Origin of the sequence: Trinickia dabaoshanensis (assembly GCF_002879885.1) — a bacterium.
GTDB classification, from domain to species: domain Bacteria; phylum Pseudomonadota; class Gammaproteobacteria; order Burkholderiales; family Burkholderiaceae; genus Trinickia; species Trinickia dabaoshanensis.
On sequence record NZ_PNYA01000036.1, the window covers coordinates 1 to 57,671 of the forward strand.

The following is a 57,671-nucleotide window of genomic DNA, read 5'->3' on the forward strand; positions in this document are numbered from 1 at the left end:
CTACAGCGGCTCATTGCCGAGTTCGCGGGCTTGCTCGCCCAAATCGCACCGCACCGTACCCACAGCGCTACCGCCCAAAAAACAAACCCCATGCTCCGAAAAACATGGGGTTCGTCAGCAGTCTGAGCCGGCTTTATGCCGGCTTTTTTCATGCTCGCCGCCCGTCGGCTATGTCGGTGCGATAACGACGCCCGCGACTCATCAGCCAATCGAGCCCGAGGCAATAACTTCCACAATCCTCCGATTAAACGCCTTTCGAGGCGCCATAAACGCCCTACGCACCGCCTTGCAAACATCGTGCGGGCTCGTGCCAGGCGGCACTTCGCATGCGAGCGCTTGAAACGCGTTTTTTGTTTCAATATCGCCGCAATGGCCTTTTCCGGCCTCGTTTTTATTCCGTCGCCGTTTGTTTGAATCGAGCTTTTTAGATGGCTTTGTCAATTGACAGCGAAAAAATGCGCGACGAAATTACTCAGCATAACTAGATGGATCAGGGAGACGGACGGCACGCTCGAGGCCGTCCCAAGCGAGCGCGGACGGACAACCGCCGACGCTCGATCGCGCACCGCGCATCGGCTCGAGCGCCGTGCGCCGGCTCGCCGTCAAGCTCATCCCCGACCCGCTATGCCCGTTCGCCCCCCATCAGGTGCGAGGCGAGTAAGCATCGCAGCGACGCATATCGAGCACACGGCAAACGCAACACGGCGAAAGGAGGTGCCTCGGATCGATTAGGAGGACGAACTAAACGAAGCGGCAGCCGACAGGGAGCCGGCCGCCCGATAACGATAAAGCCAATGGAGGAACGTCATGACCCGGAACGCCCTTTTTATGCTGGCGCTCGTCGCGCCTTTCTTGTCCGCCTGCGGCGGCGGCGGTGGCGGCGGTAGCGGCCCCGGTGGCGCGGCCGGCACGTCGGCCGCGGCGGCCGATCGGCTGTGTCCCGCCTCGCTCGATTACGGTACCGTCTTCACGGGCGGCGGCGGCGACGGCGAACTCGTCAAAATGCAGATCGACACGACGAAGATGACGTGGCAGGTGACCTACGTCGAATCGGCCATCCCGGCGACCACCGGCACCGTGACACCCTCGCGCGCGGGCACGACGCAAAGCGGCACACTCGCACCCGAAACGCTGCTGCCGACTCAAAAACAGAACGAATGCGCGTTTTACCTGCAAGGCGCGAGTCTCGATCCGAACAAGCCCGCCCGCATCTTCGTCGGCGAGGGCGTGCTCGGCGGCACCATTCCCGGCAAGGAGATCCAATACAACGGGATCGTCGGCTTCGGCGCCGTCGCCGATAACAAGTTTCCGTACTTCCCGTTCATCGGCTTTTCCTCGCTCGAGACGAATCTCGCCAATGTCGCCGGAAGCTACAACCAGATCGGCTATCACATCATCCCTTCGCAAAACTACGCGACGGTGCCCGTCGATGCCACCCTCACCATCCATGCCGACGGAACGTGGAGCGAAACGGATAACGTCGGTGTGAACGCGGGCAAGACCCAGCAAGCGGGCACCAACTGGGTCCAGTCGAGCGACGGCAGCGGCGCGTTCGAATCGGACTCGTTCCGAAGCCAGGCCAAACCGACGAACGCCGTTACGCCGGCGGGCAAGGGATTCATGATCGTCGGCAAGCTGCGCAATCAATTGGTGCCGATCCTGATTCGCACCGGTTATGCGAACCCATCGACGTTCCAAGCCGACGACGAATCGGGCATTTCGATTCTCGGGCCGCAAACGCCGATCGCCGTCGACACGCAAAACGGCCAGTACATCGGCGTGGATAGTCAGTTCGCCTACCGGGCGACGGCGCTCGAAGGGACCGAAGCGACGATGCTCGACCCGTATCAGCCGTCGAACGCCTCGCTCGCGACGCCGCTGGATCTGAGCTTCGCGAACCTCGTACCGGGCGTGGTGACCTCGGCGGTGCACGGCGCGTCGTCGACCGCGGCCACCGGCAAGCTCGTCTTCACGGGCGGCGTGTTCGGCTATCTCTACAACGAGAATTCGTCGCCCTACTTCACGATCAACGCGTTCGTCCAATAACGCGCGAGTTTTCGCATCGACCGTCGCGTGTCGCCTCGTCCCGCCAGGCGAGGCATCGCGCGCGGCCGCACAAAAAAAGGCAGACAGGGAGGAAACATGGATAAGCACATTCGCGCCGCCGCGTGCGCGGCATCGCTCTGCGCGTTCGCGGGCAGCGCCTGCGCGCAGCATGCGGGCGATAACGTCGTCTCACTCGGCTGGTTTCACATCATGCCGCAGGACTCGAGCACGCCGATGACGACGTACGTCACGCCTCAGCCGATCGACACGCCGCTGCGGCTGCCGAGTTCGTTCACCTCGCAAGGCACGGGACTATCGACGACGAGCGCGGACACGCTCGGCCTCGTCATCAGTCACTTCGTGACCGACCACATCGCGCTCACGACCGTTGCCGGAGTGCCGCCGACGTTCAAGCTCAAGGGCCGCGGCTCGATCGTGCCGCCGGGCCCGGCCGGCGCGCTCGGCACCGAAAACCTCGACGATCCGGCCAACGAGCCGATCGTCAAAAGCGTGCGCCAGTGGAGCCCGGCGATGATGATCCAGTATTACTTCAATGCGCCGACGTCGAAATTCCGGCCGTTCGTCGGCGTGGGCGTGTCGTACAACTTCTTCACCAACATCGAGCTCAATCCGAACTTCGTCACTTCGACGCAGAACAACCTCGGCTCGGTGCTCGCCGCCGGCGCCGCGAGGCCCGGTGTGACGAGCGTCTCGGCGAAGGCGTCGCCGTCGTGGGCGCCGGTGTTCAATGCGGGCGCATCGTACGACTTCACGGATCATTGGGGCGTGAGCGCCTCGCTCACCTACATTCCGCTCAAGACGCGATCGACGGTGTACGTGCGGGCCGCCGACGGCACGCTGCTCGGGACCACGCAGGCGCAACTGACGGCCGACCCGCTCATCACTTACGTGGCGGTGTCGTATAAGTTTTAAGTCGATGCGAGGCGCGATCGATTGACAAAGCCGAGGCTTCACCTCTCCCGGCGCGCCGCGGCATAGGGGGTTGCATCGGCGAAGGACAACGAGATGCGGGTCGCCAGCACCGCATCTCATTTCTAAGCTCGACATCGATGACAGGCGGTGCACGATAAGCCCACCTCGTGAGACCAAGATGGGGCGGGACTGCCAGCCCCTTTTGGCCGAGCAGCCCATTGCACGCGCCAGGCGAAGAGCGCTTGCGTCGGTAGGCGTCTATAGAATACTCGCGCACAGTAAACCACGCGCTCGATGCCCGCCTTTGAGATATCCCTTTGCGAGACCCCGGCCGAGTTCGGCCAGAGATTCGGCCCGTTGAACTATCGTGGGGAACCCTGGGATCTGAGCCACCTCGATCCTTTTGCCTTTCGATGCGATCTGGGTTTCGGCCGAGAGCACACGGTACTCGTCCTCTTTTCATGCCACTGCTTCACCCGCAGCTTTGCGTGGGACGTCCGCCCACGCCACCACATCGCGAACGACGAAATATTCAGCGACGGCCGAGAGGAAAGGGTCCTTTGCCCTGATCGGTATGAGCTCTCGCGGCGATTGTTGGGAGAGCTCGTCATAGGCCTGCCCGTCAGGCGGATCACTATTGCGGACGAGCGTCGCGCCAACTTCCTGACCGTCGAAACAACGACAGGCTCGGGCGAGCATGCTGTCTATGCGGTGTTTTTTATGGTCGAAAAGGACAAATCACGGAAACATCGGCTACTGCTCCGCGTGCAATCGGCTTATACACTCAGCCACGGATTAACCAAGCGGCAGAAGGCGGCGAAGAAGGCTTCGTTGCGGAGCATACTGCGAGCGACAGTCGAGGGCCGTACGATTCGGGCCTAACCCAGAATGACCAACGGCTGCCTCTCGGCAGCCGTCGCATGCGGGATTCTCTATCCGCCTCTAGGCGAAATTCCCACTCCAGGTGGGACCCGGTTTCCCGGGCGGCGCTACGCTTTTTGCACCCGCTCGTACGTAGTTTTCGCAACAAAGTATAGGGGACGCGGGCAGGGACGGTCAAGGCGGCGACCCATGACGCGGATGTCCTAAAAAAAAGCCCGCCTAACCGGCGGGCTGAATCCATATCAGAGGAGACATGGAGGAGACACTTTCACTCTAGCAAACCGTTTGATGCGTTGCAACAGAGCCTGTTGACGCCCCGCTCGCGCGTTGCTCGCACGCAACACAAGACGCCGAAAAACATCCTGTCATACCAGCGTCAATGACAGCAAGAAGCCCAACTGATCGACACCCACGGGCTTCACCAAGTGGACGTCGAAGCCGGCCGCCAGCGCCATGTCGCGGTACTGCGGCTGCCCCCAACCCGTGAGCGCAATCAGCAACAATGCGGATTGCCCCGCCAGCTCCCGCATATGCCGTGCCGCGGACAAGCCGTCGAGCATCGGCGCCCCGATGTCGATCAAGGCGGCCTCGGGCATCAAAGCGCGCGCCAACTCGAGCGCCTCCTCGACGCCCCGTGCCGCCACGGCTTCGTAGCCCAGGCTCTCGACCAAATTGACCAACATCCGGCGAGCCGTATCGTCGGGGTCCGCAACGAGCACCCTTTTCCCGTGCCGGGCGGCTGCAGCCGGCTCGTATGCGCCGCACCCGGCAAGTTGCCGATCGAGATGGCTCGTTTCGCCGCCTTGTTCCGTTTCGTTCGCGACCGCTCCTTGCGCGCCGTACCCATCGGATTTCATTGCTTCATCCTCATTGCACAGTGCCTATCGACCCCATCGGGTACGAACCCCGTTCGGGCTATCTATGATGTTTCGCGTTGACACGGATATCGTCACGTCCATTCAAACGAGCGTTTGGAGAACAACTTCAGCACTCGGTTAAAAATAAGGGTTTGCGCTGACATAAGCAAAAATTTTTTCGACCACGCGGCAACGAGCCGCGTCGTTCGTCCGATTCAAACGCGTTCGAACGGCTGAATCACCGTGCCGCCCTTCTCCCAAGCGGCGCTCGTTCCCTCATTGAAACGCCGCCCCCTTTCTCTCATTCAGGCGCCGGCCGCCTGCGCGGCCTATTGCCCTCGTCCGAACGGCACCGCCCAGGCCTAAAGTTCGGCGCCGCGCATCCGTTCAATGCACTAGTTACGGTTTCGATCGCGCGCTGCGAACGTGCCGGACAGCCCCGCCCCCGATGCCGAGCGCACCCGGGGGCACGCAACAAGCGGCGTCGTACCGCCGTGCAGGTGCATCTTGAACGAAGGAAACGCAGTGAAATCGCATTCATATCCGGGCGCAATCGCTGTCGCGCTCGCCGCGGCCAGCTTCATCGCCGCACCCGGCGCCCAGGCCACCCTCGGCCAGCGCGTCGAAAGCGTCGCCACCGATGCCACGCGTCTTACCGCCGTAGCCCACGCAAGCATCGTGCAAGGCCCCTACACCGTCCACACCATCGCACTGCCCTCGGGCACGGTCGTACGCGAATACGCAGGAGCGGACGGCATCGTCTTCGGCGTCGCCTGGGAAGGCCCGACGCTTCCCGATCTGAAAACCACGCTCGGCACAGCGTTCGATCGCTTCGCCGGCGCCAGCCCCACCCGCGGCGGCAGTCCGCTCGCGGTATCGGCCGACGACCTCGTCGTCTATTCCGGCGGGCATCTGCGTGCGTTCTCGGGACGCGCCTACTTGCCTCATGCGCTGCCCGCCGGTGTCGATGCCGGCGTCGTTCGCTAAGGAGTACGAACGATGCTCCGACTCCACACTTCGAAGCTCGCCGCGCTGGCGATCGCCTTGTTTGCCGCTTGCTTGCTCGCCGCCTGCGGCGGCGGTGGCGGCGGCTCGAATTCGGCCTCCGGTTCGATCACCAATACGTCGGCCACGCCGACCACCTCGCCCCCGGCTACCGCTCAAGCGGCCAACGTCGCGGCGATCACCGTCGATCGCGGCGTGGCCGGCGTGCCCAACATGCCGTTCGTGACCGTCACCGTCTGCGCGCCGGGCACGACGAACTGCCAATCGATCGACCACGTACTCGTCGATACCGGCTCGTGGGGCTTGCGCTTGTTTGCCTCGCAGATACCGGCGTCGATCGCGCTGCCGCAACAAACGAACGGCAACGGCGGTGCGCTCGCGGAATGCATGCAATTTTTCGATGGCTATACCTGGGGCTCGGTGCGCACCGCCGACATTCAAATCGGCGGGGAGCGCGCGTCGTCGCTGCCGATCCAGGTCATCGATCCGAACTATGCCGCCGTGCCGGGGACGTGCGCCAACGTCGGCGCCCCGCGCAATACGCCGAGCGCGCTCGCCGCCAACGGCATTCTGGGCATCGGCGTGTTCAAGCACGACTGCGGGGCCGCGTGCGCGAACCAAGCGATCGCCGGCACTTATTACACTTGCTCCGGCACGAACTGCACACCGAGCGCCGTCGCCGAATCGTTGCAGGTCGCCAACCCCGTGCCTTATTTCGGCGCCGACGGCAACGGTGTCGTCGTCAGCCTGCCGGCAGTCCCGAGCGGCAGTGCAGCGAGTGTCAGCGGACAATTGATTTTCGGCATCGGTACGCGAAGCAACAACGCGCTCGCATCGGCCCAAGTCATCGGCGTCGATCCCAACCGCGGCGTCTTCACGACGACGCAAAACGGCACGACCTACACGAGCGGTTTCATCGACAGCGGCTCGACGGGACTGTTCTTCGCGACTACGCTCATGTCGGCATGCGCCAGCCCGGATCAGGCCTACTACTGCCCGAGCAGCACCGAGCAATTGAGCGCCGTCAACACCGGAACGAACGGCACGACGAGCAACGTCACGTTCGACGTGGGCAATGCCGCGCAGATTTGGCAAGCCTCCGGCGGCGCGCCGGTGATGCCGTTGTTCGCCGGGCCGGCTTTCGTCGGCTCGAGCGATTTCGACTGGGGGTTGCCGTTCTTCTACGGCCGCAACGTCTACACGGCAATCGAACAACAGGCGACTCCGGCCGGAACAGGGCCGTACTTCGCGTATTGATCGAGCCGCGGCGATCGGCTCGCAGACCGATTCTCCGAACGAATCGGCGTACGCAAAAAAGGGGGCGACGCATCGGCTGCGTCGCCCCCTTTTTCATTTGCCCCGCCGATATCGGCGCTTAGTGCCGCACGAGCGCCATCATTGCGCCGAAGCCGACGAATACGCCACCCGTCAATCGATTGAATGCGCGCGCGACACGTCCGGTCTTCAACGTCGCCCCGATCCGAGCCCCGCCGATCGCGTAGACGAGGTACCAGCTCACCTCGATTACCGCGAAGGTCACGACGAGGATGCCGAATTGCGGCAGCGTCGCCTTGGTCGCATCGATGAACTGGGGCAGCAGCGCAGCGGCGAACAAGATCGCTTTGGGGTTGCTGCTCGCGACGAGAAAGCCGTTGCGGTAAAGCGCGGCAAGCGAGCGCGCCGGCTTCGCGGACGCAGCGGCCGGTGCCTGCGCCCCGGTGCTCGCCTCATCCTCGACCTTCGCGCGCCACGATTTCACGCCGAGGTAGATCAGGTAGGCGGCGCCGATGAACCGCAACGCGTCGAACATCGTCGGCCAAGCCTTCAGGAATACGCCCAGCCCCGCGGCGGAAATCGACAGCATCAACACGAGCGCCGACAAACAGCCGGCCATCGTTGCCGTCGCCCGGCGAATCGTATGCTGCGCGCTCGCCGTCATGACGACGAGCATATTCGGACCGGGAATCGCGCAGATGACGAAAACGGTAGCGACGAACAGCCACCACGTATGCAGACTCATGACACGAAGCCTCTGGGTAAAGAAGAGAATCGCCGATTATGCCTTCGATCGCCGGCTCACGTATGCCGGTGGCATTCCCGGCCACGCTACGAAGGCTCGTATTCGCATCGCGATGGACCGCGCGGGCGACGCACCGGTGGGCGACGCACCGGCATCAGCGCCCCGCGCGTCGCGCCGCCACTTCGCCGAGCACCGCGAAGTCCTTCTCGCCCTCGCCGCGCGCCATGACTTCGACGAGGTTGTCGCGCACGAGGCTCGCGAGCGGCATCGGCGTCGATGCCGCTTCCGCCGCCGCCATCGCCAAGCGCACATCCTTCAGACCGAGCCGCGCTTTGAACAGCGCGGGTTCGTAGCGCCGTTCGGCGATGAGCTTGCCGTAGCCCGAATAAACGGGGCCAGGGAAGGCGCTCGATGTGATGACGTCGAGATAGTCGGTCATCGCAACGCCGTAACCGGCCAAGAGCGATGCCGCCTCGCCCAGCGTTTCGATGGCCGAGGCGAGCGTGAAATTGGCCGCCAGTTTGATGACGTTCGCCTGCTGCGCAAGCGAGCCGATCCGGCAAGTCTTCTGCCCGATGACGTCGAAGATCGGCTGCACGCGGTCGATGGCTTCGGCGGGACCCGCTGCCATGATCGTAAGCTTGCCGGCCGCCGCGACGTCAGGCCGGCCCATGACGGGCGCGGCGACGTAATGAATGCCGCGCGCCGCGTGATCGCGCGCGAGCGTCTCGGCCAACGCCACCGAGATCGTCGCCATGTTGACGTGAACCAGATCGCGCGGGGCCGAGGCGAGCAGCGCGCCGTCGATGACCTCGCTCAGCGCGGCATCGTCGGCGAGCATCGAAAACACGGCATCGCCGGCGAACGCGTCCGCGGGCTCGTCGACGACGGTCGCCCCGAGCGCCGCGAGCGGTTGCGCGCGCGAGCGCGTGCGATTCCATACGCGCACCCCATGCCCCGCCTTCAGCATGTTTTCGACGATGGCGTGGCCCATGTTGCCTAGACCGATAAAGCCGATATCCATTGCTCGCTCCTTCGCTCAAAGACCGAAAGTAGAGCACGATTGAACGGAACGTGCCCGCCGGCCCGCGCGCGCCGGCGCCGACAGTGCCATACTCGTGCCATGCCGACCGTCACCGCCACGTTCCGGTTTTACGAAGAGCTGAACGATTTTCTCGCCCGGCCGCTGCGCGCTCGCGCCTTTAGCTGCGCCTGCGCGCAATGCGCGACGACCAAACATATGATCGAAGCGCTCGGCGTGCCGCATACGGAAGTGGAGCTTATCGTCGTCAACGGCGAATCGGTCGGCTTCGACCGCGTCCTGCAAGACGGCGATCGCGTGGCCGTCTATCCGAAGTTCGAAGCGCTGGACATCTCGCCGCTGCTGCGCGTGCGCGAGAGACCGCTGCGCACGGTGCGTTTCGTCGCCGACGCCCACTTGGGCGGCCTCGCGCAACTGCTGCGGCTGGCCGGTTTCGACACGCTGTACGACAACCATTTCGCCGACGACGAGATCGAGGCGCTCGCCACGGAGCAAGCGCGCGTCGTCCTCACGCGCGATCGCGAGTTGCTCAAGCGCCGCACGATCACGCACGGCTGTTACGTCAGGGCGCTCAAACCGCAAGCGCAATTACGCGAGATCGTCGATCGGCTGGATCTAGCCGGCAGCGTTCATCCGTTTCGGCTCTGCCTGTCGTGCAACGCGCCGCTGCGGCGCATCGACAAGACCCAGGCGCTCGGCCGGGCCCCCGAAGGCGTACTCGAGCGCCATTCGCAGTTCGTCACGTGCGATGTTTGCCGGCGTGTCTTCTGGGAAGGCTCGCATTGGCGCCGCATGCGCACGCTGATCGACTCGCTCGTGCCGGAACCGCGCCAAGCGCTTAGAACGTCACCACCGTCCTGATGCCGCCCACGGCTTCGTTGCCGATGCGCGCGCCGCTCGCGCCCGGATTCGGCACGCCGCCGCCCGGGCGGAAAAAGTACTGGAAATCGGCCTGGACGAGCCACCATGGCGCGACTTGGTACTGATAGGTCGCCTCCACCACCGTTTCGGCCGTCCTCACCGGGTAGCCCGGCGTCGGCCCGGCCGCCGAATCGCGATCGAACGCGCTGGCGTGCGAGCCCACGCCGGCATAACCGAGCGCGAGGCCGACGCTATCGTTGTCGCGGCCCGCGAACGGCGCTTTCAACACGACACCGGCATTTGCGCTGAAGTCCACGGCATTGCGGTCGCCGGGCGCGCCCATCACACGGGCGAACACGCCGACCGAGCGAGCCGAATCGGGGCTCGCGCGCCATACCATCTGATCGGCCACCGCGTACACGCTGAAATCGCCGTGCCGCATACGGGGTTGGCCATTCGAAGCCGGATCGGCAAGCGAGAGGCCGTCCGAGCCGTCGCGCTGATCGGCGAAACGCGCGCTGTCGTACCAAAAGCCAAGCTTGTACGTGCCAGGCAGCGTGCCGTAGGCGGGCGGCGCGCCGGCCGCGGGTGCTTGGCCGATCGTGTACTGCAACTCGCCGATAAAGAGCGCGCCGTCGTGCAGGTTGAATCGCGTGCCGCTGCCGTTCAGTCGCTGCGGATCGCCGATGCCGGGGGCCGGATTGCCGTCGAAGATGCCGCCGAGCACGGTCACGGCGTCGTTCACCTTATAGCGCGCGCGAACGCCCAAGGACGACAGCGGATAAGCCGGACCGCCCGCGGGCAAATCGGCGGCGGGCAACACGGGCCAACCGAAGGTCGCGTTCAGAAAGACGCTCGCGTATTGGCTGACGATGAATTCCTGGTCGAGGCTCTGCTGGCCAACCTTGACGTCCCACGCATCGCCGAACGACTGCTGGTACCAAAGCTCCCATAGGCGCGTGCCCGCCTCAGCCTCGACACCGCTCGCGCTTTGCAGCGTCGAAAGATGCGAGGCCGTGATCCCTCGCCCGTGAATTTGCAAGGCATCGACGAAGAATTGCCCGCCCTTGAGACCTAACGCTTTATCCGTATCGACGCTCACGCCCATTTGCGTCGCGCCATCGTAGGCGAGGCCGCGCCGCGTGCCGCCGGAGAAGTTGCCGAAGAACTCGCTCGTCTCCTGCAAGGTCAGCGTGACACCATGGTCGCCAAGCCATGGGCGCAAGCCGCCCATGCCGCCGAACAGCGCCGGACGATCCCACAGCCCAGCCGGCGTGGCAACGGCCGGCGCGGCAACGGCCGGCGCGGCATCGGCCGGCGCCGCTTTGGCAGAACCGCTCGCTTCGTCGACAGGAGCCGTTTGCGCGTGCGCTCGTGAACAGGCGCCGCCGGCTATTGCAAGCGTGACGAGCGCCGCCGCCGCAAAAGGCGCGAGGCGTGCGCGTGGGACGGAACCGATCGCAATGGCGGACCGGCTACCGATGGCGACCGAGCCTCGCATCACGCTCATCGCATGCGGTGGCCGCGCATCGGCCCGCGCGTCCAGGTATTCGCGCGAAACGCGCAAGAAACGTTCGACGTACATCAATCAATGCTCCCCATTCGTCCGGATGCTTACCGGACGATCAGCATGGACGATCCATCGGCAAAGCCCAAGCCAGGGCGGCCGAAGATCGTGACGATAGGAGCGTGCTACAGACGGAGCGTCATCGAGACGGTCCGATTGAAAGCGCGCTGACCCGGCAATGCGGGTCAGCGGCGCGGGAGACCCCGGCGTGGCTAACGCGCGATTGCGAATGCGTGGCCGGCACGGGCCGGCAAACGAGATCGACTACAAGAGCCTGCGTCCACGAGGGACTCTCCTCAGAACTGAAACAGGCCGGATTCTATGCGCACCTATTTTCGCGATGCAAGCGCAATCCGATTCGCGCCCCGGCTCGACGCGCGATCGAAGCGGTCGGCGTCCAACAAGATCGTGCCGATGATGCACGCCGGTTGTTGCGCGCATCTGACACGTCGTTCGACGGCGCCGAGGCGGCGCGTCAAGCGATGCGCGCGCAATCGCACGGACCGGCTCACATTTTTTTAGCTGGATCAAAATCGCCGGTTGACGCCCGCGGGACGCGACAACTAAAATTTCAACAATTCCACAAATGGGGCATATGCCTTGGACAGTTGCAGTAGTCGACCTTCGAACAGTGTTTCCGCCTGATCGGCACGACGTCCGCTGAATTCCCTTTAGCCGCCGTCCAGCCAACAGGCAGACGGTGCGCATCGCAGTCCTTCCTCAAGCTTTCTCGCGCATCGATTTCGAATGGCCACCGCGCCGTTCGGTTGCCGCTTTGCGTCCGTTCGCACAGCGCGTCGCCGGCGGCTCGTTGCCGCGCGCGGCTTTCGCTCGCGGTGTCTTACCGAAGCAGCGGCAGCGCGCATGTTTAAAGCCATGCGCGCACCGTGCCGATGAACACGTTCGTACGCAGCTTGCGTTCGGACCTTGCGAGAAAGGAGCCCTCGATGACCGACCCCGACCCTAGTCGATCTACGACACGGCTTGCGCCTATGCCGCACGCCGCCCGCACCGCCTGAACCGCGGCCGCATGCGTTCCTTCCCGTCCGACCCGCTCATCGCGGCGCAGGCGAGCAGAAACCGAAACGGCCTCACGATCAGGCCGCCTCGATCCGGTTTCAACGATGCAAAAAAAGGAAGGAATTCGCCATGCACTTCGCCCTTCTCGTCTCGCAACTGCCGCATCTGAACGATGCGCGCGGCCACTACCCCGACCTGCTTGCGCCGGCCACGCGCCCGCGCGGCGCAATGCGCTGGCTTGCCCGTTTGCGCGCGCTGCCGATCTTCACACGCGCACGCTGAAACAGCGCCTCGAGAGCGCCGGGCCGTCCGGCCGATTGCCGGCGGCCTGAGCCGAACGACGACTACAAGATAAAAGCATCGCTAAGGAATAACGACTCATGTCCACGCCAGCCAACGTCTCGTCCGCACGCAGCGCCGTGCTCGACGACGCCCACATCGGCGATATCAAAGGGGCTTTCGGCACGATCGCCCATCACGACACGGCACCTCGCCGCAACTGGTCCGCGCGCCTGCGCACGCTGCTCGCCATTCTCGGCCCGGGGCTCATCGTCATGGTCGGCGACAACGACGCCGGCGCCTTCGGCACCTACACGCAAGCCGGGCAAAACTACGGCACGACGCTGCTGTGGACGCTCGCCCTCTTGATTCCGGTGCTCTACGTGAACCAAGAGATGGTGCTGCGCTTGGGCGCGGTGACCGGAGTCGGCCATGCTCGGCTCATCTTCCAGCGCTTCGGCAAGTTCTGGGGCGCGTTCAGCGTCATCGACCTGTTCTTGCTCAACGCGCTGACGATCGTCACCGAATTCATCGGCATCACGTTCGCCCTCGACTTTCTGGGCGTATCGAAGGTGCTCGGCGTATGCATCGCGGCCGTGCTGACCATGGCCGCGGTCAGCACGGGCGACTTCCGGCGCTTCGAGCGCTTCGCCATCGTGCTGTGTCTCTTGAGCCTGCTGCTCGTGCCGGTGCTCGTCTCGGTGCACCCGCCGGTCGCGGTCATCGCCCGCGATTTCGCCGTGCCTAGCTGGCCGGCGCATTCGAAACTCTCCGACGTCATGCTGCTCGTCATCGGTATCGTCGGCACGACGGTCGCGCCGTGGCAGTTGTTCTTCCAGCAGAGCTACGTCATCGATAAGCGCATCACGCCGCGCTTCATGAAGTACGAAAAAATCGATCTGTGGCTGGGCATCGGTTTCGTCATCGTCGGCGCCGTGGCCATGATGGCGTTCACCGCCGCGCTCTTTCACGGCCGCCCCGAGTTCGGCCAGTTCACCGATGCGCGCGCCGTGATCACGGGTTTGCACCGCTATGTCGGCGAAACGTCGGCCACGATCTTCGCCGTCGCCCTGCTCGATGCCTCGATCATCGGCGCCGCCGCCGTCTCGCTGTCGACGGCCTATGCGATCGGCGACGTGTTCGGCATTCGTCATTCGCTGCACCGGAGCGTGCTCGACGCCAAAGGCTTTTACCTCGTTTATTTCGGGATCGTGGCGCTCGCCGCGGCCCTCGTGCTGATGCCGGGCAGCCCGCTCGGCCTGCTGACCGAGGCCGTGCAGACGCTTGCAGGCGTCTTGCTGCCGAGCGCCACGGTGTTCTTGCTGCTGCTGTGCAACGACAAGGCCGTGCTCGGCCCGTGGGTCAACTCCAAGCGGCTGAACCTGTTCACAGGCGCGGTCATCGCCGTACTCGTCGTGCTCTCGATCATCCTGACGGCCGCGACGGTGTTTCCCGACATTTCCGGCGCGGCCATCATCGAGATTCTCGTCGGCGGCATCGGATTTTTCGCGCTCGCGTATCTCGGCACGCAACTCGTGCGGCGCCGCGAGGGGGCTGCCTCGGCGGACGATGTGCGGGCCGGGGCCGGACGTGCGCTGCGCGATACCTGGCGCATGCCGCCACTGGATGAATTGCCGCCGCCCAAGCTCACGTTCGCGACGCGCCTGTGGATGGGTGCGCTGCGCGGCTACCTCGTGATCGCGGTGGGGCTCGTGATCGTCAAAGTCGTACAGCTCGCAATGCATTGAGCCGCAGGGGCGGCGTCGATTTCGCCGCCTTCATGGTCATCCGCGGTCATCCGCGGTGATCCACGGTCACGCGCTTCGCGCTTCCTCCTTCGCGTCATAGCATCCGCGCGCGGCCGCGCCGTTCAGCCGCGCACGTTCGAGCAACGCCTGCTGGGCGGCCTTCACGTTTTCCGGCTTGCCCCGCCACGCGGCAAGCGGCGGCTCCTGAAGCGCGCGCCCGTAAGAAAAACTGAGCGGCCATGGGCGCCGCCCGGTCCGATTGATCGCGTTGAGGTGAGCGCTCGCTTCTTGCGGTGTTTGCCCACCCGACAAGAAGTAGATCCCGGCCACCGCCGGCGGCACGGTTCTCCCGAGGATCGACACCGTGCGCGCGGCGACTTCCTCGACACCCGCTTGCCGCGCGTACGTCTTGCCGGGTAGCACCATGCTGGGCTTGAACAGCATATGCTCGAGCACGACCGCATGCCGGTGCAACGCATGAAAAACCTCGTGCAAAACCAACTCGGTCACTTGCGCGCAGCGGTCGATCGAATGGCCGCCGTCCATCAACACCTCCGGTTCGACGATCGGGACGATGCCCGCCTCCTGGCAGATGGCGGCGTACCGCGCGAGCGATTCGGCGTTCGCCTGCACCGCAAGCCGGCTCGGCAGCGTCTCGGACACGTTGTACACCGCGCGCCACTTTGCGAACCGCGCTCCCTGCGCCTTGTACTTCTCGAGGCGCGCGGCAAGGCCGTCGAGCCCTTGCGTGATTTCATCGCCGCTCGCATGCGCGAGCGCGATCTTGCCCGTATCCACCTTGATCCCCGGCACGATGCCTTGGCGCGCGGCCAAGCTCGGCAGGGGCTCGCCGTCGTCGGCATGCTGCCCCAGCGTTTCCTCGTACAGAATGACGCCGCTCACGTATTGGCCGAGTCCGGGCGTGGACAGCAGCAGCGTGCGCCAAGCGCGGCGGTTTTCCTCGGTGGATTCGACGTCGATCGTCTTGAACCGCTTGGCGATCGTGCCGCCGCTTTCGTCGGCGGCAAGCAGGCCCTTGCCATCCTGAACGATGGCGTCGATGGTGGATTGCAATGCGTTCTCGGTTTGCATCGTCTGGCTCCTCAGGCAAAAGGCTGCGCGCGAGTCGCGCTCGCGCCCGCAACGCTCGAGTTCAGTGTGCGCGGCAGCGCGCCGCGGCGCCAGCCGCCGATGTGCGTTCGACCGCGTAGGACGTCAGGCCGGGCGAGCAATCGGCATGCCGCACCTCGCCAGCGCGGCTCGGGCGCCGGGCGGCAGGCCGGTCAGGCATCGCTCGAGGTGCGGCCGATTCGTGCGCAAGCCTGCAAAAAGTGTTCGATTTGTTCCGCGTTGGCTTCAATGCCGCCGCCTTGCACTCGCCGCTGCAACTGTGCGCAGGCCACGCGCGCGCGCCGAGCCCCGACCACGGCGAGTGCGCCGTGCAAACGATGGAGCCGCTCGAGTAAAGCATGGGCGTCGCGCACGGCCGTCGCGGCGCGCAGCACGCGTTCGTCTTCGGCCCAACCGGCGGCGAACGCCTCTTGGAGCGAGCGTCGAGCGGCGCCGCTGCCAAGCCCCCCGCTCCGGCGCAACGGCGCGCCGCCGATATGCTCGCGCAGCAAGCCGCTCAATTGCCCCATCGAATACGGCTTTCGCAATACGGCGGCGAACCCGCACGGCGGCTCGGCCGCGATCGAGCCGCCGTCCGCCGGCTCGCGCCACGCCGTGCCCGCGATGACCGGCATACGCAAACCGCGCTCGCGCATGGCGGCAAGCAGGGCCTGCCCGCCCATCTGCGGCATGCGAAGGTCGGTGATGACGAGGTGGTATCGACGAGTCAGCGCGCAATCGAGCGCATGCACGCCGTCACATGCCGTATCGACGCGGCCGCAACCGAGCGCGTCCAGTTGGTCGGCAAGGATGAAACGCGCGAGCGCGTCGTCGTCGACGACGAGAATGCGTGCGGCGGCAAGCGCGCGGGTTTCGGTCGGATCTTGAATCTCGAGCATGAGCGGGCCTCCGTTGCGTGCGACGCGCCGTGCACCGGCACGCGCGCCGCGAAAGACCGGCGAAGGTAACGCTCGATGGCCTTCGTTACGGCAAGACCCGAAAAAAGAGGACCACGGACCGGCCGCCGAACGACGCGGGCCGATCCGCGGGCCGAACCGGAACTATCTGAGCGAGCGCTCGCGCGCGCGCCAATTCGGCAACTGCCGGAATACGTTGAAGGCGACCAGGTTGCCCAACACGACCAGCGCCAAGCCCACGCCGGCCGGCACGGACCACCGATACCCCTCGAAGACGGTCGATACCGCAAGCGCCACGAACGGGAACAAGACGGTGCAGTAGGCCGCGCGCTCGGGACCGATACGGCCTACGAGCAGCAGGTAGGTCGTGAAGCCGATCACGGAGCCGGGCACGGCCAGGTAAAGCAGCGCGCCCAAGTAGCGCGGGGTCCATTCGGGCTGGAACGAGAAACCCGCCGCGAGGCTGCCCACCGTCAGCACGCTGGCGCCGATCAGCATCGCCCAGCCGTTCGTGACGGTAGGATGCAGCCCCATCGATTGCATGCGGCTAGAGAGCAGATTGCCGACGGAAAAACACATCGTGCCGACTAGCGTGATGCCGAGCCCGAGCCACATGGTGCGGTCGCCGGCGTGCTCCGCCACTTGCGGCGCGAACAAGCACAAGATCCCGACGAGGCCGAGCACGGCACCGACGATCGCGCTCGGCTGCAGCGCGCGCCCCATGAAAATCCGCCCGTTGAGCGCATTGAACAGCGGCGCGGTGGAGAAAACGACGGCCACGAGCCCGCTCGGCACGATCTGCTCGGCGTAATAAAAACACAGGAAGTTGCAGCAAAAGAGGGCGAGACCTTGCCCGGCGAGCAGCGGCCAGGCGGCGCGCGGCGGGCGCATCGGGCGGCGCGTGAGCCGCACCAACGCGAGCATGACGATCGAGGCGAGGATGAAACGAAACGCGATCGACACGGGCGGCGCGACCACGCCCGTCTGCCATTTGATGGCGATCCAGGTGGTACCCCAAATGAGCACGGTGGTGAGATAGAGCAGCAGATTCATGAGGACACTCGAACGACGTTGAGCGAGCCGGCTCGGCCCGCCTTGTTCATCCACTATGCAACCGCGACCCACCCTTTGCGTTGTCTAACTTTGCGGTTTTATTCGGGCACGCCAGGCGTGCTCGCCCCACTTTCTCTATACTCGACCCGTCATGACCCGATCCGCATCGCCGCTGTGAACGCGAGCCCTTTCGTCCCTGCCGCCACCGACGCTTCCCGCGCCGACCCGCCGCCGTTCGGCATGCATTCGGTGGGGGTGACGCTCGCCAATGCCAATGCGACGCTCGAACGTTTCGCCTGGCTCGGCGACCGTCTGGCCGCCGCCGTTTGGCGGCGCGACATCGTCGAGGACGAAACGGCCTACGATAAGCCGGGCCATCACACGCTCTCGTGCTACTTGGACGGTGGCTATCGCACGGAGCGGCAAAAGCTGCCCGGTCAGTACGGCGCGCCCCAGCGGTTGTGCGCCCTACCGGGCGATCACGAATCGCGCTGGTGGGTGCGTGGCCACATGCACTTCTTGCACCTGTATTTCCTGCCGGAGCACTTCACCCGCCGCGCCGTGCACGAACTCGATCGCGAACCGCGCGAACTCACGCTCGCCGACCGCACGTATTTCGAGGACGCCCACATGGCCGCGCTGTGCCGCGCGCTCGCGGCGCTGCCGTGGGAGGGGCCCGACGATCGCTTGCGCGCGAACGAAGCGGCGCACGAGATTCTGAGCCTGCTGCTGCGCAGCCAGGCCGCGCGGCGCGAGGACGCCGCCTTGAAGGGCGGTTTGGCGCCGGCCGTGCGCCGGCGGCTGCGCGACTACATCGATGAACGCTTGGCCGATAAAGTCACGCTGGGCGATCTCTCCGATCTCGCCTGCCTCTCGGAATTTCACCTTTCGCGGATGTTCCGCGCCTCGTTCGGCATGCCGCCTCATGCATGGATCGCCGAAAGGCGCGTCGAACTCGCGCGCGCGTTGCTGCGCACGACGAGGCTACCGCTCGACGAAATCGCCGCTCGCACCGGCTACGCCGATGCGAGCCATTTCGGTCACCGCTTCCGCGCAACCGTCGGGGCGTCGCCGCTCGCTTACCGCCGCGCGCTGACCCGCGCTTGATCGGCCCGCGCCAAGTACGTGCGCAACGCATCGATAACGGCTGCGACCTTCGCCGACGGCTGACGCGACGAAGGAAACACCGCCTGAATGGCGGCCGGCTCGGCGGCCCATTGGGGAAGCAGCCGCACCAAGCGCCCCGCCGCCAAGTCCTCGCCGATCGAAAAATCCGTCATCAATCCGTACCCCGCGCCCGCCAATGTGGCGGCACGGCCGGCGCTCGCCGTGTTGGCGATGAATGCGCGCCGGCAGCGCACTGTCTCCCGCCGTCCGTCCTCATGGCGCAACGACAGCGTGTCGGGGTGCGCGAGCGTCGATAGCCCGACGAACGGCCACTCGCCGAGCTCGCTCGGCGAGCGCGGCGCTTGCCGCCCATCGAGGAACGCGGGGCTCGCGACGAGCCATCGCATGTACTGCCCGAGCCGCGCGGATCGATAGCTCGAGTCTTTCAAGTTGCCCAAGCGCACGGCAACGTCGATGCGCTCGGCGACGAGGTCCACATACCCTTCGCCGCAAATCAGCTCGACGCCGAGTTCCGGATGCGCACGACGCAACGCCGCGAGCGCGGGTGCGACGACCAGTTCGCCGTAATCGACAGGCGACGCCACGCGGACCACGCCGCGCAACCGTCCGGAGCTTGCGGAGATCGACTCGAGCGCGTCAGTTGCAGTGCGCACGCACTCGCGGCTCGCCTCGTACAGTGTGCGGCCCGCCTCCGTCAAACTCGAGCGGCGCGTCGTGCGCACGATCAGCGTGACACCCACTTCGGCCTCGAGCCGCTGAATGTGCGCACTGACCATCGTTTTGGCGAGGCCGAGCCGCTCGGCGGCCGCACTGAGCGACCCCGCCTCCACGACGGCGGCGAACACCACGAGCCGGTTCAAGTTCACGTCGCGCAGATCGGCCATGTTCGATTGTTCATTCTTGGTGGACTGTAATTGCACGATTATCCACCTTATGGCGCCAATCGTCCGGCGATAGACTTGGGTTCCACGGTGGCGGGATGGTCATTGCCGTTCACGCCGATCCAAAGCCCACGCTATAAGGAACGAGTCATGCCGCTTTCCCGCCCGGACCAACCGATTCGACTTCACGCGATGCGCCTGTCCGGCCACGCGCACCGCGCCGCGCTGTTTCTGAGCCTGCTCGGCCTGCCGTTCGAAACGATCGAGGTGAATCTTGCGGCCGGCGAGCAAAGGCACCCGGCATTCTTGGCGCTGAGCCCGTTCGGCCAGGTACCCGTGATCGAAGACGGCGAGACGGTCGTCTATGATTCGACGGCTATCCTCGTTTATCTGGCCAAGCGCTACGGCGACCCGTCGTGGCTGCCGGAAGACCCGCTCGGCGCGGCGCGCGTGCAGCAGTGGCTGTCGATGGCCTCCGGCCCGATCGCCTACGGCCCATGCGCCGCCCGCCTCGTGAAAGTGTTCGGCGCCCAGCGCGACCATGACGCGGCCGTCGCCATTTCGACGCGGCTCTTCGAAGTCATCGAACCCGAACTGGCCAAGACGCCGTTCGCCGCCGGCGCGCATCCAACCATCGCCGATATCGCCGCCTATACCTACATCGCCCACGCGCCGGAGGGCGGAATCTCGCTCGCGCCGTATCCGAACATTCGCGCTTGGCTCGCGCGCATCGAAGCGCTGCCCGGTTTCGTCGCCATGCCCGCGTCCGCCATCCACGCGACGACGGCTTAACGCTTTTGCCCAAGGAAGCCCGCCATGAGCACCGCGACGCCCCCCTCGCCCATTGCCGCCCCGATCGCCGGTTGGGATCTCGACGAAGCGCCGTTCCATAGCGGCGAGATCGCCGTGCAGGCCCGCGCCGGCGTTCAGGCGAAAGCCGAGGTTGGCGGACGACGCGGCATCCGGCGCTTCATGCCCGAGCAGCATCGGCTGTTCTTCGGGCAACTGCCGTTCATCGTGCTGGGCGGCATCGATACGGCCGGGCGGCCGTGGGCCACGCTGCGCACCGGCGAACCGGGATTCGTCTCCTCGCCCGATGCAAAGACGCTGCGCATTGCCGGCGAGACGCTGGCCGGCGATCCGCTCGCAGGCGCCTGGCAGGAAGGTTCGGCACTTGGCGGACTCGGCATCGAGTTGCCCACGCGCCGGCGCAATCGCGTGAACGGCAAGGTCGCGCGTATCGAACAGGGCGATGCGATGGTCGTGACCGTGCGCCAAAGTTTCGGCAACTGCGCCAAGTACATTCAAAGCCGTACGCCGACGCGCATCGACGCATCGGACGCGGGCGCTCGCCTCGCGCAGGAGCAGCCCATTGAACGAGCCACGGTGCTCTCGCCCGCCGACCGTGCGTTGATCGAGCGCAGCGATACCTACTTCATCGCCACGCGCAGCGGCTTGCTCGAGGACGGTGCGGCCGAAGGCGTGGACGTTTCGCACCGCGGCGGCTTGCCCGGGTTCGTTCGCGTCGAGAACGAGCGCACCTTCGTCGCCCCCGATTACCGGGGCAATCTGTTTTTCAACACGTTAGGCAACCTCGCGACGGATGCGCGCGCCGGCCTCGTCTTCATCGACTTCGAGCGCGGCGATGTGTTGTACGTCGCCGCGCAGGCCGAAATCGTCTGGGACGAAAGCGCGATCCAGGCGTTTCCCGGCGCCGAGCGGCTCGTCCGGTTCTCGGTCGACGAAATCCGCCGCAGCCCCGGCGCCTTGCCGTATCGCTGGTCGGAGGTCGAGTACGCGCCGCAGTGGCGCTCGGTGAGCGCGCCCTAGTACCGGACGCCGCACCGCGGTCCCGGCCACCGCATCGCATGGCATCGCGTCGATTTATAAAAACAATTGTTAAACGAGAATCAATAGCTTTTATCATGGGCACCAAGAGCAAGACGGACGAGGTGCGCCATGACGACTGCGCAGATGCAACTGGGTTTGAGCGAACGCACGACGCTCGCGATCGGCGATGCCCTCGCGGGTCGAGGCGAGCGCGGCCTCCTTTCGCGTGCGCGCTCGGCGCTGCTGTTCGCGGGGCCGGCGGTGATCGCCTCGATTGCCTACGTCGATCCCGGCAACTTCGCCACGAATTTGCAGGCCGGCGCCAAGTACGGCTACTCGCTGCTGTGGGTGGTCGTGGCCGCCAACGTCATCGCCATGTTGTTCCAAGGCCTCTCCGCCAAGCTCGGCATCGTCACGAACCGCAATCTCGCCGAGATCAGCCGCGCGCACTTCCCCTTGCCCGTCGTCTACGCGATGTGGGGCCTCAGCGAGGTCGCCGCGATGGCGACCGATCTTGCCGAATTCCTTGGCGGCGCGCTCGGCTTGTCGCTGTTGTTGCACGTGCCGCTCATCGTCGGCATGGGTTTGACCGGCATCGTCACCTACGCCATCCTCGCGGCCGAGCGTCGAGGATTCCGCCCGCTCGAGCTCATCGTCGGCGCGTTGATCGGCACCGTCGCGCTCGCCTATGTCGTGGAATTGATGCTCGTCGACGTCGATTGGTCCGCCGCGGTCCACGGCGCGCTCGTGCCGCAATTGCAAGGTCCCGGCGCGCTTTCGGTCGCCGTCGGGATTCTCGGTGCCACGGTCATGCCGCATGCGATCTATCTGCACTCCGGGCTTACGCAGAACCGTGCGCCGGCGAGCAACGATACCGCGCGCCGTAAGCTGCTGCGTTTCTCGAATCGGGAGGTCGTCGTCGCGCTTTCGATCGCGGGTCTCGTCAACGTGGCGATGGTCATCATGGCGAGCGGCGCGTTTCATGCCGGCCACGCCGACATCGCCGAAATCGAAACAGCCTATCGCAGCTTGACGCCGCTGCTCGGCGCGGGCGCCGCGGCCGTTTTTCTCGTGTCGCTGCTCGCCTCGGGCATCTCCAGCTCGGTCGTGGGCACGATGGCGGGACAAATGGTGATGCAAGGCTTCGTCGGTGTTCGGACTCCCGTGGGCGTGCGCCGGCTGCTGACGATGGTGCCGGCATTCGTCGTCGTCGCGCTCGGCGTGAATGCGACCGATGCGCTGCTCTACAGCCAAGTCGCGTTGAGCTTCGCCCTGCCCGTGCCGATGATCGCGCTCGTCATCGTGACGAGCCGGCGCGACATCATGGGCGCGTTCGTCAACAGCCGGCGCGTCACGATCGCCGCCGTGGCGGCGACGATCGTGATCCTCGCGTTGAACGTCGTACTCGTCGCGCAAAGCATGGGGCTCATGCGCTGACGCCTCTCGCTTCGCCTAGCGCGCCGATCCGACATGGTAGATCGTCGGATCGGCGCTACCCTGAACCTCGAGCACGCCCACGAGCCCTTTGCCGGCGCGTGTGAGCGCGTGATCGACGAGCATGTACTTGCCGGGGTATTGCATCTTCATCTCGACGATCGCGGCCGCCCCGGGCGGCACGAGCGTGGTTTGCACATCGTGCTTGGCCTCGCTCAGCGAACCTTCCTCGTAGACCGTATCGAATACGCCACCGATGACGTGGAACGACGAAACCTTGTTCGGTCCGCCCACGCCGAAGTAGATGCGCACGGTTTGCCCCACGTCCGCGGTTAGCTCGTGCGTCTTCGTGAGCGACCCCACCGCGCCGTTGAAAACGTAGTATTCGGGCCGTTCGGCCGATAGCTTCGCCATGTCGACTTGTTGATGAACGTGCGCGCCGAAGGGCTGGCTCGTATAGAGCTCGCCTTGCATCACGTAGTACTCCTTATCGACTTTCGGCAAGCCGCCGGCCGGCTCGATCAGAATCATGCCGTACATGCCCGCGGCAATGTGCTCCGGCACGAGCGGCGTGGCGCAGTGGTAGACGTACAAGCCCGGATGCAGCGCCTTGAACGTCACGGTCTTTTGCTGGCCCGGCGCCACTTGCGTATCGGCACCGCCGCCCATCGCACCCGTCACGGCGTGCAAATCGATCGAATGCGTCATCTTGCTCGTCGCGGCATTCGCCAGCGTCAACTCGACCGTGTCGCCCACCCGCGCGCGCAGCATCGGACCCGGCACCCGCTTATCGAACGTCCAATAGGTGAAGCTCGTGCCGTTGTCGAGCTTGCCGGTCACTTCGTCGGTCTCGATGCGGTACTTGATCGTCTCCGGTGCCCGGGCGCCGACCGGCGGCGGAACGGCGGCCGGATCTCCCGCGACGCTCACAGCATTGGGGTCGGCCGGCTGCGCCGCGGCCTCGGCCGGCGCATACACGGCCGGCATCGGCATCGCATGACCGTCCATGCCGCCCGCGGCCGCCGCCGGTTCGACGCCGCCCATACCGCTGCTCGCGTCACGGTGCGCCGCGATCGGCGATGCGGGCGCGCCGGTCACGATCAGTTTGCCCTCCATGCCCGCCTCGCGGTGGCCCGGCACACTGCAAAAGTAGTGAAACTCGCCGGCGCGCGACGCGACGAATTGGAGCGTCGTCGCACCCGTGGCGCCGCTGAAACGCTTCGATTCGACTTTCAAATCGGGAAACGTAATGTCGTGTTCGGCCCCTTCCTTACTGGCAATCGAAATTTCCACGGTATCGCCCAAACGGACTTTCAGATCGGGGTCGACATTGCCATGCTCGTCTTCATAAACGAGCCTACCGTCCGCGATATTCGTTCGCATGACGAAGTGACGAACGTTTCCTGTCGCGGCGCGTTGAACCGCCTGCGTGGAATCGGGGGATGCGTTCGCGGCGAAGCCGATGCTTGCGCCGCCGGCCGCCAGTAGCGCGACGGCGAGATAGATCGGGGCGGTGACACGGAACTTGCACATGCTGTGCTCCATAACCGAATTGGGTTTTTCGCGGCGAAAAACGATTCGCACCCCTAACTACATCGCATATTTAATCGAGTCGAGGAATACGAATCCATCGCACGCGCCGCACTCGATGCATTGCGATGTAGGCCTATACGCAATGGATCGTACGAGGCGGCTCGATTAATTAAATTGACCGCTATCAAGTAAAAAAACAGATGGCATTCGATCCCGATCCGCACAGCATTAAAAGCTGCCATTTCAGGTAGCGGAGCGTCGATACGGATGTGCCGCCGATATCGGCGGAGAACGCCGTGGCAGTGGAGCCTGGGGACGGCGAATCGATTTTTAGCGGATGCCGCTCATGCATGCCGCGCTTTTATCGCGCGCGGTTTTGCCGCACGCCTGGATTTCGCCAGTAGACGCACGAGACGCGCGTCCTCGCGGGGCATATCGGCCTCATTGGACGCCGGCACCGGCACGGGCGATTTTCCATTTGCACGCTTGCGCGTGCGTTCGGCTTGTTTCGCCACGGCCTCGCTACGCTTGGTCTCGCGCTTGACTCGTCTCGCTTCGCGGGCGAGCAGCGTCGCGAACGCCGCCTCGTCGGCTTTCAAACCGCGGCGCGATTCGATCTTCGGCAAGTCGCTGAGCGCGCCGGCTTCGAAAGCCTCGACGACGGCGGGATGGATGTAACAGCAGCGGCAGACGGCCGGCGTATTGCGCAGCGTGGAGGCTACGCTTTTGACCGTTTCCAGCAGGTGCTTGCGCCCCTCGGCGGCGCTGCGCGGCTCGATACGCCTGAGCGCCGCCAACGCGAAGACGCTGCCGGCCCATGTTCGATAGTCCTTGGCCGTGAAATCCGCGCCGCTCGCTTCACGTAAGTACTCGTTGATGTCGGACGAACCCACGGGCCGGCGCTCGCCCTGTTCGTCGATGTATTGAAAGAGTTCGCGCCCGGGCAAATCCATGCACTGGCGCACGATGCGAGCGATGCGCGGATCGTCGACGTCCACGTCGTGTTCGATCCCGCTCTTGCCGCGAAAGCGAAAGCGCAGATGCGCCCCGCGCACGGCGGCGTGCCGCTTGCGCAGCGTGGTGAGCCCGAACGAGCCGTTTTCGCGCGCGTATTCGGCGCTGCCGACCCGTACGAGCGTCAGGTCGAGCAAGCGCACCACCGTCGCCGCCACCTTCTCCCACGGCATACCCGGTGCGCGCAAATCGCGTGCGACGCGCGCGCGTATCTTCGGCAGCGCATCGCCGAACGCCGCCATGCGCTCGTACTTCGTCGCGTCGCGGATTTCGCGCCAACGCACGTGATAGCGATACTGCTTGCGCCGGCGCGCGTCCCGGCCGGTTGCCTGCAAATGGCCGAGCGGATCTGGGCAGATCCACACGTCGGTATAAGCAGGCGGAACCGCGAGCGCGCGGATGCGGGCCAACTCGTTCTCGTCGTCGATGCGCCGCCCGTTCGCATCGACGTAGACGAAGCGCCCGCGCACGAGCTTGCGCGTGATACCGGGTCCACGATCGTCGACGTAACGAAGATCCTTGGGCAGATCGACCGGCACGACGCGCGGCTCGTCCTTGCCGCCGGACGCGGCAGCCGCCGATTCCTTGCCCCGTGCTCCGGGCTTCGATGGTCGAGGGGTGGACATGTGAGAAACGGATACGAGCCGCCAAGGTGCAGTTCGCTGCAACGATGCAAGCGCTGTGCCACGATCCGTGCAAGCCGCCGCATCAGCCGTAAGAGGAATCGGCCCGCGACCGCGCGACCGGCCGCTTGGGGGCGGCCGTCGCAATCCACCATACGAGTGCCGCCGCGAGCGCGACGAGCGCGGCGGCGAAAAGCACCACCCGCATCGCGGCCGAAAACGGCATGTTCGAACCGATCACCGACCCGAATACGGCCACGCCGAGCGCCGAACCTGTCTGACGCGCGGAGTTGAGCACGCCCGCGGCTACGCCGGCATGCCGATGCTCGACCGTGGCAAGCGCGGGCGCGGTCGCGGCGGGCGTCACGTAGCCGGCGGCGAGCCCGATCGAAATGAGCGGCGCGACGGCCGCCCAACCGGGCGCCCCCGAAAGGAGCGCCAATAGCCCCAACGCGCCCGCTGCATAGAGGCCGAACGCGATGCACATCGAGGCGCGCGCACCTTTGAAGTTCGACAGGCGATTCGACAATATTCCGCCCACCGCGACCATCGCCGTCATCGGCAACAAAGCCAAGCCGGTCGCCAGCGGAGAATACGCGCGCACGCGCTGGTAATACAAGCTCGCCACGAACAGCAAACCGTAGAACACGATCGCGGAGCCCATCGACACGAGCGTGGAGCCGGAAAACACGCCGCTGCGAAAGAGCGACATGGGCAGCATCGCGTCCCGGCTGCGCGCCTCGATGACGATGAACGCGGCCCAGGCGAATATCGCGACGAGCGCCCCCGCGACGATCGCCGGGGAGCGCCATCCGAGCGGAGCGCCTTCGATCAGTACCCCGATCAGCGACGCGAGCGCCACGATTCCCGCGAATTGGCCGAGCGGGTCGAAGCGGCGCGCCCCTTGCACCGGAACGTCGCGCGCCACGCGGCTCGTGAGGACGATACCGGCGATGCCGACCGGTACGTTCACGAAGAAGATGCTGCGCCAGCCGATCAGGTGGATGAGCGCCCCGCCGAAGACGGGACCGGCCGCCATCGCCACGCCCCCGCACCCGACCCAGAGCCCGATCGCGCGGGCACGCGTCTCGGGGTTCGGGGAGGCCTGATTGATCAGCTTGAGCGAGCACGGCACGAGCATCGCCGCGCCGATGCCCTGCACCGCGCGCGCGCCGACGAGCATCGGCAAAGTCGTGGACAGCGCGCACAGCGTCGAGGCAAGCGTGAACAGAGCCAGGCCCGCCAGATAGACGTTGCGCGCGCCCACGCGATCGCCGAGCGTACCGCCCGTGAGCAACAACGCGGCAAATACGAGCGTGTAGGCGTTCGTCACCCATTGCAAACCGGAGATCTGCATCGAGAGCGCCGTCGCGATCCGCTCGAGCGCGACGTTGACGATCGACGTGTCGAGAATGACGATGAAGTAGCTGATGCTGGTCGCGGCCAGCACGCGCCGCCGCTGGAGAGCGAGGGGGGAAAGGTCGGCTGTCATGACGGGGAGTCTAGGCGCGCAACGTCCCCTCATGCTTCGATACGGATCGAATCATGCGGACGCCAATGCTGCTATCTTGCTTACGTCTTCGCCCGTATTCGATGGAGAGCGCCGCATGGCCTTGCAGCCGAACCTCACCTCCGCCGCTTTCTTGATCGCCGATCCCGCACGCTCCGCCATGTTGATGAGCTTGGTCGACGGGCGCGCGCGCCCCGCGGGCGAACTGGCCTACGCCGCGGGCGTCACGGCGCAGACGGCCAGTTCCCATCTGGCGAAGCTGCTGGCGGGCGGGCTGCTGACCGTCGAGACCGAAGGGCGGCACCGCTACTACCGATTGGCGGGTCCGCATGTCGCCCATGCCCTCGAAATCCTCGCCTCGATCGGCCCCGAGCAGCCGGTGCGGCGCCGGCCCATCGACGCCGGCTCCGAGCGGCTGCTATTCGCGCGCTGCTGCTACGACCATCTCGCCGGACGGCTGGGTGTAGCGGTCACGCAAGCGCTCGTCACGCGCGACTATCTTCGAAGCGAGGCCGACAAGCGATTCGAGGTGACGACCGCGGGCGCCGATTGGTTCACGCGGCTGGGGCTCGACCTCGCTTCGATGAAGCCGGGCCGCCGCGGCATCGCCCGGCAATGCCTCGACTGGACGGAGCGCGAGCATCATGTGGCCGGACCGCTCGGGACTCGCTTGCTCGGCGCGTTGTGCGAGCACGGCTGGCTGATCCGCTCGAACGCATCGCGCGCCGTGCAGGTCACCCCGAAGGGCGCGGCCTTGCTGCGCGAAACGCTCGGCATCGATGCCGCCGCGCTGATGCGTGCCGCGGCCGCCGGGCATCGCGACGACACCGGCAGCGCGGCCGAGTGCGCCTGCGCATCGTGACGCATTAGCGACGCGTCAATGGCGCGTTAGTGACGCGTTAGAGCGCCGCGCCGAAGTGGTCGTTGAACGCGTGGAATTGAGCCATGTACTTCTCGTACCCCTGCTCCGCGGCGAAGCGCAACGGATGCACGCGTTTGACGAGCACCTCGCGCGCGTCAGGCTGAGTCTCGAGAATCGTCATGACCTCGTCGATGAACTCGGCCAGCGGCATCGCTTGCGGATCGCTCGCTTGCTGCTCGCCCATGAGCTCCGTCTGCACATAGGGCGGTGCGATCTCGATCACATCGACGTTCGTGTCGCGCAATTGATATCGCAGCGCGTCGCTGAACGCGTGGATCGCCGCCTTCGTCGCGCTATAGGCCGGCGTGTGCGCGAGCGTCAAAAACGCGAGGCCCGAAGTCACCGTCACGATCGTCGAGCGCGCCTGGCGCTTCAGTTGCGGCAGCAAAGCCGCCGATAGACGTATCGGCGCGAGCAGGTTCGTCGTGATGGTCGCTTCGGCGGTCGTTAGATCGACATGCTCGGCGCGCCAGTTTTCGAGCTGCATGATCCCGGCGTTATTGATGACGACATTGAGCTTCGGGAATTGCTCGGCCATGCGCGCGGCGAAGCCTTCGATGCCGTTCGCATCCTGCACGTCGAGCACCGCGGTCTTCATACCCGGATTGGCCTCGGCCACCTTGCGCAGCGCGTCCTCGCGACGGCCCGCGATGATGACCTCGTTGCCCCGGCGATGAAAGGCCTCGGCCAACGCGCGTCCGATGCCGGAGCCCCCGCCCGTGATGAGAATGGTGTTTCCAGTCACTTGCATGCCGTTTCTCCTTCGGTTGACGATTGACTGCGGCAAGAATAGCCACAATACTCTCAATCAGGAAGTAGGCACCCGAATGTGCTATACAAACACATTGGTAAGTATTGGACCGCATCAAGGACAACGAGGCCATGCCCAAACGCAAGCCCCCCACCGCCGGACGCGCGGTCGTCTTCGAATCGCCGACGGGCGAACGCTCCACGCCCGAACTCGACACCGTCGTCATGGACGTCATCGGCCGAATTGCCGACAAATGGACGATGTGCGTGCTCGAAGTGCTCGCGCAAAACGGCGTGCTGCGCTTTACGCGCATCGGCGAACTGGTCGGCGGCATTAGCCAACGCATGCTGACCAAGACACTTCGTCAGTTGGAAGAAGACGGATTCGTCACGCGTACCGTCTATCCCGAAGTGCCGCCGCGCGTCGAATATCAATTGACCGATCTTGGGGCTAGCCTGTGCGCCGCGTTTTGCGGCGTCTGGCTATGGGCCGAAAAGCACTACGCGCAATTGCAGTCGCTGCCCAAACGGAACACGGCGGCATAACGGCGCGGCAATACGTCCTGCTTTTCGGAAACGTCGCGCCCGAGCCCCGGCGAGGGAAGAAGATCGATTCGCCCACCTTCGGTGGGCAAACGAAGTAGTCCGCATCGATCAACCCAAAAGGGGCACACCATGAATCGATCATTCACGACCGGGCCATCATCGCGAACATGCGTCGCGGCATCGGCACTGGCGCTGCTTTGCTCGCTCCCGGCCGCCGCCGCCACGGCGCCGGTCATGCCGTCGCCGCAGGTCCAACTCGCCGGGGGCGCGGTTGCCGGCGAGCGCGCGACGAGCGGCGCGCACCCATTGAACGTCTTTCGCGGCATCCCGTACGCCGCGCCGCCGGTAGGTCCGCAGCGCTGGCAAGCACCGCAGCCGCTCGCGCGCTGGAGCGGCGTGCGCGAGGCCACGCAGTTCGGGCCCCGCTGCATGCAAATGGACGGAGCCGGCATCACGTTCCGCTCGCAGCGGATGAGCGAAGACTGTCTGTATTTGAACGTCTGGGCGCCGGTCGAGGGGGCGGACGGGACGCTTCCCGTGCTCGTCTACTTTCACGGCGGCGGCTTCGCGTTCGGCGACGGGTCCGAGCCGCGCTACGACGGCGCGCAACTGGCGGTGCGCGGGATGCTCGTCGTCACGGTCAACTATCGGCTCGGCGCATTCGGTTTCATGATGCATCCCGATGAACCGCGCGAAGGCGGCGCCGGCGCCACGGGCAACTACGGCCTGCTCGATCAGCAAGCGGCGCTGCGCTGGGTGCGCGATAACATCGCCCGCTTCGGCGGCGACCCCAAACGCGTGACGATCGGCGGAGAAACGACGGGCGCGATGGCCGTCAGCGCACACATGGCCTCGCCGGGCTCGCGCGGGCTTTTCGCGGGAGCGATCGGAGAAAGCGGCGGCGCCTTCGCGCCGAACGCATTCTGGAAGCGCGAAAAAGCCGAACGCATGGCGCGAGGATTCGCCGCGCGGCTCGGAGCCGATTCGCTGACCGCGTTGCGATCGATACCGGCCGAGACACTGCAAAAAGCGATGGGGACCTACAAGGAACCCTCGCCGTTCTTTTGGCCCACCATCGACGGGCATTTTTTGACCGACAGGCCCGCGGCGATCTTCGAGGCGGGCGCTCAGGCTCCGGTGCCGCTGCTCGTCGGCTCGAACTCCGAGGAAAGCCACTTCGGAAGAGTGACCGGGCCGCTCGAGCCGACCCCGCAAAACTGGGCCGTCATTTTGCAAGCCGTCTTCGGCAACGAATCGTCCGAGGCGCGCAGGTTGTACCCGGGAAGCGACGCGGATGAAATCAGGACGTCCGCGTCCGCGCTGGCGAACGACCTGACGATGAGCCACAGCACCTGGCGCTGGATGAATCTGCATCGGCAAACCAGCCGCGCGCCGGTCTTCTTCTATTTGTTCGCGCATCGCCGTCCGCCTGCGCTCGCCAACGCCGCGACGAACGCCGAGGAGGAGCGCCCAAGGCCCGGCGCCGGTGCGCCGCACCGGTCGGAAATCGTCTATGCGTTGAGCAATCTCGATGAGGACCGGCACTATGCATGGACCGACGACGACCGCACCGTTTCGCGGATCTTCTCGAGCTACATCGAACGGTTCGTCAAAACGGGCAATCCGAACGGCCGTTACGACAGGCAATCGAACTTCATGAAGGCTCAGCGCGTACCGGACTTGCACGCGGCGCCGAACTGGCCCGCCGCGACGACCGGCCGTGATGGGATCATGCGGCAAGTGATTGCGCTGGACACCCGCACGATCGAGGATCCGAGCGCCGAACGTCAAGCGCTCGTGCAGCGGATCATGAGTGCACGAGACCGGAATTAACTAGAAGACTTCGATAGACGCGCGGGGCGGCGCACCGTTCTCACCTTCCCGCTCGTGCCGCCGCCGCAAAAGAAGCGATCGCCGCCATCCGATTCGAGCCCCGCCACGATCATCCCTTCGGGCATCGCAAGCGCTTCGATGACTTCGCCCGATTGCGGATCGACATGCCGGATTTCGCTGCGCTCGTCCTCCCACGTGCCGTGCCACAACTCATCGTCCACCCAGGTGACGCCCGTTACGAATCGGTTCGATTCGATCGTGCGCAGCACGGCCCCGGTGTCCGGATCCATCTGGTAGATCTTGCGCTCGCCATAGCGCGCGATCCAGAGCAAGCCTTCCGCCCACGCGAGTCCCGAGTAGCCCCCGCCGGGCGGCGTCGCGATCGTCGCCAACACCTGCCCGCTGGCGGCCTCGATCTTACGGATGACATCGCCGTCGATCTGAAACAAATGCTTGCCGTCGAAAGCGGTACCCGCCGACGCGGGTACGTCGAGCGTGCGCCGCAACTCGCCGCTCGCGGGGTCGAGCGCGCAGAGTTTGTCGCCTGCGGCAAACCATACGTTCTCGCCGTCATAGGTCACGCCCGCAACGTTATCGACACCGGGCAATGGCCCGAACTCTTGCTCGATTTGCGCATCCGATCGCTTCATGGCGGCCATCCTAGTCGTTTGTCCAAGGCGTGGGGAGTAACAATGTCGTCGCGAATCCGATCACGCTCGGAAGCATCCAACGGCGCGCACGCCCCGCGCCGACCGATTGAATCTTGCCGGCGCCCGCAAGCGCATCGAGGGCCCGCTGCACGGAACGCTGGCTCGAGCCCAGGGCAAGCGCCAACGCGGAACTGGACCACGACTCGCCGTCGCCCAGCAGCGCGAGCACGGCCGCGTGCTTCTCGTCGACGGGCCGCGCCAGCACCACGACTTCCGACGCAAGCGCCGGCATCAGCGCAAAGCCGCGCTTGGTCGCGGTGACGTCGGCGATCGGCCGCAGCAGCGCGCGCAAGCGTCCGATCTCGACGCGCAGGCGAGCCCGATGCGATTCGTCGATCGCTCTTGCACGGAACGCGCTCGCGATCAACGTCTGCCTGGGCACGTCGCCGGGCCAAGCCTCCCCCAGCAGCGATGCGAGCGAAAACAGCACGGGACGCGAGGCGAGCGAAACGCTCGTATCGGCGACGCGAACCGCGTAGAGGCACGCATCGACGATCAACCGGTGCGGCGACGACAGCGCCTGCGCTTGCTCCAACGTAACGGGCCGCGTTTCGCCTTGGGCAATCAAGCGAGCGGCGGGCGCCGCGAGCGAATGTGCCGCGCGCTCCACCTCGGCAATCAGCGCGGCGATGCCCGATTCGCGCGCGGCTTGCTCCGCCCGGCGCAGCGCATCGCGCGCCTGCGCGGCTTGCAGCCGCCGCAGGGCGATGCCCGCCGCGACCAGCGCGCGCGATGCCCGCAACGACGCGGGCAACGGGGCCGAGGCGTCCGCCGCGAGTGCCCGTTGCGCATCGTCGGGCTGGCCCATCAACAAGAGACAGCGCGCCTGCAAGTAACGCGCGTGGGCGGCGTTGATCCGATCGCCGTGCGCCTCGAGCGCCGCGCAGGCGGCATCGAGCGACTTGCGCGGACCGCTCAAATCACGCGCGGCCAGCGCCACTTCCGCTTCGGCCACGACGCAGCGCGCGCGAGCAAGCGGCTCGCCGCCCCCGAATGCGCGCGCGGCGTTGCGCAGTAACGTCTTCGCGCGAGCAAGCTCGCCGAGCTGGGCCATCGCGATGCCGCGCAACGCCAGCGCGGGCGGATCGTCACGCAGCGCGATGCGGTTCAGCGCACCCAGCGCGTCTCCGGTCGCCAGCGCGCGCCCGGCGGCGGCGATCAACGCGTCCATGCGAATCCCGCCATACTTGTCACTCCCCTTCGATGGGTGCCGGTCACTAATCTAGCACGTGCCATCTCGAGACACGCGGATGGCTCGCCGGCAGCAAGGCTGCATCGCCTCACACCGATGCTCGGCCGCGCTCGACACTCATTCGAAGGAGGAAACGATGACGAAGCATGCAATAGCAACACGCGAACAATGGCTAAGCGCGCGCCTTGAACTGTTGGAAGCCGAGAAGGCGCTGACCCGGCGCGGCGACGAACTCGCCCTGCGCCGTCAAGCTTTGCCTTGGGTGCGCGTGGACAAGGACTACCGCTTCGAGACGGAGCGCGGCGCCGCATCGCTTGCCGATCTGTTCGATGGGCGCTCGCAATTGATCGTTTATCACTTCATGTTCGGGCCGGACTACAAGGCGGGATGCCCGTCGTGTTCGTCGATTGCCGATTCGTTCAACGGCTTCGGCGTGCATCTCGCTCAGCACGACGTCACGTTGACGGCCGTGTCGCGCGCCTCGCTCGAGCAGTTGCAAGCGTATAAGCGGCGCATGGGGTGGACGTTTCCATGGGCCAGCTCAGGCGAGAACGACTTCAATTTCGATTTCAACGTGTCGTTCTCGGAGATGCAGCAGCGCGACGGCGATGTCGAATACAACTATCAGCGCGGCCGCCATGCGATGGACGCCGACCCCGCGCCCGCGCCCGTCGAACAATTCGCACGCAGTTGCGGCACCGATGCGAAGACGTACGCGAGAGACCGGCCCGGCATGAGCGCGTTCGTGCTCGAGGACGGCGTGGTCTACCACACGTATTCGACGTATGCCCGCGGACTCGACGCGCTGTGGGGCATGTATCAGTGGCTCGATCGCGCCCCGCTCGGCCGCAACGAGACCGGCGTCTGGTGGAAGCGGCACGACGAGTATGCGCAACGGTGAGGCCAGCCGCGATGGGCGAGATACCGATGCCGGGCGGGTGGTCGATGTCGGCGATGTGGATGCCGATGTGCGGACAGAGCTGGCTCGGCGCCGCGCTGACATTCGTCGGCATGTGGACGTGGATGATGGCGGCGATGATGCTGCCATTGTGGACACCTGCGTGGCGACGTTTTTTATCCCGGTATCGTTCGCCTACCGTCCATGCGTTCCTTGCCGCGCATCGCTCGCCCATTTCGTGCTGGGGCGCGGCCGCTCGAACCGCACTGTTGACCGGTGTGTGCTACTTGCTGTCATGGGCCGCCGCCGGCGCGATCGTATTTGCGCTCGGCAATGCACTGGCCGCCAACTTGCCGCACGTGCCCATGCTCGCCCGCTTTGTGCCGCTCCTTTCGGCCGGCCTAACCATCATCGCGGGTGCCGTTCAATTCACACCGTGGAAGATGACCCAAATCGCCTGTTGCCGATACGACCACGCCTGCGAATCGCCGAGTGTCGTCGCCCCGGTAGCCGCGTGCAAGCGCGGCGGGCGGGCGGCCCTTCGCGACGGCTATTGCTGTGGCAATTTGATGGCCGTCCTGCTTGTCGCCGGCGTCATGAACCTACCCGCGATGGCGGGCCTAACGGCCGCCATGAGCATCGAGCGGCTAGCGCCGGCAGACGGTCGCGCGGCTTACGGCATCGGCGCGATCGTATCGAGCATCGGCGTATATATGGCCGCCCGCGCGATACTCACGCTCTAGCCGGCTGCACGCGCAGCCGCGGCGCGTCGTACGGCCTGCTCCAGGTCGCCCCGCAACTCGCCGAGCGGCTCCGTCCAATCGCGATATACCCGCTGACGATAAAGCTTGATCGTCGGATACCAAGGACTATCGCGCCGCTCGGTCATCCAAACCCAATGCGGATTGACGTCGAGCAGCAAATACGTGGGCCGCCCCAATGCGGCGGCCAGGTGAGCGACCGATGTGCAAACCGTTACCACCAGATCGAGGCTGCAAATCAGCGCAGCCGTAGCGTCGAAGCTCGCGAGTTCGCTCGTGCGATCGATAAGCGGCAATCCCGCCGCCGCCATTCGAGCGACGTCCTCTTCGCCTCCCACCTGCAAGCTATACCAATCGATGCCCGCGATTCCCGAGAACGCTTCGGCATAACGTTCGGGCGCAATGGCACGCAGCGGGTTGCGCTGATGGTCACGGCTACCGGTCCAGACCAACCCGGCTTTGAGCGTCCCATCGCCGCGGCGATGCATATCGCGACGCCAACGCTCCACCTGCGCCGGATCCGCTAGTAGATACGATGCCGGAGCCAGGAGCGTTTGGAGCGTGACGCCAAGCGTGAGCGGCAAACTCGCCAACGGCAGTTGGTAATCGAACGGTGGCAGCTTTGCCACGTCGCTCGGCAACAGTTCGACGTCATAGGCGGCCAAGCTTCGTTTGAAGAGTTCGAAAAGCGGTGGGAAGCAGCAACAGATAACCTTGCCGCCCGCGTCGCGTACCTGTTGGATGATCGAAGGCAAGAAGCGAATGAATTGGATGGCATCGCCATGTCCCTGCTCCCCCCAGACGAGCAAGGTCTTTCCCGCGAGCGCTTCGCCGTGCCAGCGCCGCTCCGGGCAAAAGCCTCCCACATGCTCGAGTTCCGGCGAGCCGTTCCAGCGTGCTTCGAAATTGATCCAGCCGTTGGGGAAATCGCCGTGCATCAGCTGCAGCATCGCCACGGAAAATTGAATCCTCGGCTCGGCGCCCGACACCTTTGCGGCGTGCACGATCGCATCGAACGCCTCGCTCCATCGCTGCGATTCACGGGCCGCATTGCTCAATGCAAGCTGTGCCAAGCCGAAATCCGGAGTCAGCGTGCATGCTCGCCGCGCCGCGATCAACGCCTTATCCGGCTCGCGCATCTTGAGCCAGACGTTGGCCATATTCGTCCATGCGAGCGCATGATCCGGTTCCGCGCGAAGCGCCTCCGCCCCGAGGGCCAACGCGGCTTCACATTCGCCTCGCGTGTAGTACAGCGCCGAGAGGTTGTTGCGCAGCATCGGAAGGTCGGGGTCGAGCGACATCGCGCGCTCGTATGCGCGCAACGCGGCATCGAGCGCCCCGGCCTGCTGTTCGGTGAGCCCGAGCGAGAACCATGCGTCCGCGCGTTCGGGCTCGCGCTCGCACCAATGCTTGCAAACGGCGACGCCAACTTCCGATCGCCGCATCGCATGAGCAAGCATCGCCCACTCCGAAATCCATTGCGTCGCATCGGGCATCGCGCGGTGCGCGCGCTCGAACAGTTCGAGCGCACGATCGGATTCGCCCATTTGAACCGCCAAACGCGCGGCCTCGACGAGCGCCGGGCCGTGTGCCGGCGCCACGGCGAAAACGCAGTCGAGCCAAGCTCGCGCGTCTTCATAGCGGCCGCAAAGCCGCAGCAGTTCGGCTTGTGCGGTGGCGGCAGCGGCGTCGCCGGGCATGCGCGCCAGCCAATCGGACACGCACGCCCACGCATCGATCAACGCCCCCGCCTCCACTTGCCGACGGAAGTTCGACCATCGCGCGTGCGCGTCGATCATGACCGAATTGCCCGCGGACATGCCCGCGGGTATTGCATCGTCTCGTTGGGAAGCCATGATCGATGGTCGCAATGAATCCGTCACTAGCGGCCAACTTGCGCCTGCGACGCAACGTTCTGACTCGCACGCGGCGCGTAGCCCGTGAAGTACCACCGGCCATCGTTTCCGAGCTGGAAGCTCAGCTTTTCGTAGATCACCTGTCCGTCGGTCCGCCAGGTGGTGTAGTCGACGTTCGCATAAAGGCCGTCGGGGACGACTTTGTCATGCGAATAAGTCAAGCGCGTCACGGATGACCATCCACGATGGCTCACGGTCCCAACCACCTGACGCAACTGCGATAGCCCGCTTTCGAATCCGTTCTCGGCGTATTTCGCTTTCACAAACGGGGCCGTTTCCTGCCACACGGCCGAATACCGGCCCGCGTCGATTTGCTGAATCAGACGTTGCGCGTCGCCGAGCAACTCGTCGGCGGAGGCGCCCGCTTCAGCACCGTGCGCGAGCATCGACACCATCGCAAGCGTGCATGCCCCGGCCAGTTTGTATCCCCGGGCGAAACATTTCATTGAGCGTTCTCCTTCGCGCCGGATGTATCGTCGGCATGGGTGGCGATCTTAGCAGGCGCGAACCGTTCGCACGCCGGGTCGTTCCAGCGCGTGCGGCTAACGCGATTGTGATCGTCGAATTGAATCTGATACTCGCAGGTGAGCGTCTTGCGCGCATCGGTTTCATTGGGGAAATGGAACAGGTAGTTCCACACTCGAACATGGAAGACGCTTTCGTGAAAGTGCGGCGGGCCGATCAACGGATAGACCTGAGCCTTGGTCATGCCGGGCTCGACCCTACGCAAGTTTTCGACGTTCGGAAACGTCCCGTCGGGTGTCGTTGCAAGATCCTGCGAGGGAAATGCCGTATCCGTCGGGCCGGCGCATGCGGCTAGCCCTATCGAGCACGACGCCGCAACGAGGGCCATCTTCACCGATCGATTGTTCATGGTTTTCAGGAGTCCGAGTGGATTCATATCGCCATCACCATTGGTAGCCCGCACCGACGACGGCGCCATAGCTGCCGCGCGTATTCGATGACACGGCCGCCTTGTACACCCAATGGTCGTTTTCGGAAATCGTCGAAATGCCGAGAGCCTGTCCCGATTGTCCGCGATAGACGCTGCCCGCGAGCGCGACCATGCTCCTGCCGGGCCCTGTCGGCTGCGGCAAGCCGGCCACCGCCATCGCCGTTGCCGCACCGCCGTCGGCATCGCGGCGATACGAATCCAAGTTGCTGCGCAGCCCTGCGATCTGATTGTCGGTGTAGGCGTTGGCCTGCGACAGCGTGTTGTTCAACTGCTCGACGTTCACCGCGTCGTTCGCCGCGGTACCCGCTTGGACATTGACGATTTGCCGCGTCGCGGTGCTCGACCCCACCGCCACGACATTCGTCCGCCCGCCGTCGTTACTGCCCGAGCCGATCGCCGTCGAACCGTTGCCCGTCGCGCTGGCGCCGACGCCGACCGCGGTCGCATTATTGCCGCTCGCCGACGCGCTGTTGCCGACCGCCGTGCTGCTGGAGCCGGAAGCGACCGCACCCGCACCGCCCGCGGACGAGTTCGAGCCGCTCGACGAGGGCGTCGTATTGCCGCCGCTGCCGGTCGGCGTCGACGTGAAGTTGCCGCTGTTCGTAATCAGCGTCGTCAACTGTTGTTGAACCGCTTGCAACTGCGAAACGTTCACGGCGTCGGTACCGAGGCGACCCGCAGCCAAGCCGGTTATCTGACGGCCGCCGACGTTGACTTCACCCAACGACGTTTGCGGGGAACTCAAGCCGTACGCGATGTAGTTCGTCAATGCCCCGATCGCCGTGGTCGATCCCGCGCCTAAGGCGACGCTATTGGTGAACGTGGCGTTCGCGCCGGCACCCAGCGCGAGTGCATCGACGGCGCTGCTCGTGGCGCCCGAGCCGAGGGCCACGCTGCCCGTGGAGCCCGCGTTCGCATTCGCGCCTTGCGCGATCGATTGCGCGCCGCTCGCCGTCGATTTGCTGCCGAGCGCGATCGCATCGGCCTGCACCGAGGTCGCCGCTTCGCCGATCGCCACGCCGCCCGGCGCGGTTTGCTCGACGATCGACCCGTTGCCGATGCCCACGCCGTTGTCGCCGTTGACGACTGTCGTCGGCCCGACGGCGACCGATTCCGCCCCGACGGCAAGCGAATCGTTCGCCGTCGAATTGGCGTGGAAGTACTTCGTCGTCGTGACCGAGAACGCCTGCAGCGCGCCGGTCAATTGCCGGATCGTGACCGCGTCGTTGGGGGCGGTACCGTCCGCGACGTTCGTCAATTGCCGGTAGCTCAGGCTGCCGGGTGTGCCGTTACCGAACGAGACCGCGCCGAGCAACGTCGCGTCCGTCGTGTTGACCGGGATCGAATGGGTACCGGCCGTGATCGGGGTGGTGGAGGTGGTGATCGCGCGGTTCGACAGCGAGCCGGAGCCGATCGCAACGCCATCGGTGACGGACACCGATGACCCCGCTCCCAACGCGAGCCCGTTGGTCGCAGCCGCTTGCACCTGGGCGCCGTTGCCGGCCGCGAGCGAATCGTTCGCGCCCGCAACCGCGAGCGGCCCGATCGCGATGCTGTCGGTACCCGTCGCCTGGCTATCGGCTGCCGTCGAGTTCGCGTGGAAGTACTTGATGCCCGCGCCGTTTTGGATGTTGTTGACAGTGGTCGTCAGGTTGCCGACATTCTGGTTCGTCGTAAACAGTTGCAAACCGTTGACCGCATCGGTGCTGGTCGAACTGAGCGTCCCGCCCGCGACGTTCGTGATTTTGTTCGGGCCGGTACCGCCATGGTCGGCGTTATAGGCGCCCGTCCCACCGTTGGCCGTCGGGTCCCACACCAGCGCGTTGTTTTGCGTCTGCGTCAGTTGCGATTCGACCGATTGCAACTGGCTCACGTTCACGGCGTCGGTCGCCGCGGAGCCCGCCGCGACGTTTGTCACGCGCCGCTCATTGCCCGCCGAGCCGACCGAGACTTCGCCGATCGGCGCCGTGCCGGCCAAGACACCCGTGCCCGGGTTGTACGCGGCCTGGCCCAAGTTCGAGGTCGTCGTCGCGTTCGAACCGAGCGCCACGGAATTGGCCGCCGTCGCTTGCGCGTTGTTGCCGAGCGCGACGGCATTCGCGTTGCTCGACGTCGCGCCGGAGCCTACGGCCACCCCATTTGCGCCGGACGCGGTAGCGTTGGTGCCGGCCGCGATCGAATCGTTGCCGGTCGCCCCGTTATTCGAGAAGTTGCCTTGCTGGGTGCCGCCGTCGTTGACACTGTAGTAGTGCGTCGCGCTCGCGGCCACGACGGAAGTCAGCTGCGAAACGTTGACCGCATCGGTTGCCGACGTGCCGGCCGCGACGTTGTGGATTTGGGTCGAACTGCCGCCCGGATCGAGCGTAATGCTGTTGAAGTTCGTGACGCCGCCGGGCGCGTCGTACTTGACGGCTTCGTTGTTGAGTGTGTTGAACGACGTCGTGAGCCCGGTGAGCGACGTCGAAATGTTCGTGACCGCTTGATTGGTTTGAAATAGTTGCGAACCGTTGATCGCGTCCAGGCTCGTGCTGGTGACTTGCCCGGCGGCGACGTTCGTCACCTGCCTCGGGGCCGTGCTCGTTCCCACGCTCACGACGCTCGTCGGGTTGCCGCCGGCAAAGCTGACGGTGTTACCGGCGATGGTGCCCGTCGGCGTGGGATTCGGCGCGGCGCTCGTCGAACCGGCGCCTAACGCCACGTCATTGGCGTTCGTCGCGACGGCGCCTGAACCGAGTGCAACGCCATTGGTATTGCCGGCCAGCGCGCTCGCACCCAGTGCGATGCCGCCCGCCGCTGCCGCGCTCGATGCGTTGCCGAGCGCCACCGACCCTTGGCCTTGCGCGTTGTTGCTATTGCCGATGGCGACGGCACCGTTGCCGTTTGCCGTATTGTTCGAGCCCAGTTCGACGGCGCCCGTGCCGATGGCGGAGCCCGGATCGCCGATCGCTACCGCGCCATTGCCGCTGGCGGTCTGCGCTTCGCCGAGTGCGACGGCGCCGGTACCGCTCGTGACTTGAGAACTATGACCGCCTGCGATCGAGCCGGTGCCCGCCACCGCCGCGACCGTATTGCTGTCGCCGATCGCGATGGTCGATGCAGCCAATGCCTTCGATGTGTTGCCGATCGCGGTGGAGGCCGACGCCGAAGCCGTGGACACGTTGCCCACGGCAACCGCGTTCTGTCCGCTAACCGTGGAAGAAACGCCGAGGGCGACGCCGTCAATACCCGTTGCCGTACTAGCGGCCCCCAATGCGATGCCTTGATTCGCGGAGGATACAGCGCTGGCACCGATGGCAAGCGCGTCTCCCCCCGATGCAGTGGAGTTGATGCCCATTGCGGCCGAACCGATTCCCGACGCGGTCGCGCCGGCTGCCAACGCGATCGACGAGGTGTTGGTCGCCGCCGCCAGATCGCCCAACGCGACACTGAACATGGACGACGCGACCGAATTGACGCCGATAGCGACAGAGCTGGTGCCGGAAGCGACTGCGAGTTGTCCGAGTGCCGCCGCGAAAATACCGCTGGCTGTCGTATTGAACCCGAGCGCGATGGACTGCCCCCCCGACGCCCGCGTACCGGAGCCAGGGACACCGGCGGTCCCGCCCGCGCCGATGGCGATGGAAGCTAGGCCAGACGCGCCGCTGTTGACACCCAAGGCGACCGCGGATGCGGAACTGGCCAGCGCGCCGCTTCCTATTGCGACCGCCGCGGCAGTCGTGCTCGTCGCCTGATTGCCGATCGCGACCGCGCCGGTATCGCTGGCGGTTGCTTGATTGCCGAGTGCGGTGGAAAATGCGCCCGCGGAGCGGGATCCCCAGCCGTATGCCGCCGATTGCTGGCCCGATGCGGTTGCGCCGTTTGCGATCGCGGTGGCGCTGACGCCGCTGGCGTTCGCGCCGCTCCCAATCGCTACGGAGCCCGACTGGGTAGCCGCCGACGCATTGCCGATCGCAACGCTGAAATCACCCGTCGCCCCCGCGAACGCCCCTATCGCGACCGAGCTTGTCCCGCTGGCGGTGACGAAATTGCCGAACGCGCTGGCATTGACCTGCGAGGCCGTGGCCGAAATACCGACCGCGACCGCATTACCCGCGGTTGCGGTAGCGCTCGGGCCAACGTTGTATTGCGCGTGCGCCCGCTCGGGGACGACCGTGCCCCAGAGCGCGATCGCGGCGGCGATCGCCGTGATCGCGCCGCTTGCGCCGGCCCCGCGGCTGTTCGTCCGCGGAGCGTGAGCGCACACCGCGACCATCCCCGGCCTGCCGCTCGCTCGATCCAGTTCGGACGCTGCCACCCAAGCCCCCAAGGCTTCATTCCAGATTGTCTTATATGACTTGTTCATCGTTATTCCGCCACATGTTTGTCATGAAATTCGAAAAAGAACAAAGAGCGCGATCGGAAGCGAGGGCACAGGCTTTCAAAAGTCATTCAGGCGTGCTTCGTCACACCGATGTCATTCGATGAAAAATGCACTAAAAATACAAATTCGCACGCAACCGGCCGCCCAACCAGTTAGGAGTGCTAACTAGTTGATCGACTATAAAGCTCGCCCCGGCCGAGGCAACCGCCTTTGGATCCGCCATCTGCGTTACATGAACGACCGCAAAGCTTCAGCGAACAAGCGCAGTCCCGAATGGGGAGACCTTTCCGCCGGGTGCCGATCCATCGACCGCGTGCCGGTATCGGCCGGCGGTCAATCCGATGGGGAAGGAATCGGACTAAGAAGGGGGCCGCGCATGAAGACATGCATGGGCAGATAGCGCTCGACGCGGGTCGCGCCAAACGTTTGCTTGCGTCTCTGATTGGAGGTGCTCATCGTTATCGTGCCTCAGCAAGTGCTGCAGGTGCCTCTTTGTTCTCGACATGGGCGGCCCGTCCCACGCCTATCCGTCGGCACTCTCGCGGTCAACGCACTGCTTGGGACCGATACCAACGGTATGGTGAGGATTCTCGTTGAAGATGCGTGGGATGGCAATAATTTGTGTGAGAAATCCCACTAAATGGCATTGTTCACAATTGTTGCGTCTTTGAGAATTGTTATGGATTCCTCGAGAATCGATAGGCTCGGGCGGGACTATTCCACGAATGGCAAAGGCGCATCACGGTCTTTCCGCATCGCAAAAACATTTAATGTCATCGCCACTAAAGCGTAATAGCCGAGTAGGCCTACGAGATTGACCGTCGTCTCATGACCGAAACGGTGGACCGCCTGGGTGAATATCGCATCGGACACGCGCTTGGCGTCATAGAGTTCGACCGCGAAGTCATAGATCAGCGCCTCGTCGGCATCGGCGAAATCCGGGCGCCGGCCCGCGAGCAGTGACTGTGCGACCGCATCCGGCAGCCCCGCTTCGATCGCGATCGGATAGTGGATTTGCCACTCGGCTTGTGCGCGCCATTGCACCGCCGTCACCAGGATCGCCAGTTCGGACAGCCGAAGCGGCAACCCCGTTCTATACCGGCAAAAGGCGCCCAGCCGTTGCGCGGGTTGCGCCAGCTCCGGGCTCGCGATCCACGCGAGGAACGGGCCGGCGAGATTGCCGCGCGGGCCCGATAAGATCTCGTCCAGCACAGCCAACTGCTCGGGTGTGGCCACCGTCCGATCGAATGGCGGCAGGCGCGTGTTTTCAGATCCCTTCGGGTTCATTTCATTCTCCGGCTGTTATCGCTGCGTCCACAGCATCGCACAGCCGCTCGACAATCCGCTCGATGTCGTCGGCGGTGCAGATAAACGGCGGTGCCAACAACACATGATCGCCACGCTTACCGTCGATCGTCCCGCCCATCGGATAGACCATCAGGCCGCGCGCCAGCGCCGCTTGCTTGATCTGCGCAGCGAGCTTGCGCCGTGGGTCGAACGGGGTTTTGCTCTCGCGATCCACGACGAATTCGACGCCGACGAACAAGCCCCGTCCGCGAATGTCCCCGATGTGCGAATGCTCACCTAGGCGCTCGCGCAACGCCGCGCGTAGCTGTTCTCCGCGCGCCATCACGTTCGCCAGCAAGTGTTCCTCTTCGATCACACGCTGCACTTCGAGCGCCGCGGCACAGGCAGTCGCATGCCCCATGTAGGTGTGGCCGTGTTGGAAAAATCCCGAGCCGCCGACGATGGCATCGTAGATGCGATCGCCGACGAGCGTGGCGCCGATCGGTTGATACCCGGCACCGAGCCCCTTGGCGATCGTCAGCAAATCGGGCGAGACGCCCTCGTCCTCGCACGCATAGAGATGACCGGTACGCCCCATGCCGCACATCACTTCGTCGAGGATCAAGAGCACGCCGTACTTGTCGCACACCTCACGAATTTTGCGGAAGTATCCGGCCACCGGCGGCACCGCGCCCGCGGTCGCACCGACCACCGTCTCCGCAACGAAGCCCGCCACCGTATCGGGCCCGAGTTCGAGAATTTTGTGCTCGAGTTCGTCCGCCAATCGTTGAGCGTAATCGGCCTGCGATTCTCCGCTCGCTTGCTCGCGATAGGCGTAACAAGGGCTGACATGATGCGCTTCGATGAGCAGCGGCAGGAACGGTTCGCGCCGCCAGGCGTTGCCGCCGATCGCGAGCGCGCCGAGCGTATTGCCGTGATAACTCTGGCGGCGTGCGATGAAACGCCTGCGTTCGGGCTGGGCCACTTCGACGAAATACTGGCGCGCGAGCTTCAGCGCGGCCTCGATCGCCTCGGAGCCGCCCGAGACGAAATACGCGTGCCCGATGCCGCCGGGTGCCGTGGTGACGAGCCGCTCGGCCAGTGCCTCGGCCGCCTCCGTCGTGAAAAACGACGTATGCGCGTAGGCCAGTTCGCGCGCCTGCTTTTCGATTGCGTCGATCACGCGCCGATGACTATGGCCGAGGCACGAGACGCCCGCGCCGCCGCTCGCATCGATATAGCGCTTACCGGTGGAATCGACGATCTCGATGCCGTCGCCGGCCACCGCGACCGGCAGCGGCTTGTTCGGCATCCGATGAAAAACGTAAGACATGCGATACCTCGAAGTCGAAAAGGTAACCGGCTGCGCAAACTACAACGCTCGATGCAAGTAAATATTCTACCGCAACGAATGTTGTCACCACGATTGCAATGATGCCGGTAAGACATCCGGCAATGATTGGACGAAACGCGGTGAGCGGCGGATACCGCCGAACGCATCAGGGCAGGTATGCGCCCTTCGCGTGCAGGGAATGCTCGGCTAGCTCGAGTTGTTCGACTGCCTCGGTTCCTTCCAGAGCCAGCAATTGAGCGACGAGCGATTCGGCAATCGCGGTGGCCGCGACGAGCGACGGAAAAAACGAAGGGCTTTCGTGAGAGAAGATCAGGGCCGCATCGGCATTGAGCGCGATCGGCGACACGGCGCTATCGGTGATCGCGATCAGGCGGCTGCCCTTCTCCAGCGCGACCTCGGCCACGCGCACGGCTTCCACGGAATATGGCGCGAAGCTGATGACGACGGTCGCGCTATCGCGTGCGACGCCGCGCAACTGCATCTCGAGCGTGCCCGCCTCGCCCGTGAGCAACGAGACCGACGAGCGAAACAGTCCATATCCATAGACGAGACCGAACGCGACCGGATAGCACGAGCGAAAACCCGCCACATGCACGTGCCGGGCCTTGCGCAGCACGCGTGCGGCTTGCGAAACGCCGCGTTCGTTATGAGCGGCGGTGACTTCGAGATTGTGTTGCTGGGCAACGAGCAGGTCGCGCGCGAGTGTATCTTTCTTGTTCCCCGCCACGAGCGAACGCGCACGCGCGCTAAGCGCCTCGGGACGCGTCCGCACGCGAGCCACGCACAGATCGCGCAACTCGTTCCACCCGGGAAAACCCAATTGCTGCGAAAGCCGGACGAGCGAGGCCGGCTGAACCTGGGCGCGCTCCGCCACTTTACGCATCGACGTAACGGCGACTTCGTCCGGGTGATCGAGCACGAATGCCGCGCCGGCCTGGAATTGTGGGCTCAGTTGCGCGAAACAGGCGCGAATCGCTGCGGCGAGTTGGTCGAACGTTTCGGGCATGGTGGGCAAGAGCCGGCAAGCGGGAAAGGCAATCGAAAAAAGAGAAAAGAGAAAAGGCGAAAGAACGCCGGCAACGCCGGCGACAACAAATGTTACCATCGCCGCAACAACGCGCTGCGATTTACCCCGATCCCCACCGGCCGCCGGATTCGTTAAACTGCGCGATCCCGGTAGCAACTAGCTGGCCCAGCCTCAGCGCCTTCACATGAATTCACTTCGGCCCGGTGCGCCTTTGCCTCGCTCGCCGCGTTGGCCCGCGCGCATCGCCTCGCGCCTGCCCAGTGTCTCGCAGACGGTGAAGACGCTCGCGTTCGCCGCCCTCGTCGCGGCCGGCGCATGGACGGCCTATCGCTACGCGCAGCGCGCCGAAACGGAAACGATCATCGAACGCGCGGCTCGCCGGCTCGACGTCGACGAAAGCACGCTCAGGGGCGAGCTCACGCGCTACGACTACCTGCCGGCTCTGCTGAGTCTGAACCCCGATATCGCCGATCTATTGCGGCATCCCACCGATGCGGCGCTGAGTGCCCGCGTCAATCGCTATTTGGCCGACGTGACGACCGATTCGCAAGCCGCCGCCATCTACGTGCTCGATTTGAGGGGCACGACGCTCGCGGCCAGCAACTGGGATCAGCCGATCAGCTTCGTCGGGCAGAATTTTTCCTACCGGCCGTACTTCATCGACGCCCTGCACAACGGCACGGGCCACTTCTACGGCCTCGGATCGACGAGCCGCTTGCCCGGCTACTTCTACGCCGCGCGCATCGGTGCGGGCGGGCGCGAACTCGGCGTCGTCGCCACCAAGATCAGCCTCGACTCGATGGAAGCGCTATGGACGCGCGGCGACGAAACGGTGCTGGTGGCGGACGCCAATGGCGTCGTCTTTCTGTCGTCGTTCCCCGGCTGGAAATACCGCACGCTCCATCCGTTGTCGGCCGCGGCGCGCGCCCGCATCGACGCGAAGCGTCAATACGGCGGACCCGGCGCGCTCGCCGACATCGGGCTCGTGCCGCGCCGCCGGCTCGCGGCAAACGCCGAGATCGACACCGTATCGCCGCCCAACCCGCTGCTCGCGAACACGCCGAACCCGCATGCGATGGATTTCGTGGTGGTGAGCCGCACCGTCGCCGGCACGGACTGGCGCATCATGTCGCTGACCGACATCGCACCGGCCCGCAAAAACGCGCGCTATGCGGCGCTCGTCACCGCACTGGGCCTCTCGCTGGCCACGATCGGCACGCTCTACGTGCTGCAACGGCGCAAAGTGATCGCGCAGCGGCTCGCGATGCGCGAGACGCTCGAGCGGATGAACGACGAACTCGAGCGTAAAGTCACCCGGCGCACCGGCGCGCTCGCGCGGGCCAACAAGAGCCTGCGCAACGAGATCGCCCAGCACAAACGCACCGAAGCCACGCTGAAGGCCACACTGGAGGAACTCGTGCAGGCCGGCAAGATGGCGCTCATCGGGCAGATGTCGGCTGGCATCACGCATGAACTGAATCAACCGCTCGCCGCGCTGCGCACGCTGTCGGACAACGCGCTGCTGTTTCTGCAACGCGGGCGGCAAGACGAGGCCGAAAACAACCTACGCGTGATCGCCGGGCTCATCGAGCGGATGGGCAAAATCACCGCCCAACTACGCCGCTTCTCGCGCAAGGGGCCGGCCGAGCTCGAGCCGGTTGCCGTCGAGCGAACCCTCGTCAATGCCCTGTTTCTCGTCGAGCCCCGGCTGCGCAAGGAAGACGTCGAGGTCGTGCGCGACGCGGGCGACGGCTCGAGCGCACACTCCGACCTCGTCGTGCTTGCCGATGCCAACCGTCTCGAACAAGTGCTCGTGAATCTCTTCACCAATGCGCTCGACGCAATGCTCGGCTGCCCTCGCCGGCAACTGTCGATCGCCGTGCGAGCCGATGCGGCGGACGACGCCTACGTCGAGATCGTCGTCGCCGATACCGGCGCCGGCATTCCCGAGACCGTGCGCGAGCGATTGTTCGAACCGTTTTTCACGACGAAGCCGCCGGGAGCGGGGCTCGGCCTCGGCCTGGCGATCTGCGCGGGCATCATGCGCGAGTTGGGCGGCACACTGAAAGCGAATGCTGCCGCGGCGGCAAGCGGTGCGTCGTTCACGTTGCGTCTGCGCCGCGCGCCGGGCGACGGCGTCGGCGAACTCGCCAAGACGGACACGAACCGCGCCCAACGAGGCGCCGCGGAAGGGGAATAGAGATGATGCAAGCGCGCAGCGAACACGATGGGCTCAAGGTCTTGCTCGTGGAGGACGAGCCGGCCGTGCGACTCGGCGGCGTACAAGCGTTGCAGTTGCGCGGTATCGACGTGCAGGCGTTCGAGCGCGCCGAGCAGGCGCTGCGCCAGATCCGTCTCGGCTTTGCCGGCATCGTCGTGACCGACGTGCGCTTGCCGGGCATGGACGGGTTCGCGCTGCTCGAGCGGGTGCGTGCCATCGATGCCGATCTGCCGGTCATTCTCGTCACCGGACACGGCGATATCGCGATGGCCGTCGAAGCGATGAAGCGCGGCGCCTACGATTTCATCGAAAAGCCGTTCTCGTCGGAGCATTTGGCCGACGTCGCCCAACGCGCGCTCGACAAGCGTCATCTCACCCTCGAGCTCGATACGCTGCGGCGCCAGCTCAGCGCCCGCGACCGGATCGACGCGAAGATCCTTGGCCAATCGCCGGCCATCGAGCGCCTGCGCCGCGTCGTTCTCGATCTTGCCGATACCGACACGAACGTGCTCGTGCTCGGCGAAACCGGCGCCGGCAAGGAGGTGGTCGCGCGCGCACTGCACGAAGCCGGCCGCCGACGCGATGCGAATTTCGCCGCGATCAACTGCGCCGGCATTCCCGAAATGCTATTCGAGAGCGAAGTATTCGGCCATGAGGCGGGCTCGTTTACGGGCGCAATGAAGCGCCGCATCGGCAAACTCGAATACACGGACGGCGGCACGCTCTTTCTCGACGAGATCGAGACGATGCAGATGTCGCTGCAGGCGAAGTTTCTACGCGTGTTGCAAGAGCGCGCCTTCGAGCGCGTGGGATCGAACGAGTTGTTGCCGATGAATTGCCGGATCGTCGCGGGCACGAAAGCCGATTTGTTGGCGCTCGCGCGCGAGCAGCGGTTTCGCGACGACCTCTATTACCGGCTCGGCGTCGTGGTGCTGGAGGTCCCGCCGCTGCGCGAGCGGCGCGAGGACATCCCGCTGCTGTTCGAGCAGTTCGTCTTGCAGGCGTCGGCCCGTTACGGCCGACCGGTGCCCGAGGCGGCCAGCACGGAGCAGATGCAGACCTTGATGTCGCGTCCCTGGCCCGGCAACGTGCGCGAATTGCGCAACGTCGCCGAGCGCTTCACCTTGGGCCTGCTCGCCGACCTGAACGACACCGACGATTCGATCGCCACCGCCCCCCGCACGCTCGAGGAGCAGGTGAATCGATTCGAGCGCCATTTGATCGAGGAAGCGCTGCGCGCCTGCCAGGGCCGGGCGTCTCTCGCTTGCGAGCGCTTAGGGCTGCCGAAGAAAACGCTCTACGACAAGATGCGCCGCCTCGCGATCACCTCCGACGATTTTCGTTGAAGCGAGCACGCCCGCGTCGCTAGCCCCGCAGGGTTTACACGCACGCCACTCGTCACGATTTCCGCACAGCGAATAGCTCGCGCTGGGCGGATTTCCGCGCGAGCGTCCCGTGTCGATCGAACGCAAGCCCCGTCGAATCAATACGTTAGCCGCGCACCGCGATTGGCACGCCTCCTGCGTTATTCAGCGCCACGGCGAAGGCGCAACGCCTCGCCCATCGCCACAACTACGATCAATCGACAGGAGACAGTTTCATGGCTTGGACCAAGCAGCAGCGTAGCGTCGCCCTCGCCAGCTACCTAGGCTGGACACTCGACGCATTCGACTTCTTTCTCATGGTGTTCGTTTTAAAGGACATCGCCAAGGCCTTCGGGGCCGAGATCACGAGCGTCACGGTTGCGATCACTTTGACGCTTGCCTTGCGCCCGCTCGGCGCATTGATCTTCGGCCGGCTGGCCGACCGTTACGGGCGCCGTCCCGTTTTGATGGCCAACATCGTGCTGTTCTCGGTACTCGATCTGGCCTCGGGTTTTGCCACGAGCCTCACGATGCTGCTCGTCTTGCGCAGTGTGTTCGGCGTGGCGATGGGCGGCGAGTGGGGCGTCGGCTCCGCGCTGACCATGGAATCCATCCCGCCGAAATCGCGCGGCGTCATGTCGGGGATCTTGCAGGCGGGCTACCCGTCCGGCTATCTGCTGGCCTCGGTCGTGTTCGGCCTGCTGCACGATTCGATCGGCTGGCGCGGCATGTTCATGATCGGCGTGCTGCCCGCGCTGCTCGTGCTGTTCATTCGCCGCAACGTACCGGAATCGCCGAGTTGGGAGCGTGGGCAGCGCGCCGGCGTGCGCACGAGCATCTTTTCGGTACTGGCACGCGAATGGAAGCTGGCGCTGTACATGATCGTGCTGATGACGGCATTCAACTTCTTCAGCCACGGCACGCAGGACATGTATCCGACGTTCCTGCTCGTGCAGCACAAGTTCTCGACGCATACGGTTAGCGTGATCGCGATCATCTACAACATCGGCGCGATCATCGGCGGCATCGTGTTCGGTTCGCTGTCCGAGAAGATCGGGCGACGCAAGGCCATCGCCATCGCGGCCCTGATCGCGCTGCCCGTGTTGCCGTTGTGGGCCTTTTCGACCGGCAGCGTGCCGCTCGCGATCGGCGCGTTCTTGATGCAGATTTCCGTGCAAGGCGCATGGGGCGTGATTCCGGCGCATTTGAACGAAATGTCGCCGCCCGAGGTGCGTGCGACGTTCCCGGGTCTCGTGTATCAGCTCGGCAATCTGCTTGCCTCGGCCAATGCAACGATTCAAGCCGGCATCGCGCACCGCAACGGCGATAACTACGGCATGGCGATGGCGATCGTCGCCGGTATCGTCGCCGTCGTGATTTCGGTATTGATCAGCCTCGGGCGCGAGCATCGCGGGGTGCAGATCGACGCGGGTGAGGGAAGCGAGTCGAACGTTGGGCTAGGCGATGCGAACATCGCAGGCGCGATCCGCTAGCGCGGTACCTATCTGACCCGTGATAGAACGGGCAGGCGGCAAACGCACGATGCGTTGCCGCCTGTTTTTTCATCCGGCGCGACTACACCCCAAGCATCAAATCCAAGTTCTGCACCGCCGCGCCGGAAGCGCCCTTGCCAAGGTTGTCGAACACGGCCGACAGCAAGACCTGGCCCCGCTCCGCGTTGGCGAATACGCCTAGCCGCAAGTCGTTCGTGCCGTTCAGCACCTGCGGGTCGAGATGCGTCGTCGCGCGGGCATCGGCCAGTGGCATGACTTCCACGTGGCGGGCCCCCGAGTACCGTTGCGCGAGACAGGCGTGCAACCGTTCGCCGTCCGTCCCCGCCGGGAGCAACCTCAACTGGATCGGAATCGTCATCACGATGCCTTGCCGGTACGCCCCGTAAGACGGCACAAAGAACGGACGATCAGAAAGGCCCGCATGCAACTCGATCTCCGGCGTGTGCTTATGTTCGAGCGCAAGCCCGTACACCTTGAACGGTGCCGCGACCTGCCCGTGGGCCGCCTCGTATTCGTCGATGGCCGACCGTCCGCCGCCCGAATAACCCGAGATCGCATGAATGGCCAGCGGATAGTCGCGCGGCAACAAGCCTGCGTCGATCAGCGGACGCAGTAGCGCGATCGCCCCTGTGGGATAGCAGCCCGGGTTCGTCACGCGCTTAGCGCACGCGATACGTTGCGCTTGCCCGTCGTCCAATTCCGGCAATCCATACACCCACCCCGGCTGCGTGCGATGCGCAGAGCTTGCATCGATCACGCGCACCTCGGGGTTGCGAACGTAGCTCACCGCTTCGCGCGCGGCGGCATCGGGCAGACAGAGGATCGCGATATCGCAATCGTTGATGGCTTGCGCGCGACGATGCGGGTCTTTGCGCTCGTTCGGAGGCAACGTTGCCAGCCTAATGTCCGTCCTGCCGCGCAAGCGTTCGTGGATTTGCAGCCCAGCGGTGCCCTGGTCGCCATCGATAAAAACCGTCGGAACATGCATGCGATCGCCCTCCTCGAATCCGATCTGCGGAAATGAAGACGTATCGTGCGCCCGCAACCGAGCCTATGAAAAGTTGAATTTCATGACGTGTTGATTCATGATTTCTGAATTTGACGCCAACGGGAAGCGACGATGCGAGAGATCAGCTTGGACCGCCTGCGCACGCTTGTCGCGATCTCGGACCACGGGTCGTTCGCGGCCGCCGCGCAAGTGCTCCATCTCGCGCCGCCGACGGTAAGCCTGCACATCGCCGAATTAGAGAGCCGGATCGGCGCGCCGCTCGTCTCGCGCAAACGCGGCAATGTGCGGCCATCGCCGATCGGTGAAGTGCTCGTCGAGCGTGCGCGGCGGCTGCTTGCCGAGGTGGAATCGACGCTCGACGACGTGAGCCGGCAAGTGCAGGGCCTCGCCGGCCGAGTGCGCCTCGGCGCATCGACGGGCGCGATCGCGCATCTGTTGCCGCAAGCGATCTCGCAATTGCGCGAACACCACCCCGACATCGACGTGCAAATCGCTGTGCTCACCTCACAGGAAACGCTGGCTCGCCTCGCGCAAGGCACGCTCGACGTCGGCATCGTCGCCTTGCCGCAATCCACCGTCGCGGGGCTCGCGATCCGGCCGTGGCGCCGCGATCCGGTCATGGCGTTCTTGCCGGGCGATTGGCCGCTACCGGCGCGTATCACGCCCGCTTGGCTCGCGGCGCGCCCGTTGATCCTGAACGATGCGAATACGCGACTCTCGCGGCTGACGTCGGAATGGTTCGCGCTCGGCGGCTATCGGCCCGCCGCACGCATCGAGTTGAACTACGACGATGCCATCAAGAGTCTGGTCGCCGCGGGCTATGGCGCGACACTGTTGCCGCATGAGGCGGGCGCACCCCGCTCCGATGCACGCATTGCGATGCGGCCGCTGCGCCCCGCGCTTTGGCGAGAACTCGGCATCGCGCATCGGGCGGGCGAGGTCGAGCGCGCCACCGAGCACGTGCTCGATGCGCTGTGGGCGCTCAAGGCGCGCTAGCGCTAGCCCTTCGTATCGGCACCGTCTCGATGACCGGTAGGAAGCAGATCACAACGTCGTGGAACGGACCTTGGCGTAACGGCTACGCGAAGCTCACGTGATAAATGGGCGGAAGATGCGACGATAGCTCATGCCAGCTTTCACCGGCGTCGTCGGACGTCCAAAGCCCGCCCGTCGTCGAGCCCATGGCGAGATGTGTCCCGCTCCCATCGATGGCGAGCCCGTGACGATAAACGAGATCGTAGGCGGGCGCCGCCGGCAGTCCTTCGGAAAACGCCTCGAACGTGCGCCCTCCATCGCGCGTGCGCGTGACGACGAATCGGCCATCCACGGGAAGACGGCAAGCATCCTTGACCGCCGGTACGAACCACGCGGTGTCGGGATCGCGCGGATGGACGGCGGCGGCAAACCCGAAGTTCGACGGCTGCGCCTCCACCCGAGTCCAACGTTCACCACCGTCGGTCGAGCGGAAAATCGCGCAATGATGCTGAGTCCACAACATATCGGGCGCGGCGAGGCACTGAACGACGCGGTGCGGATCTTGCGCGTTTTCTTCCTCGCGCCGCTCGGGCGGCATGTAATCCGCCTGCATCCCTTTCGACGAAGGGCGCCACGTATCGCCGCCGTCGCGCGTTTGCCAGACACCGCCCGACGACACGCCGATCGTCACATGCTCGCTGTCGCGCGGATCGACCAGCACCGAATGAATGCCCGCATGGTCGTAGCCGCCCCCGCCCCACTCCCTGCGCTCGGGACGATCCCAGAGCGCACGGTTCAACGTCCAGGTCTCGCCGCGGTCGTCGGAGCGGAAGAGCCCGCCTGGAATCGTGCCGGCCCAGAGCGTGCCGGGCTCATCCGCGCCGCCGGGCTCGAGGGTCCAAATCTGCTCGAGCGACCACAGCGGCTCGCTCGCTGGTGTGCCTTGCCCGTCCGCCGGCGCGGTGCCGCCGCCGCCCGCCGGCGCCTCGGCTTCCGGCTGTTGCGGATACGCAGGCGACGCGCACGGCTCCCACTCGCTCGCCCCCGCGGGTAGCCGATGCAGCTTCACGCCGAAGTGACCGAGATTGAGCGCGGCATACAGCGTACCGTCGCGCGGGTCCACCAACGCCGAGGTGACGGGCTCGCCGATGAAATGGAGCGCCGCTTGCCTCCATCGGCCCGGGCGCTCGTCGTCGCGCTCGAAAACGAACAATCCTTTGCGGGTCCCCACGATCAAGCGGTAGTCGTTCACGGTCTTGTCTCCATCTGCGTCGTCGTCATCGTCGGCCCGCGATGTCAGCCGCCCGAAAGCGCTTGCACCACGTAAATGCGCGATTGTGTATCGACCGCATCCGATAAGCGCCGGCGGTCGCGCAACGGCTGGCCGTCGACGAAGACGGAGAGGTGCCGGCGCAGGCCGCCTTGATCGTCGAGGATGTATCCGCGCAAACGCGGCTCGTCGGCGAAGACGATCGATAACGCTTCATCGACCGAGCGTGCGTCGACATCGCGTTCGGGCATGGCGATATGCCGTTGAATCGCGGCGGCGAAAAACACGTGCGCCATGAGGGATAGGCGTTTCAAATGAGGTGCTTAAGTGTAGTCGATGCCGACGGGGCGGATTTTTCGCGCGGGAGCGCTTGTGCGCAAGGTATTCGCGCATTTTGGCGGGCGGAGGGAATGTTCGCCGTCGATGGCGGCCGCGCTTACGAACTTGCGTGGTTCCGGCGACGCAATCGACGGGATAAGCGGCTCGCAAGCGCTATCGCCGGGCCGCCCCGCGGTCAACTGTCGCGGGCTGAAACACCGCATCGTCGCATTCTGAAGCAGTCGCATTCGGCGATCGCGTCGTTCATATCGACGCCCGCCGCGGGCAGTGCCCATTACACCGTGCTATGCAGCGATTGGCACACATGTTGCGTCCGTGGCGGCGCATCGACTTAGCACGACATTAGCGGAGACACCTGTGACCAACCCGATCGAATTGCCCCATCAGAAGCAGCGAACCTTCGAGCCGTCCGCCGAGGCGCAAGCCGGCGCGAACGTCGCCGGCATGGAGGCCTACCGCGCACTCGCGGCCGACGCCGAGCGCGACTACGCCGGATTCTGGGGCGGCCTCGCACGCGAGGCGATCGATTGGCGCAAGCCGTTCTCGAAGGTGCTCGACGAGTCCGCCGCGCCGTTCTACACGTGGTTCGAAGACGGCGAATTGAACGCCTCGTACAACTGCCTCGATCGCCATGTCGCTAGCGGCCACGGCGATCGTGTCGCCATCGTCTTCGAGGCCGACGACGGCACCGTCACACGTGTGACCTACGCACAGATGCTCGCGCGCGTCGCACGCTTCGCCAATGCGCTCAAGCGCCGCGGTATCAAACGCGGCGACCGCGTCGTCATCTACATGCCGATGTCGATCGAAGGGATCGTCGCCATGCAAGCGTGCGCGCGGCTCGGTGCGACGCACTCGGTCGTCTTCGGCGGCTTCTCGGCTAAATCGCTGCATGAGCGCATCGTCGATGTCGGCGCCGTCGCGCTCATCACCGCGGATGAGCAAGTGCGCGGCGGCAAGACGCTGCCGCTGAAGCAAATCGCCGACGAAGCGCTCGCCATGGGCAACTGCGATGTCGTGCGCTCCGTCATCGTCTATCGCCGCACGGGCGGTGAGGTCGCCTGGGACACCAGCCGCGACGCATGGATGCACGAGATCGTCGCAAACGAGTCCGACATCTGCGAGCCCGAGTGGGTCGGCGCCGAGCACCCGCTGTTCATCCTGTACACGTCGGGCTCCACCGGCAAACCTAAGGGCGTGCAGCACAGCACGGGCGGCTACCTGCTCTGGGCCGTGCAAACGATGAAATGGACGTTCGACTGGAAGCGCGAGGACGTCTTCTGGTGCACCGCCGACATCGGCTGGATCACTGGCCACACGTATATCGCATACGGCCCGCTCGCGCTGGGCGCGACGCAAGTCGTGTTCGAAGGCGTGCCCACCTATCCGGATGCGGGACGCTTTTGGAAGATGATCGCCGACCACCAGGTCTCGCTGTTCTATACCGCCCCCACCGCCATTCGCTCGCTGACCAAGGCGGCCGATGCCGACGAAAGCGTGCACCCCGCGCGCTACGATCTCGCGAGCCTGCGCATCATCGGCACCGTGGGCGAACCGATCAACCCCGAGGCGTGGCTGTGGTACCGCCGGCATGTCGGCGGCGAGCGTTGCCCCGTCGTCGATACCTGGTGGCAAACGGAGACGGGCGGTCACATGATCGCGCCGCTACCGGGCGCCACGCCGACGGTGCCCGGCTCGTGCACCTTGCCGCTGCCGGGCATCATGGCCGCCGTCGTCGATGAGACGGGCCAGAGCGTGCCCGACGGACAAGGCGGAATACTCGTCGTGAAGCGTCCCTGGCCGTCGATGGTCCGCACGATTTGGGGCGATCCCGAGCGGTTCAAAGCCAGCTACTACCCGCCCGAGCTCGGCGGCACGCTGTACCTCGCGGGCGACGGCGCCGTGCGCGATCCGGAAACGGGCTACTTCACGATCACGGGCCGCATCGACGACGTGCTCAACGTTTCCGGCCACCGGCTCGGCACGATGGAGATCGAATCGGCGCTCGTCGCACACGAGCTCGTCGCGGAGGCGGCCGTGGTGGGACGGCCCGACGCCACCACGGGCGAAGCGGTCGTGGCCTTCGTCACGTTGAAGCGCGCGCGGCCCGAAGGGGAAGAAGCCGAGCAACTCGCCAAAACGTTGCGCGATTGGGTCGGCAAGGAAATCGGGCCGATCGCCAAGCCCAAGGAGATCCGCTTCGGCGACAACCTGCCGAAGACGCGCTCGGGCAAGATCATGCGCCGCCTGCTGCGCTCGCTGGCCAAGGGCGACGCGATCGTGCAGGACACATCCACGCTCGAAAACCCCGAAATCCTCGATCAACTCGGCCGGGCCGTCTAACACCGCCCGCGCTTCCTCGCCGATACCCGCCACCCGCGCGTATCGGCACCCGAGCCTCGGCGCAAGTGCCTAGGCTTTTCTCCGAAAAGCATCGCCCACCGGCGATGTCCGGCCGCGCGAATGCAAGATCGACCACGACTCGGTGCGGTCGAGCATTCGCTTCTTCGCTTTTTCAGCAGTTAATTAGTACTCCTATTTAATCGATAGGACCATTCGTTCCACACGTCCATACCAACCCTTGGAGGTAGACAATGAGCAGCAAAAAGATCCTGTGGTCCGCAGCCTTACTCGGCGCTGTTGCGAGCGCGCCTAGCTTCGCGCAAAGCAGCGTGACGCTTTACGGTGATTTGGACGCGGGCTTCGTCTATACGAACCGCACGCCCGGCGCGAACCCCGGGCAAAACGCCGGCCGTCAATTCTCGTTCATGGATACGGGCCTCACACCGTCGGTGATCGGGCTCATGGGCTCGGAGGATTTGGGCGGCGGATTGAAAGCGAAATTCCAGCTCGAGAGCGGCATCAGCGTCGCCAACGGCGCGCTGAGCCACTCGAACGGTAACTTCTTCGGACGGCAAGCCTGGGTCGCGCTCGACGGCGGATTCGGCGAAGCGAAGCTCGGCTTGCAGTTCTCGCCGTTCCTGCTGGCGATCGACAATTCCGACCCACGCAACTTCGCGCACTTCGGCGGCGGACTCATCAACTATGTCGACAACGTGCTCGCCACGGGCCTGTTCAATTCGAACGCGATCTCCTACACGAGCCCGGCGTTTGCCGGCCTCACGGGCAGCGCGATGCTTGCGCTCGGCGGGCAAGCGGGCAACTTCCAAGCGGG

The 57,671-nt window shown here is 65.2% G+C and carries 47 protein-coding genes (1 of these 47 running past the window's edge); 23 read left to right on the forward strand and 24 right to left on the reverse strand.

Annotation, left to right across the window (positions count from 1 at the left end; genetic code table 11):
* Positions 1-807 precede the first annotated feature (807 nt).
* The 3 genes from C0Z18_RS28695 (at position 808) to C0Z18_RS28705 (ending at position 3,861) form a co-directional block, all read left to right on the forward strand.
* A complete protein-coding gene (locus tag C0Z18_RS28695) occupies positions 808-2,046 on the forward strand; it encodes a DUF2957 domain-containing protein (RefSeq protein WP_102648834.1) in 1,239 nt (412 codons plus the stop codon).
* 96 nt (positions 2,047-2,142) lie between these two features.
* Complete coding sequence (locus C0Z18_RS28700) at positions 2,143-2,979, forward strand: OmpW/AlkL family protein (protein ID WP_102648835.1); 837 nt, start codon at positions 2,143-2,145, stop codon at positions 2,977-2,979.
* A 294-nt stretch (positions 2,980-3,273) separates the two neighbouring features.
* Positions 3,274-3,861, forward strand: coding sequence for a hypothetical protein (locus C0Z18_RS28705; protein WP_102648836.1), 588 nt, complete (start codon positions 3,274-3,276; stop codon positions 3,859-3,861).
* Positions 3,862-4,226: 365 nt separating this feature from the next.
* Here the strand turns inward: C0Z18_RS28705 and C0Z18_RS28710 are convergent, their stop codons facing one another.
* Positions 4,227-4,718: a response regulator gene (locus C0Z18_RS28710; RefSeq protein ID WP_102648837.1), complete on the reverse strand. Its 492-nt coding sequence runs from the start codon at positions 4,716-4,718 to the stop codon at positions 4,227-4,229.
* Between the two features lie 525 nt (positions 4,719-5,243).
* Here C0Z18_RS28710 and C0Z18_RS28715 point away from each other — a divergent pair.
* Together C0Z18_RS28715 and C0Z18_RS28720 are read left to right on the forward strand one after the other, a co-directional pair.
* The gene (locus tag C0Z18_RS28715; RefSeq protein ID WP_408647147.1) at positions 5,244-5,705 is read left to right on the forward strand and encodes a DUF2844 domain-containing protein; all 462 of its coding nucleotides are present in this window, start codon (positions 5,244-5,246) and stop codon (positions 5,703-5,705) included.
* Between the two features lie 12 nt (positions 5,706-5,717).
* Positions 5,718-6,980 carry a DUF3443 domain-containing protein gene (locus C0Z18_RS28720; protein ID WP_102648838.1) on the forward strand — a complete coding sequence of 421 codons (1,263 nt, stop codon included), beginning with the start codon at positions 5,718-5,720 and terminating at the stop codon, positions 6,978-6,980.
* Positions 6,981-7,098: 118 nt separating this feature from the next.
* Here the strand turns inward: C0Z18_RS28720 and C0Z18_RS28725 are convergent, their stop codons facing one another.
* Positions 7,099-7,743 carry a LysE family translocator gene (locus C0Z18_RS28725; RefSeq protein WP_102648839.1) on the reverse strand — a complete coding sequence of 215 codons (645 nt, stop codon included), beginning with the start codon at positions 7,741-7,743 and terminating at the stop codon, positions 7,099-7,101.
* 154 nt (positions 7,744-7,897) lie between these two features.
* Positions 7,898-8,767, reverse strand: a complete 870-nt coding sequence (locus C0Z18_RS28730) for an NAD(P)-dependent oxidoreductase (protein WP_102648840.1) — start codon at positions 8,765-8,767, stop codon at positions 7,898-7,900.
* A 99-nt stretch (positions 8,768-8,866) separates the two neighbouring features.
* On the opposite strand from C0Z18_RS28730, the gene C0Z18_RS28735 reads away from it, so the two are divergent.
* A complete protein-coding gene (locus tag C0Z18_RS28735) occupies positions 8,867-9,646 on the forward strand; it encodes a Mut7-C RNAse domain-containing protein (protein WP_102648841.1) in 780 nt (259 codons plus the stop codon).
* Here the strand turns inward: C0Z18_RS28735 and C0Z18_RS28740 are convergent.
* Positions 9,624-11,147, reverse strand: a complete 1,524-nt coding sequence (locus tag C0Z18_RS28740) for a carbohydrate porin (RefSeq protein ID WP_102648880.1) — start codon at positions 11,145-11,147, stop codon at positions 9,624-9,626. The genes C0Z18_RS28735 and C0Z18_RS28740 overlap by 23 nt on opposite strands.
* Positions 11,148-12,362: 1,215 nt before the next feature.
* Here C0Z18_RS28740 and C0Z18_RS33320 point away from each other — a divergent pair.
* Together C0Z18_RS33320 and C0Z18_RS28745 are read left to right on the forward strand one after the other, a co-directional pair.
* Complete coding sequence (locus C0Z18_RS33320; protein WP_199189570.1) at positions 12,363-12,515, forward strand: hypothetical protein; 153 nt, start codon at positions 12,363-12,365, stop codon at positions 12,513-12,515.
* A gap of 98 nt (positions 12,516-12,613) precedes the next feature.
* Positions 12,614-14,260 carry an Nramp family divalent metal transporter gene (locus C0Z18_RS28745; RefSeq protein WP_102648842.1) on the forward strand — a complete coding sequence of 549 codons (1,647 nt, stop codon included), beginning with the start codon at positions 12,614-12,616 and terminating at the stop codon, positions 14,258-14,260.
* A gap of 66 nt (positions 14,261-14,326) precedes the next feature.
* Here C0Z18_RS28745 and C0Z18_RS28750 read toward each other — a convergent pair whose 3' ends face one another.
* The 3 genes from C0Z18_RS28750 to C0Z18_RS28760 all read right to left on the reverse strand — a co-directional run bounded on the left by C0Z18_RS28750 (position 14,327) and on the right by C0Z18_RS28760 (position 17,340).
* Entirely contained in the window at positions 14,327-15,352 is a 1,026-nt protein-coding gene (locus C0Z18_RS28750) for a class I fructose-bisphosphate aldolase (protein ID WP_102648843.1), read from the reverse strand.
* Between the two features lie 191 nt (positions 15,353-15,543).
* Positions 15,544-16,269, reverse strand: coding sequence for an Hpt domain-containing response regulator (locus tag C0Z18_RS28755; protein WP_102648844.1), 726 nt, complete (start codon positions 16,267-16,269; stop codon positions 15,544-15,546).
* 162 nt (positions 16,270-16,431) lie between these two features.
* The gene (locus tag C0Z18_RS28760) at positions 16,432-17,340 is read right to left on the reverse strand and encodes a DMT family transporter (RefSeq protein ID WP_102648845.1); all 909 of its coding nucleotides are present in this window, start codon (positions 17,338-17,340) and stop codon (positions 16,432-16,434) included.
* A gap of 240 nt (positions 17,341-17,580) precedes the next feature.
* Here C0Z18_RS28760 and C0Z18_RS28765 point away from each other — a divergent pair, with 240 nt between their 5' ends.
* The gene (locus C0Z18_RS28765; protein WP_102648881.1) at positions 17,581-18,447 is read left to right on the forward strand and encodes a helix-turn-helix domain-containing protein; all 867 of its coding nucleotides are present in this window, start codon (positions 17,581-17,583) and stop codon (positions 18,445-18,447) included.
* Here C0Z18_RS28765 and C0Z18_RS28770 read toward each other — a convergent pair.
* The gene (locus C0Z18_RS28770; RefSeq protein WP_102648846.1) at positions 18,420-19,352 is read right to left on the reverse strand and encodes a LysR family transcriptional regulator; all 933 of its coding nucleotides are present in this window, start codon (positions 19,350-19,352) and stop codon (positions 18,420-18,422) included. The genes C0Z18_RS28765 and C0Z18_RS28770 overlap by 28 nt on opposite strands.
* Positions 19,353-19,499: 147 nt before the next feature.
* Here C0Z18_RS28770 and C0Z18_RS28775 point away from each other — a divergent pair, with 147 nt between their 5' ends.
* The 3 genes from C0Z18_RS28775 (at position 19,500) to C0Z18_RS28785 (ending at position 22,616) form a co-directional block, all read left to right on the forward strand.
* Positions 19,500-20,141: a glutathione S-transferase family protein gene (locus tag C0Z18_RS28775; RefSeq protein WP_102648847.1), complete on the forward strand. Its 642-nt coding sequence runs from the start codon at positions 19,500-19,502 to the stop codon at positions 20,139-20,141.
* Between the two features lie 24 nt (positions 20,142-20,165).
* Positions 20,166-21,179, forward strand: coding sequence for a pyridoxamine 5'-phosphate oxidase family protein (locus C0Z18_RS28780; protein WP_102648848.1), 1,014 nt, complete (start codon positions 20,166-20,168; stop codon positions 21,177-21,179).
* Between the two features lie 129 nt (positions 21,180-21,308).
* Complete coding sequence (locus tag C0Z18_RS28785) at positions 21,309-22,616, forward strand: Nramp family divalent metal transporter (RefSeq protein ID WP_102648849.1); 1,308 nt, start codon at positions 21,309-21,311, stop codon at positions 22,614-22,616.
* A gap of 15 nt (positions 22,617-22,631) precedes the next feature.
* Here C0Z18_RS28785 and nirK read toward each other — a convergent pair whose 3' ends face one another.
* The 3 genes from nirK to C0Z18_RS28800 form a co-directional block, all read right to left on the reverse strand.
* The gene (gene nirK, locus C0Z18_RS28790; protein ID WP_233217533.1) at positions 22,632-24,146 is read right to left on the reverse strand and encodes a copper-containing nitrite reductase; all 1,515 of its coding nucleotides are present in this window, start codon (positions 24,144-24,146) and stop codon (positions 22,632-22,634) included.
* A 344-nt stretch (positions 24,147-24,490) separates the two neighbouring features.
* The gene (locus C0Z18_RS28795) at positions 24,491-25,786 is read right to left on the reverse strand and encodes a DNA topoisomerase IB (RefSeq protein ID WP_102648851.1); all 1,296 of its coding nucleotides are present in this window, start codon (positions 25,784-25,786) and stop codon (positions 24,491-24,493) included.
* An 82-nt stretch (positions 25,787-25,868) separates the two neighbouring features.
* On the reverse strand, positions 25,869-27,275 hold the full coding sequence (locus C0Z18_RS28800; protein ID WP_102648852.1) for an MFS transporter: 1,407 nt from the start codon (positions 27,273-27,275) through the stop codon (positions 25,869-25,871).
* Positions 27,276-27,390: 115 nt separating this feature from the next.
* Between C0Z18_RS28800 and C0Z18_RS28805 the strand changes: the two genes are divergently transcribed.
* Positions 27,391-28,155 carry an ArsR/SmtB family transcription factor gene (locus tag C0Z18_RS28805; protein WP_102648853.1) on the forward strand — a complete coding sequence of 255 codons (765 nt, stop codon included), beginning with the start codon at positions 27,391-27,393 and terminating at the stop codon, positions 28,153-28,155.
* Between the two features lie 37 nt (positions 28,156-28,192).
* Here C0Z18_RS28805 and C0Z18_RS28810 read toward each other — a convergent pair whose 3' ends face one another.
* A complete protein-coding gene (locus C0Z18_RS28810; RefSeq protein ID WP_102648854.1) occupies positions 28,193-28,966 on the reverse strand; it encodes an SDR family oxidoreductase in 774 nt (257 codons plus the stop codon).
* A 131-nt stretch (positions 28,967-29,097) separates the two neighbouring features.
* On the opposite strand from C0Z18_RS28810, the gene C0Z18_RS28815 reads away from it, so the two are divergent.
* Both C0Z18_RS28815 and C0Z18_RS28820 read left to right on the forward strand, forming a co-directional pair.
* Entirely contained in the window at positions 29,098-29,511 is a 414-nt protein-coding gene (locus tag C0Z18_RS28815) for a winged helix-turn-helix transcriptional regulator (RefSeq protein WP_102648882.1), read from the forward strand.
* Between the two features lie 129 nt (positions 29,512-29,640).
* A complete protein-coding gene (locus C0Z18_RS28820; protein ID WP_102648855.1) occupies positions 29,641-31,344 on the forward strand; it encodes a carboxylesterase/lipase family protein in 1,704 nt (567 codons plus the stop codon).
* Here the strand turns inward: C0Z18_RS28820 and C0Z18_RS28825 are convergent.
* On the reverse strand, positions 31,341-31,994 hold the full coding sequence (locus tag C0Z18_RS28825; RefSeq protein WP_102648883.1) for a Vgb family protein: 654 nt from the start codon (positions 31,992-31,994) through the stop codon (positions 31,341-31,343). The two genes, C0Z18_RS28820 and C0Z18_RS28825, sit on opposite strands and share 4 nt — an antisense overlap.
* Positions 31,995-32,004: 10 nt before the next feature.
* Positions 32,005-33,225, reverse strand: a complete 1,221-nt coding sequence (locus tag C0Z18_RS28830; RefSeq protein ID WP_102648856.1) for a helix-turn-helix domain-containing protein — start codon at positions 33,223-33,225, stop codon at positions 32,005-32,007.
* 157 nt (positions 33,226-33,382) lie between these two features.
* Here C0Z18_RS28830 and C0Z18_RS28835 point away from each other — a divergent pair, with 157 nt between their 5' ends.
* A complete protein-coding gene (locus C0Z18_RS28835; RefSeq protein ID WP_102648884.1) occupies positions 33,383-34,147 on the forward strand; it encodes a DUF899 domain-containing protein in 765 nt (254 codons plus the stop codon).
* A gap of 11 nt (positions 34,148-34,158) precedes the next feature.
* A complete protein-coding gene (locus C0Z18_RS28840; RefSeq protein WP_102648857.1) occupies positions 34,159-34,887 on the forward strand; it encodes a DUF2182 domain-containing protein in 729 nt (242 codons plus the stop codon).
* On the opposite strand, the gene C0Z18_RS28845 is transcribed toward C0Z18_RS28840, so the two are convergent.
* The 7 genes from C0Z18_RS28845 to C0Z18_RS28875 all read right to left on the reverse strand — a co-directional run bounded on the left by C0Z18_RS28845 (position 34,884) and on the right by C0Z18_RS28875 (position 45,783).
* Entirely contained in the window at positions 34,884-36,761 is a 1,878-nt protein-coding gene (locus C0Z18_RS28845; protein WP_233217534.1) for a tetratricopeptide repeat protein, read from the reverse strand. The two genes, C0Z18_RS28840 and C0Z18_RS28845, sit on opposite strands and share 4 nt — an antisense overlap.
* A gap of 26 nt (positions 36,762-36,787) precedes the next feature.
* On the reverse strand, positions 36,788-37,267 hold the full coding sequence (locus tag C0Z18_RS28850) for a DUF4019 domain-containing protein (RefSeq protein WP_102648858.1): 480 nt from the start codon (positions 37,265-37,267) through the stop codon (positions 36,788-36,790).
* Positions 37,264-37,695: an outer membrane protein assembly factor BamE gene (locus tag C0Z18_RS28855; protein WP_102648886.1), complete on the reverse strand. Its 432-nt coding sequence runs from the start codon at positions 37,693-37,695 to the stop codon at positions 37,264-37,266. The genes C0Z18_RS28850 and C0Z18_RS28855 overlap by 4 nt, the downstream gene beginning before the upstream one ends.
* A 34-nt stretch (positions 37,696-37,729) precedes the next feature.
* Entirely contained in the window at positions 37,730-42,118 is a 4,389-nt protein-coding gene (locus C0Z18_RS28860; protein ID WP_102648859.1) for a YadA-like family protein, read from the reverse strand.
* A gap of 732 nt (positions 42,119-42,850) precedes the next feature.
* Positions 42,851-43,423, reverse strand: a complete 573-nt coding sequence (locus tag C0Z18_RS28865; protein ID WP_102648860.1) for a carboxymuconolactone decarboxylase family protein — start codon at positions 43,421-43,423, stop codon at positions 42,851-42,853.
* Between the two features lies 1 nt (position 43,424).
* Positions 43,425-44,756, reverse strand: coding sequence for an aspartate aminotransferase family protein (locus C0Z18_RS28870; RefSeq protein WP_102648861.1), 1,332 nt, complete (start codon positions 44,754-44,756; stop codon positions 43,425-43,427).
* A 166-nt stretch (positions 44,757-44,922) separates the two neighbouring features.
* A complete protein-coding gene (locus C0Z18_RS28875; RefSeq protein WP_102648862.1) occupies positions 44,923-45,783 on the reverse strand; it encodes a MurR/RpiR family transcriptional regulator in 861 nt (286 codons plus the stop codon).
* A gap of 205 nt (positions 45,784-45,988) precedes the next feature.
* On the opposite strand from C0Z18_RS28875, the gene C0Z18_RS28880 reads away from it, so the two are divergent.
* The 3 genes from C0Z18_RS28880 to C0Z18_RS28890 all read left to right on the forward strand — a co-directional run bounded on the left by C0Z18_RS28880 (position 45,989) and on the right by C0Z18_RS28890 (position 50,882).
* On the forward strand, positions 45,989-48,004 hold the full coding sequence (locus C0Z18_RS28880) for a sensor histidine kinase (RefSeq protein WP_102648863.1): 2,016 nt from the start codon (positions 45,989-45,991) through the stop codon (positions 48,002-48,004).
* A 2-nt stretch (positions 48,005-48,006) separates the two neighbouring features.
* Positions 48,007-49,371, forward strand: a complete 1,365-nt coding sequence (locus C0Z18_RS28885) for a sigma-54-dependent transcriptional regulator (RefSeq protein ID WP_332888224.1) — start codon at positions 48,007-48,009, stop codon at positions 49,369-49,371.
* 254 nt (positions 49,372-49,625) lie between these two features.
* Entirely contained in the window at positions 49,626-50,882 is a 1,257-nt protein-coding gene (locus C0Z18_RS28890) for an MFS transporter (protein WP_102648864.1), read from the forward strand.
* 82 nt (positions 50,883-50,964) lie between these two features.
* Here C0Z18_RS28890 and argC read toward each other — a convergent pair whose 3' ends face one another.
* Positions 50,965-51,891 carry an N-acetyl-gamma-glutamyl-phosphate reductase gene (argC, locus tag C0Z18_RS28895; protein WP_102648888.1) on the reverse strand — a complete coding sequence of 309 codons (927 nt, stop codon included), beginning with the start codon at positions 51,889-51,891 and terminating at the stop codon, positions 50,965-50,967.
* Positions 51,892-52,023: 132 nt separating this feature from the next.
* Between argC and C0Z18_RS28900 the strand changes: the two genes are divergently transcribed.
* Complete coding sequence (locus tag C0Z18_RS28900; protein ID WP_102648865.1) at positions 52,024-52,908, forward strand: LysR family transcriptional regulator; 885 nt, start codon at positions 52,024-52,026, stop codon at positions 52,906-52,908.
* An 82-nt stretch (positions 52,909-52,990) separates the two neighbouring features.
* Here the strand turns inward: C0Z18_RS28900 and C0Z18_RS28905 are convergent, their stop codons facing one another.
* Positions 52,991-54,139: a WD40/YVTN/BNR-like repeat-containing protein gene (locus C0Z18_RS28905; protein ID WP_102648866.1), complete on the reverse strand. Its 1,149-nt coding sequence runs from the start codon at positions 54,137-54,139 to the stop codon at positions 52,991-52,993.
* Between the two features lie 44 nt (positions 54,140-54,183).
* Positions 54,184-54,453, reverse strand: coding sequence for a ubiquitin family protein (locus C0Z18_RS28910; RefSeq protein WP_102648867.1), 270 nt, complete (start codon positions 54,451-54,453; stop codon positions 54,184-54,186).
* Positions 54,454-54,853: 400 nt separating this feature from the next.
* Here C0Z18_RS28910 and acs point away from each other — a divergent pair, with 400 nt between their 5' ends.
* Positions 54,854-56,839 (forward strand): acetate--CoA ligase, encoded by a 1,986-nt coding sequence (acs, locus tag C0Z18_RS28920; protein WP_199189571.1) that lies wholly within the window; start codon positions 54,854-54,856, stop codon positions 56,837-56,839.
* Between the two features lie 251 nt (positions 56,840-57,090).
* Positions 57,091-57,671: the 5' portion of a porin gene (locus C0Z18_RS28925; RefSeq protein ID WP_102648869.1), read on the forward strand. It continues 493 nt past the right edge of the window; 581 of the gene's 1,074 nt are visible here — the first part of the coding sequence; its start codon is at positions 57,091-57,093; the stop codon falls past the right edge of the window.

Bases quoted from the DNA above. Each gene is read 5' to 3' on its own strand.
- C0Z18_RS28825 (WP_102648883.1), bottom strand. From the start codon at position 31,994: ATGAAGCGATCGGATGCGCAAATCGAGCAAGAGTTCGGGCCATTGCCC.
- C0Z18_RS28850 (WP_102648858.1), bottom strand. From the start codon at position 37,267: ATGAAATGTTTCGCCCGGGGATACAAACTGGCCGGGGCATGCACGCTT.
- C0Z18_RS28855 (WP_102648886.1), bottom strand. From the start codon at position 37,695: ATGAACAATCGATCGGTGAAGATGGCCCTCGTTGCGGCGTCGTGCTCG.
- C0Z18_RS28815 (WP_102648882.1), top strand. From the start codon at position 29,098: ATGCCCAAACGCAAGCCCCCCACCGCCGGACGCGCGGTCGTCTTCGAA.
- C0Z18_RS28725 (WP_102648839.1), bottom strand. From the start codon at position 7,743: ATGAGTCTGCATACGTGGTGGCTGTTCGTCGCTACCGTTTTCGTCATC.
- C0Z18_RS28735 (WP_102648841.1), top strand. From the start codon at position 8,867: ATGCCGACCGTCACCGCCACGTTCCGGTTTTACGAAGAGCTGAACGAT.
- C0Z18_RS28765 (WP_102648881.1), top strand. From the start codon at position 17,581: ATGCATTCGGTGGGGGTGACGCTCGCCAATGCCAATGCGACGCTCGAA.
- C0Z18_RS28885 (WP_332888224.1), top strand. From the start codon at position 48,007: ATGATGCAAGCGCGCAGCGAACACGATGGGCTCAAGGTCTTGCTCGTG.
- C0Z18_RS28810 (WP_102648854.1), bottom strand. From the start codon at position 28,966: ATGCAAGTGACTGGAAACACCATTCTCATCACGGGCGGGGGCTCCGGC.
- C0Z18_RS28845 (WP_233217534.1), bottom strand. From the start codon at position 36,761: ATGGCTTCCCAACGAGACGATGCAATACCCGCGGGCATGTCCGCGGGC.
- C0Z18_RS28860 (WP_102648859.1), bottom strand. From the start codon at position 42,118: ATGAACAAGTCATATAAGACAATCTGGAATGAAGCCTTGGGGGCTTGG.
- C0Z18_RS28780 (WP_102648848.1), top strand. From the start codon at position 20,166: ATGAGCACCGCGACGCCCCCCTCGCCCATTGCCGCCCCGATCGCCGGT.
- C0Z18_RS28820 (WP_102648855.1), top strand. From the start codon at position 29,641: ATGAATCGATCATTCACGACCGGGCCATCATCGCGAACATGCGTCGCG.
- C0Z18_RS28890 (WP_102648864.1), top strand. From the start codon at position 49,626: ATGGCTTGGACCAAGCAGCAGCGTAGCGTCGCCCTCGCCAGCTACCTA.
- C0Z18_RS28710 (WP_102648837.1), bottom strand. From the start codon at position 4,718: ATGAAATCCGATGGGTACGGCGCGCAAGGAGCGGTCGCGAACGAAACG.
- C0Z18_RS28730 (WP_102648840.1), bottom strand. From the start codon at position 8,767: ATGGATATCGGCTTTATCGGTCTAGGCAACATGGGCCACGCCATCGTC.
- C0Z18_RS28750 (WP_102648843.1), bottom strand. From the start codon at position 15,352: ATGCAAACCGAGAACGCATTGCAATCCACCATCGACGCCATCGTTCAG.
- C0Z18_RS28835 (WP_102648884.1), top strand. From the start codon at position 33,383: ATGACGAAGCATGCAATAGCAACACGCGAACAATGGCTAAGCGCGCGC.
- C0Z18_RS28755 (WP_102648844.1), bottom strand. From the start codon at position 16,269: ATGCTCGAGATTCAAGATCCGACCGAAACCCGCGCGCTTGCCGCCGCA.
- C0Z18_RS28795 (WP_102648851.1), bottom strand. From the start codon at position 25,786: ATGTCCACCCCTCGACCATCGAAGCCCGGAGCACGGGGCAAGGAATCG.
- C0Z18_RS28705 (WP_102648836.1), top strand. From the start codon at position 3,274: ATGCCCGCCTTTGAGATATCCCTTTGCGAGACCCCGGCCGAGTTCGGC.
- C0Z18_RS28870 (WP_102648861.1), bottom strand. From the start codon at position 44,756: ATGTCTTACGTTTTTCATCGGATGCCGAACAAGCCGCTGCCGGTCGCG.
- C0Z18_RS28745 (WP_102648842.1), top strand. From the start codon at position 12,614: ATGTCCACGCCAGCCAACGTCTCGTCCGCACGCAGCGCCGTGCTCGAC.
- C0Z18_RS28800 (WP_102648852.1), bottom strand. From the start codon at position 27,275: ATGACAGCCGACCTTTCCCCCCTCGCTCTCCAGCGGCGGCGCGTGCTG.
- C0Z18_RS28770 (WP_102648846.1), bottom strand. From the start codon at position 19,352: ATGGCCGATCTGCGCGACGTGAACTTGAACCGGCTCGTGGTGTTCGCC.
- C0Z18_RS28880 (WP_102648863.1), top strand. From the start codon at position 45,989: ATGAATTCACTTCGGCCCGGTGCGCCTTTGCCTCGCTCGCCGCGTTGG.
- C0Z18_RS28865 (WP_102648860.1), bottom strand. From the start codon at position 43,423: ATGAACCCGAAGGGATCTGAAAACACGCGCCTGCCGCCATTCGATCGG.
- C0Z18_RS28830 (WP_102648856.1), bottom strand. From the start codon at position 33,225: ATGGACGCGTTGATCGCCGCCGCCGGGCGCGCGCTGGCGACCGGAGAC.
- C0Z18_RS28695 (WP_102648834.1), top strand. From the start codon at position 808: ATGACCCGGAACGCCCTTTTTATGCTGGCGCTCGTCGCGCCTTTCTTG.
- C0Z18_RS28785 (WP_102648849.1), top strand. From the start codon at position 21,309: ATGACGACTGCGCAGATGCAACTGGGTTTGAGCGAACGCACGACGCTC.
- C0Z18_RS28720 (WP_102648838.1), top strand. From the start codon at position 5,718: ATGCTCCGACTCCACACTTCGAAGCTCGCCGCGCTGGCGATCGCCTTG.
- C0Z18_RS28875 (WP_102648862.1), bottom strand. From the start codon at position 45,783: ATGCCCGAAACGTTCGACCAACTCGCCGCAGCGATTCGCGCCTGTTTC.
- C0Z18_RS28910 (WP_102648867.1), bottom strand. From the start codon at position 54,453: ATGGCGCACGTGTTTTTCGCCGCCGCGATTCAACGGCATATCGCCATG.
- C0Z18_RS28760 (WP_102648845.1), bottom strand. From the start codon at position 17,340: ATGAATCTGCTGCTCTATCTCACCACCGTGCTCATTTGGGGTACCACC.
- C0Z18_RS28805 (WP_102648853.1), top strand. From the start codon at position 27,391: ATGGCCTTGCAGCCGAACCTCACCTCCGCCGCTTTCTTGATCGCCGAT.
- C0Z18_RS28900 (WP_102648865.1), top strand. From the start codon at position 52,024: ATGCGAGAGATCAGCTTGGACCGCCTGCGCACGCTTGTCGCGATCTCG.
- C0Z18_RS33320 (WP_199189570.1), top strand. From the start codon at position 12,363: ATGCACTTCGCCCTTCTCGTCTCGCAACTGCCGCATCTGAACGATGCG.
- C0Z18_RS28700 (WP_102648835.1), top strand. From the start codon at position 2,143: ATGGATAAGCACATTCGCGCCGCCGCGTGCGCGGCATCGCTCTGCGCG.
- nirK (WP_233217533.1), bottom strand. From the start codon at position 24,146: ATGTGCAAGTTCCGTGTCACCGCCCCGATCTATCTCGCCGTCGCGCTA.
- C0Z18_RS28840 (WP_102648857.1), top strand. From the start codon at position 34,159: ATGGGCGAGATACCGATGCCGGGCGGGTGGTCGATGTCGGCGATGTGG.
- C0Z18_RS28775 (WP_102648847.1), top strand. From the start codon at position 19,500: ATGCCGCTTTCCCGCCCGGACCAACCGATTCGACTTCACGCGATGCGC.
- C0Z18_RS28740 (WP_102648880.1), bottom strand. From the start codon at position 11,147: ATGCGAGGCTCGGTCGCCATCGGTAGCCGGTCCGCCATTGCGATCGGT.
- argC (WP_102648888.1), bottom strand. From the start codon at position 51,891: ATGCATGTTCCGACGGTTTTTATCGATGGCGACCAGGGCACCGCTGGG.